This window comes from Streptomyces melanogenes (assembly GCF_014649795.1).
GTDB lineage: Bacteria > Actinomycetota > Actinomycetes > Streptomycetales > Streptomycetaceae > Streptomyces > Streptomyces noboritoensis.
Genome location: NZ_BMTS01000007.1, coordinates 286,821 through 344,491, shown reverse-complemented (window position 1 = coordinate 344,491; position 57,671 = coordinate 286,821). Strand labels below are relative to the sequence as shown.

Below are 57,671 nucleotides of genomic sequence, written 5' to 3'. Positions count from 1 at the left end.
GTCAGATGCCGGGGCCCGCGCGACTGCGGCGACATCCGCCACAGCACCGTGGCCGCGCGCTCGGCCTCCGCGACGACGTCATCGGGCAGGCTCACCTCCGCGTCCATGGCCAGGACGACATGGAGGGGCCGGCGGGTGCCCTGGGGTGCGACGGCGTCCATCGCGCGCACGGCGGCCCGCCACGCCTGGCGTCCCGTCCCCAACGGCGCATCGGCATAAGCTCGCAGGTACGCGGCCTGCTCCGGAGCCAGGACGCGCACGTCGTCGCCGGTGTCGTGCTGGCGCGGGCGGCCGTCGCACAGCAGGAAACCCTCGGCCACCAGGGTGTCGACGGCACGGTCGAGGGCACCCGCCGGGGCCTGTGGGAAACGGCGCGCGGCGCCGTCCACGAGCTCGTCGAGGCGGATCGGCGTACGTGCCGTGCGCAGCAGCTGGTCGGTGAGCTTGCTGCGGGCGATGGTGATCTCGCCCGTGCCCAGCTCCGTGCCGCCTTCCCCGGGGATGCGGGTGCTGGGCAGGACGAGCCGGGCACCGCGCTCAGTGCACAGGCCGTTGGCCATGACCCGTACCGTGCCGCGTGTACGAGGGTCGGTCAGGCGCGCGTCGGCGACCCGGGCGGCCCACTCGGCGTCGGGCCACACGAACTTGCGGTGCGCCTCGCCCAGCCGAAAACGCGCCTCTTTCCCCGGCACGGCCGCAGCCACTCCGGCCTGCAGGCCGAACGGCGTGGGGCGCTGGGCCATCCGCAGCAGATACCGGGTGGCGGACTTGAGGGCCCGCTCCCATGAACGGTCGTCGATGGCCTCGCCGCGCTCCAGCCGTTCCAGGGTGTGCGTCAGCGAGCCGCTGGACACCTCGATCGACTCGCGCAGCACCGGATCGGCGAGGAGCCGTCGCAGCTGGGCGTGGTTGTCCGCGGCGGACGTGGACGAGGGGGAGGCGGCCGGCGGGTCCGCGGCGGAGGTGGGTGCGACGGCGAGGCGAACCAGCAGGTCCGGCAGGCCGCGGAAGACGGGCTCAGGCAACGCGGTTCCCTTCTCTGAGCGATTCCGGGGCTGGTGCGGGTGCGCTGTCCCCGGGTTGTACGGGCGACACGGGTGGTTCGGGTGCGCTGGTACGGGAGCGGGGCGCGGCGGCGTACTGTTCCGCCTGCATCCGGTAGAGACGGGCGAACCGGCCGTCGTGGTCGAGGAGTTCGGCGAACGAGCCGGATTCGGCCAGCCGTCCCCGGTCGAGGAAGAAGATCTGGTCGGCGTGGCGGACGGACGCCAGCCGGTGGGTGACCAGGACCACTGTCTGTCCGCCGCGGGCGAGCTCTTGGATGCGGTCGAAGAACTCGATCTCCGTCTGGGGATCGAGGGCGGCGGTGGGTTCGTCGTAGACGAGGATGTCGGCGCCGCGGAAGGCGGCCCGTGCGAGGGCCGCACGCTGCCATTGGCCGCCGGACAGCTCGACGCCGCCGACGAACTCGGGGGCCAGCAAGGTGTCCCAGCCCTGCGGCAGCCGTTCCACGACGTCCGCGAATCCGCTGTCGGCCGCGGCGCGCCGCAGCCGTGCGCCGTCGGCGCGGGCCTCGGGGCGTCCGATGGCGACGTTGGTGCGAGCGGTGAACGGCCACTGGGTGAAGGTCTGCGAGACCAGGGCGATGCGCTCGTGGACGTCGGCGCGGCGCAGGGTGCGCAGGTCACGGCCGTCCCAGCGGACGCTGCCGCGCTCGGGGGTGTACAGCCCGCACAGCAGCCGGGACAGGGTTGTCTTGCCCGCCCCGTTGGGCCCGACCAAGGCCACGATCTGCCCCTTCGCGATCTCCAGGGACACGCTGTCCAGGGCCGGCTCCCGTACGCCCGCGTAGCGGAAGGACACCTCGCTGAGGCTGATGGCCGCGGGCGCCGCCCGCACCCGCTTCCCGCCCCGGGGTACCTTCCGCTCGCCGGCCATGCGGCAGGCGGCTTCCAGGTCCGCGTGGAAGAGGGCCTGTTCATAGAGGGAATTGACCTGCTGGACCAGCGAGTCCAGCTGCGCGGTGGCCGTGCGGACGGCGATCGCGGCGGTCCCGGCCGCCGCCAGGGGGATCCAGGACCCCATCACCAGCAGGACAAGGAGCCCGTACACCCCGGCCGCGGCGAGCCCGGCGAGGGCGCCGGCGAGCGCCGTGGTGCCCGCGGCGGCCCGGGAGAGGCGGGCCTGCTCCCCGGCGGCCTCCCGTGACATCCGGTCGAAGGACTCCACCAGGTACTCCGCCGCCCCGTGCACCCGCAGTTCGGGGGCGCTGTCCCGGTCGAGCAGCAGCCGCGCGAGCACCTGGTTGCGGCGGGAGTGCTCCAGCCACGTCTGGGTGGAGCGGTAGGAACGGCGGGCGGAGCGGGCCGCGCCCCAGCCCTTGGGCAGGGCGGCGGCCAGCAGCAGAGGAAGCAGTACGGGGTGCAGCGTGACCAGCACCACGGCGGCGGACGCGAAGACGACCAGGCCGTGCAGGACCTGAAGGCTGTTCCTGGTCATCTGCCGCGCGGCCACCGTTCCGCGCTGGGCGGAGTGCAACAGCCGCTGGAAGTCGCCCGACTCCATGGCCGCGAGTTCCACCCGCGCGCTGCGGCGCAGCAGCAGGAGCATCGCACGACGCTCGACCTGCGGCTCCAGACTTCCCGACAGCGTCGTCGAGGCGGCGGCCAGAACGGTGGTGAGCGTGGCCACGGCGAGCAGCCACCCCATCGACGGCAGAGCCTGCGTGAGCCGGTCCCGCACGTCACCGCCCGCGAACAGCCGCATCAGCAGGGCGTTGGTCGCGACGAGCCCGAGCGCCGCGATGGCTCCACGGCTCACCTCGACAGCGGCCAGGGCAGCGGCCCGGCCGCGCCCGGCGTCCCACGCCAGCACGGCCGACTTCCGCAGGAACGAGGGCAGTCCGGCGAGCACGGAGAAGGTGCGCGCGTCCGCCCCGGCCAGATCGTGGGCGGTGTATCCGCCGCCGAGCCGCAGCCGTGAGCCGAACAGCTCCCGCTCGCTCGCGGCCACGTCGTCCTCCGGCCGTTCCTGGTCGCCCCCGGCCCCGGGCCCTCCGCCCCTGCCGCCCCCGCCGATCCGCCGCATGCTCACCCGCCCACGAGAGAAGTCCACCGGGATACGGCCGCGTGCGTCCCCGCGGCCCGGTGCTGCCGGCCCGAGTGCCGGACAGTCCTCTCCCCGCCCGGCACCGGGCCCACTAGTCACCGCTCACAGCAGTGCGCTCAGCAGGTCGGACACATCGAGACGCCGCGCCCGTACGTCTGACCGCAGCTCGTCGGGGACTGCGACACACAGCACGGCACCGTGTTGGCGCAGGCGATCCCCGTACTCCCGCCGAGCTCGGGCGCTTCGACGCGCTCCAGGCCCGAGAAGTCGACCTCGATGTCGAAGCTCTCCTCCACGGCTGCCCTGTCCAGCAGTTCCAGCGTCATGCCCCTCACCTCTCTGCTTTCCGGTCTCGGCTTCCGGCCGATCGGTTGAGGCGCCCCTGTCCGCGGCGCCGCGACCGATCTTGTGCAGAGGGCGAGATTGTCCGCTATGCAGGACGAGTTGTCCGGCGCGGAGAGTGAGGGGAAGTGCGAGGTCAGCGGTGTGAGGCGCGCGGGAAAAGAGGGAGTTGTCCGCGGACAAGGCACGGTGAGTGTGCTGATTTCCGATCGCCTGTCCGTCAGAACGTCTGTTGCTCAGTCCTGAAGAACAGGCTGGGCATCGGCCGGGCTAGGTTTGCCGCATGAGCGAACTTCCTGGCGGCGGCAGCGTCGCCGATACCTATCAGCACGTTCCGAAGCTGATGACTCCCGCCGACGGCCTGCGTCTGCCCGGTGCCTACCTGAAGTGGTACGACCTGCGCCGGGCCGAACTGGAACTCTCCGAGGAGGAACGTCAGCAGGCCCGTGACTTCCTCGCCTCCACAGAGCTGCCGTTCGATGACGAGCTGGGCTTCGTGATACTCCACAAGTGCACCCCGACGTTCTCGTTCCTGCTGGTGCAGACCTGGCGCGGCGAGAACGAGCTCTGGGAGACGGTGTTCGCCAAGAACGATGACGGACCCTTCCGACTGCACACCTTCCCCGGCGACCACCGGGGCACGTTCTGCGTGTGGGAGATGGGCGCCGTCTGGCACGAAGCGCAGGCCTGGTCGCGGTATCTGGCCTCCGCGCGCGACGACGAGGCGAGGAAGACCTATGTCGAGGACAGGTTCACCGGGGTCGTATGAGTAACGCGCCCCGGTGGCCGACGGTTTGTCGGTCCGGACGCGTCATGCCTCTGTCACGAGGGGGCGTCCGCCCCAGCGGATGCCTTCTCACTGCAGACCCGGGCGCGTTCCCGCCGCTGAGCGTCCAGGACGTCGGGGTGCGGCCGCGGTTGAGGCCCCCGGCGACCAGCCGTGGCGAGCAAGTTCACCCCGGGGACACAGCCAGAGGGTCGAATTCCAGCCACACCGCTGGCCGTACGGCGACACCTTGGCGAACCGCGAGGCAGGGCTTACGCCTGTGACGGAACGAAGACGTCGCGGAGGACCGCCTGTGACTCGGTGTGAGATACAAATACTTCCGACTACATGCACCGCGCCACCTCAGGGGGAACACCATGAACTACACCCGCACCACCGCTCTCGCCGCCCTCGGCGTCACCGGCGCCCTCTTACTCACCGCCTGCGGCAGCGACGACTCCGCGAACGACTCGTCCTCCAAGGGCTCCTCGTCCACGTCCTCTTCACCCACGAACGGCGGCTCGCAGTCGAAGGGCCGCTCGAACTCCACTGGCGCACAGGCCGGTAACACGGCGTCGGGCTCAGGTGAGGGCACCGAGTCGGGCTCCGGCGCCGCGAACGGTACGACGAAGACCGGCGGCAAGGCGAAGGCCGGCGGCAAGGTCACGTTCTGCAAGACGCCGGACCTGGCCATCAACGCCACCAACGCCGCGCCCGACAAGAGCTCCGGCAGGATCGACATCACCATGGTCAACCGTGGTTCGACCACCTGCTCGGCGACCGGCTTCGCGGGCGTCGACATCAAGGACGCCGACCACACCTCCAACCCCATCGAGCGCGGCCACGCCCAACCGCGTGTCACCACCCTCAAGCCCGGCGACACCGCTGTCTTCAACCTGGCCTACGACATCGACACCACCGGCCACAGCCTCGCGTCCCCGACCAACATCCTGGTGACGCCCCCGAACGAGACCCACACCGTGAGCCTGAAGTGGCCCGCAGCCGCGGGAAAGATCAAGGGCGCCTACACCGACGTTCAGGTCTACCCGACCCACACGACCAAGTAGGCGTGGTGACTGTGGCCTGTTGACTCCTTTCGGCGCAGGTTCCGGGGCGGCATGCTCGTTGATCTGTGAACGGTATGCAGCGGACTCACCTCAGGATCTCCGCGCGGGCCGTGGCCAAAAGACCACGGGTGGAGCACTGACGAGGACGGAACACCGGGCCGGCGTCCGTTCATGCTTGGGGCAGGAGCGGGCGGTGGGCCATGGCGGCCTGCCGCGTCGAGTCGGCCCGAGGGGGGCCGCCGGGGCAGGGTCGCAGCCCTCCTGAAAGGGGCACGATCCCCATGTCACACAGACCTCTTTGTACGAGCGGGAGCAGATCGTCGACGGCGCGGCCGCGTCGGGGCGGCCTGGCCCGGCGGCTGACCACGCTGGTTCTGCCCGGCACGATGGCGCTCGCGCTCGCCGGCGCCGGGCTGGTCGCCCTCGCGCCGCCGGCGCTGGCCGCGACGACGGTCACCTTCTCCTACACGGGCAGCGCCCAGTCCTTCACCGTGCCCGACAAGGTCTACTCGATCAGCGTGGACGCCTTCGGCGCCCAGGGCCAGGACGGGCCCGAGGGCGGCAGCACGGGCGGACTGGGCGGGGAGGCCCAGGCCCAGCTGGCCGTCACGCCGGGACAGGTCCTGCAGATCAACGTCGGCGGCTCGGGCGGCTACGGCGGCTCGGGCGCCGCGGGTACGGGCAACGAGCCCGCCGCCGACGGCGGCGCCGGAGGAGGCGCCTCGGACGTACGCCAGGGCGCCAACGGCCCGAGCGACCGGCTAGTGGTGGCCGGTGGCGGCGGAGGCGGCGGCAACTGGATCGGCACCGCCGTCAGCGGGAACGGCGGCAACGGAGGCGGCGCCAGCGGTACCGCCGGCGGCAACGGGAGCGACGGGGCGGAAGGCGGCGGGGCGGGTACCGCCAGTGCCGGCGGTGCCGGTGGCCTCGGCGCCAACGGTGCCCCTGCCGCGACAGGCGGCGCCCCGGCCCTCGGAGGTACGGGCGGCGCCGGTGCCAGCGGCGCCGGTGGAGGAGGAGGCGGCGGGGGCTGGTTCGGCGGCGGAGGAGGCGGCGGGATCCTGAGCAGCCCCTCCGGCACCGTCGGATCGGCGGGCGGCGGCGGAGGCAGCGGGCACGGTCCGGCCGGCACCGTCTTCCACACCGGCGTGCGCTCGGGCGACGGCTCGGTGAGCATCACGTACACCCCGGCCGCTGCGGACATCGACGTGCACGTCACCGCCCGGCCGCAGCTGGGCATCCTGGTGCCCTACCTCCGCTACACCCTGACGGCCAACAACACCGGACCGGACACCGCCGTCTCGGCCACCATCACCGCGTCCCTGCCCCGGGGTCTGAGCGCGACCGGCCTGCCCGCCGGATGCACCACCAGCGCGGGGACCGTCACCTGTACCTTCGAGGCCATCGCCAGCGGTGCCGGCGCGGCCAAGTCCTTCGACATCCCCCTGCATCTGCTCTCGCTGGGCCGCGTATCGGTGTCCGCCACCCGCACCGCGTCGACTCCCACCGACCCCAACGCCGCCAACGACAGCGCCACGGCCGACTGCACCGTGATCTCCATCCTCCTGGCCACCTGTTCCTGACACCCCGAAGCCCGCGCAGGGTGGGCCCGAGCGAGCGCCGGGCCCACCCCCAGGCAGACCTCCTTGTGACGCGGGGCGCGGGGAGAGCCGTCCAGCCATGGCCGTCGACTGCCCGGCCTCGGCCCTACGAGGCGATCGGGCGGCCTGCCTTGAATGGCGGGAAGACAGCCCGGCTCCCGCGTCACAGTGCGACCACCCCCACCACGGCCGCCGCTGCCACGACCAGTACACCCACGACGTTGACGGCCATGTCCCGTTTCCAGGACCGGCGTTCGGCCTCGACGTCCAGGACGAAGACGGCCGGGTCGTCGCAGGCGTAGTGGATCGTGACGTCCAGGCCCTGCGATCCGGCGGGGTCCGGCAGTCCCGACTCGCAGTAGGCCGTGACGGCCCTGCCGTCGAGGGTGGTGAAGGTGACGACCGGTACCAGGTGGGTGGAGGTGTAGCCGTCGTCGTCGGTGCTGACGCTCTTGAGTACGGCGACGACACGGCCGGGTACGGCGGCCATGGCGGCCAGTGTGTCGAGACGGCGGTTCCTGTCGCGTACGTTCCCGGGCAGGTGGTACAGGCCGGAGAGAGCCCACGGCCCGCAGAAGCCGAGCAAGGCCCACGGCCAACCCCAGTCGATCGCGGCGACGACGACCGGACCGGCGTACACGAGGAAGACCGCGAAGGTCGGCCAGCCGAGTCCGCGCCCGCCTTCGGAGAGGTCGCTGGTGAACCGGAAGGCGTGGGGCCTGCCGCGCGGGTAGTGGACGCCGATCTCCCGACCCGTCCAGGCCGCGCTGATCCTCTCGCCCCGCTCACCGTCGTTGGTGACGGTGAACTCCTGCCCGCTGGACGGGTCCTGGAAGGAGACGACCACGGCTATCCCCTCCCTCGGAGAGCTTCCGTGCCGGGGCTCCCCCACCCGCTCGATCCGCCCCGTCACCCGGACCGCCCGCTGCGCCGGGGTCATCCCGGCCAGCGACCTCCCGTAGCCGACCAGTGCGAGCGTGCCGAACACACCGCACCACAGCACCAGATACCCGTGCCAGCCCATCCGTCTTTCCTCCTGCTACTTCGGGGACGGCCACCGAGCACACCCTTGCCGTCCCAACAGTGCGGTCCCAGGGCACCTCACCGTGCGGGTGCGCGCCGCACCACCTTGCCCTGCCCGTTGGCCTCCAGTGACGCCGCACCTTCGGGCCCGGTCACGACAACCCTGATGACGAGGGAGCCGGTGAGACGGTCGGCGATGATCTGCCAAGTCCGGGGAGAGCGGACGCCGAGGGTGGCCGTGGCCTCCTCGACCAGGGCGGGGAAACGGTCGTAGGGCAGCGTACGGGGGTCGAGTCCCGGGGGCTGCGTGCCGGTCGGCGAGAACACGACCGACAGCAGGCGCTCCTGCACGACGACGGTGAGCGCCTGGTGCGTGTCCCCACCCCTGGTGAGCGAGCCGACAGCCCGGTCCAGCTCACCCTTGTCGAGAAACGACTGCCCCGGGCCCAAGGAGACCGTTCCGGACGCCGACGACACCACCGTGGTCGACGACGTGGAGGAGACGGACGGCCTCGCTACCGGAGGCGGTTGCGCGGTGTCGTCGCGGTCGAAGAGGTCCACGCGGAACAGCAGGACCACAGCAGCCGCGCCGAGCAGCAGGCCGAGGAGCACGACGAAGCCGAAGGCACAGCCCTCCGGGGGCGCGGCCACCCTGGCCGTCCCGGGCGCCGAGTCGAGGCGGGCCGAGGCCGCCCGTTCCTCCCACTCCGGAGTCGGCCGCTTGACGATGCGCACCCGCCACGGCCGGTCCGGCGGATACTGGACCACCACGACGCCGCGCGGCCGGTAGTCGGACAGGTCCACGAGGTTGATGTCCTGCCTGAACTCCACCCGGTACGCCGACCCGTCGTCCGGTGCGACAGTGAGCTCGAACCGCACCGGTACATCGCTCGACTCGCCCCCGACAGCCTCCAGACTCTCGATCATCGCGAGCGCCGTGCGGGGCACAACCGCCGCCTCCCGGGCACGCCTCGGCATACCGGCGAGGAAAAACAGAAGTCCGTACACCACGGGCAGGACCAACCCCGTGACGAACAGCGGCACGTTCTCGACGATCCCGCCCACGACGAGTGCGGCGAGCGACGTGCCGACCACGCCACCGGTCAGGAACCCCCGTGCGAGCGCGACGGGTGTCCGGTGCGTGGGCAGCACCGCGCCCGTGGTGATCGTCATAGGGGCGATTGTGCGGGGCTCGGGTGACGTCCGGTAGACCCCAGCATGATTTTCCGGCACGGCAAAACAACGGAGTTGCCCCTGTCGCTGCCGGGGCCGCAGCAAAGGGGGCGGGTGTCCGGTCCGCAGGACCGGACACCCGCCCCCCCTTTGCCTCACACCCGCTCAGGCAGGGACGGGCTGCGCGTCAGTCGCGGCGAGGCGCCCGGTGCGGGCGAGTGCGAACACCGCGCCGGCGCAGGCCATACCGGTGGCGCCCAGCGCACTCCATGCCAGCCAGCGCGCATCATGGCGCTGGGCCACGTCCCACAGGGCACCGGTGGCCAGGTTGCCCAGCGTGATGCCCAGGCCGGAGACGGTGTTGTAGAGGCCGTAGTGGGTGGCGACCAGGCGGTTCCCGGCCAGGGAGACCACGGTGTCCATCTCGAAGGGGTAGACCACCGCGCTACCGGCGGCCAGCCCCACCACCGCCACGATCAGCGCGGCCAGCAGCATCGCCTGCGCGGCTCGGCCGCCCGTGCCGGGGACCAGGGCGAGCGGGACGAACGCCACTCCCATCACCGTGAGTCCGCGGACCAGAGCCTGCTGGGGGCTCCAGCGTTTGCGGGCCCAGCCGGTCAGCCGCAGCTGCCCGAGGACCGCGACGGCGGCCGAGACGACGAACAAGGCGCTGGTGGCCCTCGTCCCGGCCGCCCCGAACGCGTCACCCGCGGCGAGCGGCAGCGCCAAGTAGACCTGGAAGGTCAGTACGTAGGAGCCGATCATCGCCAGCGAGAACAGCAGGAAGGGCCGGTTGGCAACCACGGTGCGCCACTGCGCCAGCACCCCGGACGGGCCGTCCTCCCCGGTGTCGGCGGTTCCGCCCCGGGCGGGCAGCGCCCGCCACTGCAGCACCGTAAGCGCGGCGAAGATCGCCGCTGCCACCGTGCACACGAGCCGGAAGTCGGCGGCCAGCAGGGCCAGGCCGACCAGCGGACCCAGCAGCATCCCGCCCTGGTAGTAGACGTTGAACGCGGCGAACGCCTCCACCCTGCGCTCGCCGGCACCGGCGGCCAGGTAGGCGCGGACCGCCGGGTTGAACAGGGCGCCCGCGAAGCCGGTTGCCGCCGAGGCGACGATCAGGGCGGGCACGCTGTCCACCCAGCCCAGCAGGGCGAAGCCGCCCGTGCGCAGCAGGCATCCGGCAATGATCGGGGCCTTGTAGCCGAACCGGTCGGCCAGGGTGCCGCCGATCAGGAACAGGCCCTGCTGAGAGAGGTTGCGCACCCCCAGCACCAGGCCGACTGCCCACGCCGCCAGGCCCAGATCGTCGGACAGGTGGGCGGCGAGGTAGGGCATCAACATGTAGAAGGCGAGGTTGATGGCGAACTGATTGGCCATCAACAGCCGGACGGCGGGCGGGAAGGAGCGAGTGGTGGACCACAGGGATTTCACCGGGTGACTCCCGTGGGGCCGACGGCGCCGGAGCGGAGTGCCGCGCCGACCGGGTCCAGCACGGTCGCGCACCTCGTCCAGCGGGACACCGTACGCTCGCCGGGATGGCCGATCTCGTCGGGTGCCTCGGCGGGCACGCAGCCGAGCACATCATGCTGACGGCACCAGGCATCGTCGAACACGGTCCCGACGTAGCGTTGCGGGCCGTCGGGGAACACCGCCGCGATCTTCTCCTCCGCCGGGCCGGCGGCGGCCAGGTGACGAGCCACCAGGGCAACCGCCCCCACGCTCCATCCCCCGCTCACGTATCGGGAGCGGGCCAGCGCCCGGGCGGCCCAGACCGCCTCGCCGGCGGCGACCCAGTGCACCTCGTCGAACAGGGTGTAGTCGACGTTGCGCGGGTAGATGCTGCTCCCCAGCCCCCGCATCAGCCGGGGCCCCGCGGGCTGACCGAAAATGGTTGAGCCGCAGGTGTCCACGCCGACGATCCGCAGGGAGGGGAAGAAGCCGCGCAGCACGGCACCGATTCCGGCGGAGTGCCCGCCGGTGCCCACGCTGACCACCAGCGTGTCGATCCGCCCGAGCTGGGCGACGAGCTCGTGGGCCAGCGGCGCGTACGCGGCCACGTTGTCGGGGTTGTTGTACTGGTCCGGGCACCAGGCGTCCGGATGGCGCGCGAGCAGTTCCTCGACCCGTGTCCGGCGGGCCTGCTGCCAGCCCCCCACCGGATGCGGCTCCGCCACGACCTGGATGTCCGCGCCGTAGGCGGTGAGCAGGCCGGTCATCAACGGCTCCATGCCCGGGTCGGTGACCACGGTGACCGGATGCCCCAAGGCCACCCCGGCCAGGGCCAGGCCCAAGCCCAGGGTGCCGGAGGTGGATTCCACGATCCGCGCCCCCGGAAGCAGATCGCCGCGCTCACGAGCGCGAGCCACCATGTACAGCGCGGTACGGTCCTTGATTCCGCCCGGGTTGTGGCCTTCGAGCTTGGCCCAGAAACCCCGGCCGACGGCCGTGAACGGCTCGCCGATCCACAGGCTCGGCGTGTCACCCACCAACCCTGCCGGGGTCCAGGCGGGCAGGGACGGAGCAGACAGCAACTGCGCCGCCGCAGCGGGCAGTGACGTCATGGGGAAGTTGTTCATCGCGTGGCTCTCCCGCATCCCCGCGGAACTGCATGTCAGGCAGGGGACGCGTTGCTAGAAAAGCGGGCTGTCGGCACGCAGAAGCACCGCACGCGACCGGGGATGGCAACACCGCCGTCCAACCGGTCCAGGCGCACGGAGCCGGCCCCGTCAGCTCCGCCACACCCCAAGCTCCGCCAGGGCCCGCCCCTGTTCCGGCCCGGCCCGTGGCACTACACCCAACGGCGCCGACTGCCGGACCGTCGGGTACTCGACCGTCTGCACCGCCGCGCCGATGCTCGGGGCCGTCACCGCGGCCCCCGGCATCCAGGCCGGCGCGTCAACCCCAGCGCACTCCTCGGCTTCCGCGTCGCGCGACGGCTTCACGGAGGCGTGCTCCAAGGGAACGGACGTCGCGCTCAGGAGAGAATCCGCCCTGCCAACGCCGTCGTCCTGCGGCCCGTGCGCACATCCCAGGACATGCACCAGTCCGGCCACGACCACAGCGAGAACCACTGCGACCCAGACCGACGACTGCCGCCTCCAGAGCACCATCCGCACCGACACGACACATAGCGTATGCACTTTGTTACGTAAAGCGCCCATAAACGCGACGGATATCAGCCAGACTGCGGCCAGATGACACCGGCTCGTAGCGCATCCTCGCCACACTCCGCTCCCCCAGCGGACCGAGAAAGGGCGCGACCCTTGCCCTGAGCCGCACCGTCCCCGGAACCGAGACGAAACCTGCCCTCAGCCGCCAAGTCCACCAAAGCCGAAGGGCTCAGGGCCCGTTCGCCGCGTGCCCCGTCGTGCCGCGCCCCACCCGTCCTGGAGGAGAGCGAAGGCGGCATCCATGGCGCGTTCGGGGTCGTCAGTGCGGTGGGCGAAGGCCGATGTCTCCAGGGCGAAGTGGGCCAGAGCGGCGCACCGGTAGTCGTCGGGCCGACTCCCGGTGGCCTCGGCGATCTGCTGGCTGTTGTACGAGCGGCAGGACTTCGGCTGGAACATCCAGCGGATCAGCCGGGACGACAACCTGGTCCGCATCCTGAGCCTGAGCGGCGACAACCAGTGCCTGGGCAGCCAGGACGTCCACGCCACCATCCAGACAGCCGCCCTGCTCTACAAGTGTGACGATGCCCGCGGCGTCGCCGGAGCGGGCCAGCGCTGGCTCGCCGAGGCATACCCCGACGGAAGCATCCGCTACCGCAACGAAGCCAACCACCTCTGCCTGCTGTCCCCCGACGCCGACCACGGCGTCGTCAACCTCTACAAGTGCCAGGACATCCCCGCCCAACGCTGGAACACAGTCAGCCCCTGAACCGGCCGGGCCGTCTGGACCCTCGCACCACCGGCCCAGACGGCCTCCGGGACCGGCCCGGTGGTGGGTCAGCTGGTCGGGTCGGGCAGTGGGGCCTGGCCGATGCGTTGCTGGCCGTATCGGGCGGAGGTGCGTACGGCGTCGAAGCCGTAGGCGGTCATGTCGGCTTCGTAGGCGTGCAGAGAGGAGACGAGGTCGGCTCCGCGGGCGGCCTTGCCGAGTTGGGTTGCGAGGGCGAGCGCGTCGCGCAGTGCGGTGTTCGCCCCGACGCCGACGGCCGGGCTCATCGCATGGATGGCGTCGCCGAGCAGAGTGACGGTACTGGTGGGCCAGGGTGTCAGGGGCACGCTGGAGCGGATGGTCAGCGGGAAGACGGACTCGGGCTGCCACAGCGCGATGATCGAGCCGAGGAGGGGATTCCAGCTGCGGGTCATACCCGCGGCCATGTCCCGCAGTTGTTGCCCGGGGGCACGGTGCAGCTCTGCGTCGGTGTGGGGCAGCAGTTCGGTGCGGGCCGAGAACAGGCACATCATGTAGTCCTCGGTGTCGGCCAGGTCCAGCGTGGGTGCAAGGCGCGCGATGGCGTCGCTCGGAGGGGTGCGTACTGCACCGGCGCGAGGCCGACGTGCTGGTGGTCCGGACCGACGATCCCGGTGTAGAGGGCGAAAAGACGGTCGGGAATCAGACCAGTGGTCTCTGGAGTGAGCGGGAAGCGGCCGTAGATGACTCGTACACCGGTGTCCATGACGTGTGCATGCGGCAAATACTGCCGTCGTACCGCGGAGTTGACACCGTCGGCCGCGACCAGGACGTCACCCGTGGCACGGGTTCCGTCGCGGAAGTGCGCGGTCAGGTGGAGTCGGCGTGGATCCGGTAGCCGGTGCACTCCTTGCCGAAGTGGACGATGTCGTCCAGTCCGTGCAGCAGGATCTGCCGCAGGGTGAGCCGGTTGACCGCGACGTTGCGGCCTCCGTCGGCGCTGGCGCCGGGGTCGGTGGCGGACAGCTGGTCGAGCCGGGCGTCGAGGATGACGGTCGGCGGCTGGGGCGAGGCGGTCGTCGACACCAAGCGGCTGAGCGGCGGGGGCAGAAGCTCGTCGAGGGCATGGAGCCCGTCCGGGTTCAGCCGCAGACGGTAGCCCTGACGCCGGGAGGTGGGGGATGCGTCCCGTTCGTAGACGGAGACGTCGATGCCGTCGCGGCGCAGTCCCTGGGCGAGCGCCAAGCCGCCCAGACCGGCACCGATCACGATCACGCGGAGAGCTGAGGTGGTCACGGGTTCCCTCTCTCGTGCACGACAAAGAAAGGGACGCTCTGGACACACCGAATTTCGGGTGCGACGGGCGCATGGCGCCGCCCGGACTACCGACCGGGCCGTGTTTTCGACGTCCACGGCCACGGTAGCCCGCGCCCATGACGGGGTGTCAAGAGAGGGATCGGGACCTCGTACGCAGCAAGCGGATGGTCACCACGGCCCTTGGCAGCCCCCGGCCCTCATGGGCGCTACGAGCGATTGCTCGGCTGCTGAACAGGCTCGGCAGCACCCCATCGGTGGGGACGAGCCCGGCCCGGGCGACCTCTTCGTCAGCTCGCCCGGGCCTCGTTCCGCACGACTGACCTGGGTCGGTTGCCGGCCCCGGGGCGAGTCGTCTCCGGCGGCGGTGCTCAGCCGAAGATCGCGAGCTCGGTGGCGTAGAGGAAACGGGTCTGGGAGCGGTCGAGGAAGTTCTCCTCGTCCGCGGCGACGGTCGTGGTGTAGGTGTCGGAGGTGAACCAGCGGGCGGCATCGGCGACGCTGTCGACCCACACCTCGGCGACACCGTCGTAGGCAGCCGTGCGTATGCCGGGGATCTCGTCGTCGGTGGGCAGGAGTTGGACGTAGCGCCGGACCGGGACCTCTCCGCCGGGCAGGCTCGTGATCAGCGCGGTGTGCTTCTGCCAGTACTCCACGAACTCCTCATGGTTGAGGTCTGCCCGCCGGGTCAGGAAGATGCTGATCTTGATCACAGATGACTCCTTGAAGCCGCTTTTTACTTGCCTGGGCAACTTATAACGTAGACGACGATGACTTGCCCAGGCAATAGATATCCCTTGCCTGGGCAAGTAGAATGGCTCGCATGGATACACCGTCACCGTGGCTCGACGCCGACCAGCAGGAACTCTGGCAGGACCTTCTCACCGTCGTGATCGCGCTGCCCGCGGCCCTGGACCGTCAGCTGCAGCGCGACGCGGGCATCTCGAACTTCGAGTACGGCGTACTCGCCCGGCTGTCGATGGCGGATCACGTCACCATGCGATTCAGCGAGTTGGCCCGGGACTGCAACAGCACACTCCCGCGGCTGTCCAAGCTGATGGACCGCTTCGAGGCGCGGGAGTGGATCGTACGTCGAGTCGACCCGAGCGACGGTCGCTACACCCTGGCCACGCTGACCGACAGCGGTCAGCAGAAGCTGGTCGACAGCGCGCCGGGGCACGTCGCGCAGGTGCGCCGACTCGTCTTCGACTCCCTCACCGCTACACAGCGCCGCCACTTCGGCACGGCACTGTCCAACGTCGCGGAGACCGTGCGGCGCGAGGCCGCCGGTGGTCCCACCGGGTGAGTGCGCTCATCTCCCGCTCGGCGCGCGGCCGCACTACCCGTCACCGTCATGGGCACGCATGTCGCGTACGGCTGTGAGTATTGCATCCTGCCAAGATCAAGCCTCGCCTCTGGCGTGAACAAGCCCTTCCAAGAACACAGCGCATGGACCGGCAGGCAACTGGGCACCGATGCCCGCGTGCCCCTCACAGACGACTTACCTCGCTTCATCGACCTGTCGGCGCGGCTGACCGGATTCGATGAAGCATCCCTGCAGGCCACCGGGTTGACCGAGGTGTACCAGGCGGTCGCTGCGGAAGAGCTCGGCATCGAGCGATACGCGCGGCTGCTGCGCGAGCTTCGGGAGCTCGACGACGCCATGGACGGCGAGCTGCGGGATGCGGCCCGGGCGGTGACGTACCTCTGGTACACGGGCAGTTGGCCGGGGCCGCCGCCGACCGTGGTCTCTTCGCGCGCCTATGCCGAGGGCCTGGTGTGGAAGGCGGCCGGTCTCAAGGCTCCCGCCACCGATCCCGGCGGATACGGCAGTTGGGGCGAGACGGGCGACCGGACCGGCCAGGGCGCCGGGGCCGAGGGGAGCGGACGGTGACACGGTACGACGTGATCGTCGTCGGCGCCGGAGTCGCGGGCTCACTCGTCGCACACCAGCTGGGCAGGCACGGCAGGCGGGTGTTGGTCCTGGAGGCGGGCCCCGGCGCCCACGAGCCGCCCGCCGACCCGCTCACCACCTACCTGACGACCGCCGCCAAGGTACCCGGCTCCCCCTATCGAGCCCACCCGGCGGCCCCCTGGCCCGAGGCGACGGACCTCTCCGGCCTCTCCGGCACGGACGGGACCCCCGGCTTCCGGGCGGACGGCCACCTGCGGCAGGACGGCCCGCTCCCGTACGCCAGCGGATACGTCCGCGTGAACGGCGGCACCGGCAACGTCTGGACCGGCCTCGTGCCGCGCATGCTGCCGGAGGACTTCGACACCGAGTCCTTCGGGTACGGACGGCGCTGGCCCCTCACGTACGACGACCTGGAGCGCCACTACAGGGCGGCCGAGGAGGAGTTGGGGGTGGCCGCCGACGCCGACGAGCAGCGCGAGCACGTCGGGCTGCCCTTCCCCGACGACTACGTGTTTCCCATGCGGGCCCTGCCCGCCTCGCGTGTGGACCGCATCCTCTCGGCCCGCCTCGACGGGCGGCGCGTCAAGGACCCCGTCTCCCTGCGCGAGGTCGAACTGCGCGTGGTCGGCACCCCGCACGCACGCAACGGCGTCCCGGACCCCCGGTACGACGGCGGCCGCGGCTACGTGCCGCGCGGCCGGGACGGACAACCCGCCCCGGACAGCCGGTGCGTGGGCAACGCGAGTTGCGTGCCGCACTGCCCCTCGTATGCCAAGTACACCCCGCTCAAGACCCAGGGGCGCTGGAGTACGACCGTCACGCTCCAGGACCGGTCCGTGGTGAGCCGGGTCCTCGTCGACGGGCGGGGGCACGCCACGGGCGTGGAGTACCACTCATACGACGGGCAGGTGTCCGTCGCGCACGCCGATGTCGTCGTGCTCGCCGCGCACGCCGTGGAGAACGCCCGGCTGCTGCTCCTCTCCGGGCTCGCCGACCGCAGCGGCCAGGTCGGCCGCAATCTGATGGACCATCCGGTCCTGCTGACCTGGGGTTTGTTACCCGAGGACGCCGGGCCGTACCGGGGCCCCGGCTCGGTCTCCGGCCTGGAGGGCTTCCGCGCCGGCGCGGCGCGAAGGCTGCGGGCGCCGTTCCGGGTCGAGCTCGGGGCGTGGGGCTGGGTCTGGGCGAAGGGGTCCGTCGATGCGGACGTGCACCACTTCCTCACCGAACGGGGCCTGTTCGGGGCCGAGTTACGACGGGCGGTCGGGGACCGGATCCGCCGCCAGTTCACCCTCCAGTTCGAGATGGAACAGGGCGCCGACCCCGCGAACCGGGTCACCCTCCACCCCCACGAGCGCGATCCGCTCGGCCTGCCCCGCCCCCTCGTCACGTACAACCTCGACACACACGTCAAGGAAGGCATGGCGGCGGCCCGGGCGGTCTCCGACCAGATCTTCGCGCTGCTCGGCGCCGAGGACCACACGGACTACACACCGGTGGCGGCCTGGCCGGGCCGCTTCGAGCACGACGGCCGCACCTACGGATACCGCGGCGCCGGCCACGCCGCCGGCACCCACATCATGGGCGACTCCCCCGCCACCTCGGTGGTCGACGCCTGGCAGCGCTGCTGGGACCACCCGGGCCTGTACGCGATCGGCTGCGGCAGCATGCCCTCGGTGGCCACCTCCAACCCGACGCTGACGATGGCCGCGCTCACCCTGCGCAGCGCGGAGCGCATCGAGGCGGACCTGGCCGCCCGCGACCGCCCGGGCTCCCTCGTCGCGCCCCCGACGTCCCCCGCGCCCAACGAGCCGTCACCGACCCCAGGAGCCCCGACATGACCGCCACCTTGCCGCCCGTACCCGAACCCTTCCAACTCCCCTTCCATTACGGCGCGTTGCACCAGATCGGCATCGACTGGCTGGTCGACCCGGAACCGGTCCGCAAACTGCTCGCCCAACAGCACCCAGATCTCACCGCAGCCACCTTCGAGGACGGGCGGGCACTGGTATCGCTCAACTACCAGCTGTACTTCGCGCAGTACGCGTTCGGCGGAGGAACCACCCAGGAGATCGAGTTCAACGTCATCGCGTTCCCGACGCGCGAGGGCGACCGGCTCCCGCGCCTGACGTACGCCCAGTACGTTCAGGGCTGGGACCAGACGAAACTGCTCGGCATCGCCCGCCTCCACGTCGTGTGCGACAACCCCTTTGCCATCCGGGCCGGGAAAGAGCTCTACGCGGAGCCGAAGCACCCCGGCTGGTTCGAGGTCGACCTGCCGTCCCTCAACGGGCCCGTCGGCGAAACCTGGACCATCCAGTGCAAGGCCGCCACGATCGGCCCGGACGACACCCTGGAGCAGGGCCCGCGCCCGCTGCTCGACATCACCGCGGAGCTGGACGGCCTCACCTCCGCCGCCGCCAACTCGGCCCCCATCACCGGCTACGGCACCGACCCCGAGGGACGCCTGCTCGCCGGTCCCATGAACGTCTACCAGCCCTATCGCTGGTACGACCTGTCCTCCCCGGAACACTCCGCCCGCACCCGGCTCACGGTCCACGCCCCGGACGACACCCTCGGTCACGGCATCCGCACGCTCCTCGGCGACGGAACACCGGCCATCGGCGCATGGGCGTACCAGTCTCCCCCCGTGGCTGCCCACAACCGCCCCTACTACTTGCCGACGGGGCCGCGCCCCTGACCGCCGGCCACGGCGAGGGGGACAGCGCTTTGGTGGGCCGGTCAGGGAGCGGGCACCGGGCCACCAGGCCGGAACCGCTCCACCCCCACGATGTGCCGCACCTTGACCGGCCGCACGATCACCGCGACCCTTCGCTCCCCCGGCATGAGCCACTCGAAGCGTTCGCTGCCCAGATACTTCCGCGCCAGCCGGTCCATCCGCTCGTGGGCCTCCTCACCCTCGATGAAGCGGACCACCTCGCCGCTGATCTGCACCCGGTCGAAGGGTTCATCGGCGTCCGCGTGTGAGAGATATACGCGCGGGTCACGGCGCAGATTCTCCTCCTTCACCCGGCCCACCGAGGTGTTGAACGTCAGCTCCCGCTCGCCCTCCAGGTCCACCCACATCGGGCTGACCTGCGGCGCTCCATCGGGGAACACGGTTCCGACGTACCAGATGAGGGGCGCACGCAGCCGGGCGCGGACAGCTTCACCGAAGTCAGTCATCCCGGCAGACTACCGACATCCGGCACACAGCTGAACAGGCCAAACGCTGCCCCCTCAAAGGAGTTCAAGCGATAGAACACCTGGGGGACCCGGTGCTCGCCATGGCAGAGCTGGCGTCCGACATCCACCGCGAGCTGCACCGGTTCCACGTCATGGGCAACGTCGTCGCCGTCGAGCTGACGATCCAGGGCAGCTTCACCGGCCCGTTCACCACACCTGCCGGTGTCATCGAGCCGACCGGCGTCAAGCTCGCCATCCCGGCGGGCGACTTCTGGTACGTCGAGGACGGCAGGATCAAGGAGTTCAACTGCTACGCCGGCATCAACGTCATGCTCGCCCAGCTCGGCGTGCAGCCGGACTTCGCCTCCGCCGTCAAGGCGTCGGCCACGACCACGAGCTGACCCGGCCCGGCCGGACGAGGAGTGGGTGTGCGCCGCCCCCGGCCGCACACCCACTCCGTCCACCGGACCAGATGACTTCGGAGGCCGCCCGTTTCAACGACCTCGAAGGCGTCTTCCGCGCCGCGGTCGGCGACTGGGGGCGGGGCCGGACCGGCCTGTAGGGATGGCAGCAGAACCTGGAGAACAACTGGGGCGTCCTGTCCAACTTCTACTGGAACCTCGTAGGCGCCGGTAACACCTCCACCCCCACCGTCCCCTACATCCCCGACATCGGCACGATTGCGAACGCCTCCCAGGTCAGGCGGTACCTACGGGTCCTGCACACGTTCAACGCCGCCTGGAACTACCCCAACCCCTCACGCGACGAACTCTGACCGCCACGCTCGGCCTGCCGCACAGCGCTGTGACCGAGCGGCGGGCGGCGCAGGCCGCGAACCCCGGTCACCAGCACGTGCCCGAAGCCCACGAGCTGTCACGGCCGGGCCCCGGTACGGGCTCCGACAAGCCAGTACCAGGGCATCGAGAGGTACGCCTCAGCTGGGCTGGATGAACGATTTGAACAGGACGAGGTTTCCGAGCTTCTGTCCGACCTTCACCCTCGTCCGTACATCGAAGCACTCCGGCTCCGTGTAGACGAAGATGTCACTCTGGCTGCGATTCTCGGGTGCCCAGGCGGTCTGCAGGGGCTTGCCCTCCACCTCGGGGACCTCAATGCACTGGTCTTCGGGAATTTCCAGGTTGGCGGGGTACACACCGGTCTTCGCCTGGTTCGGCTGGAGCGGGTTGCCGTACTTGTAGTTGATGGTGCCGTGGTCCGCGTGAGCCGGGGCGTGCAGGGTCATGAGGAGCGCCATGGCGCCAAGAGTGGCGCCGAGAGTGGGACGAAGACGCACGGGACGTACTCCTGTCATGCAAGAGGGTGAGAGCGTGGATCCAGTGGCTGGATCCGCTCGGTCAGACCACATTCTGTGATCGCTCCGACGCCGCCAGCAACGGGGGTGGGGGCCATCGGCGCGTCGGCCGCCGGGTCGCCGACCCGTTACGCTGCGACACAAAATCGCAGGTCACTCCGCATGGCACCGCTCCGGGCCATCGGCGTGCAGGGCCCTTCTAGGTAAAGGGATCACCAGGTCGTCCGGGGGCATGCACACGGAACCCCCGGTTTTCGACCTACTGCCGCGCAGGAAGCGGCGGTCTCCTTGGAGCATGCGATGGGCAGCGGAGCAGCCGTCGGCCGAGGACCGCGCGCGGTCACGGGCGCCGGGCGACCCTCGGGACGACTCCGCCTCCGACACCCTGCGCTGTGTGATCTCGGACATCGTGCGGGCCGTCCGCGCGGCGGACGAACGGCAGATCGGCCACCTGCTGACCCGGTTCACGGCCAACGCCGACCTGCTGGCCCTGTTCGCCCTGCGCGACGCGCTGGCCGACGCCGCGATCCACCACGATCGCCAGCACCCCTGACCGCACAGACACCGGCGTGACGCGCCCGTGCGGCGCGAACGTACACCATCGGGCGAATCGTTCCGCTCCCCGGCATATGCACACGCGGGTCTCCCTACCGTCGACCGCATGGCCACGACGCGCAATCAGGCGCTCGCCGACTGGATGACCGCACACGCACTCACCGCAGCCGAGCTCGCCACCCGGCTCAACGCCCAACTCGCCACCCTCACCGGCCGCCCCGGCACCGCCACCGACCGCACCATCCGCCGCTGGCTCTGCGGCGAGGTGGCCTGGCCCCAGACCGGACAGCGCGAAGCCCTCGCGCGGCTGACGGGCCTTGCGGTCCAGGACCTGGGGTTCGCACCCCGGGGCGCCGCCTCACCCACCCCGGCCGCCCCAGCACCGAGCGACGGGCCACACCCCCCGACGGCCGACGCCGCGCCCCCCGCGTTCCGGGGGCCACCGGCCCGGGTGGGCCTGGTCGACGTCGCCCGGCTCGCCGCGAAGCTGACCGAGGTCGTCGACGTCGACCACCGCCACGGCGGAACCCAGGCCCTGGAGAACGGCGCGGCCCACCTCGTCCGCCAGGCCCTCGGCCTCCAGCAGCACGGCTCCGCGAGCACCCGCGTCCGCGGCAAGCTCTACGCCCTGGCCGCCGCCTTCGCCAGCAGCGCCCTGTGGGCCGCCACCGACGGCCACCGCTTCACCGCCGCCGAACAGCACCTGCACCAGGCCGTCACCCTGGCCGGACTGTCCGCCGACCCGGCCGCGCGCTACCACGTATGGGGACTGGCCGGCGGCCTGTACCGCCAACTCGGCCGGCACACCGACGCCCTGGCCGCCGCCGACGTCAACCGCGCCCTGTCCATCAACCGCCGCGACCCGCTCTTCGCCTCCCTCGCCCATGTCTCCACCGCCGTCCACCACGCCGACCTGACGGACCGTACGGCCGCCCTGCGCAGCATCGGCCACGCCCAGGACTCCCTCGACCGCGCCGACCCCAGCCTGCCCCGGCCGCCCTGGATCCGCTTCTACGACCAGGCCGGACTCGACCTCTTCTCCCTCATGTCCCTGCTGACACTCGGACAGTGGACACAGGCCGAGGCACGCGCCCACCACGCCCTCGCGGTCCTGCGCCACCGCCCCGGCCTGGCGCGCAACCGCTACCGCGTCACCATCCACCTGGCACGCGCACAGCTCGAACAGGGCGCCCTGGAAGCGGCCACCACCACCATCGCGACCATCCCGCCCGACACCTGGCACGGCCGCACCGGCCGGCTCGTCGCCGTCTTCACCGCCCGTACGGCCGTCCTGGCCCCCGATGCCGCCGAAACCCGCGCGTGGAACGCGTACGCACGCCACCACGGCATCCTGACGAGGCGCGTGTGAGCGGATGACGTGTCATCACGGTGTTGCTGCCCGCCGCATCGTACGGTTCGGTTCCTCCTGCTCAGCGCAGTTGCTCGGCCAGTCCGACGATGATGCCTTCCGGGCCGCGGAGGTAGCAGAGCAGGTAGACGTCCTCGAACCGGGCGATCTCGCCGACGAGTTCGGCGCCGTGCGGGCGCAGGCGGGCAACGGTGTCCTTGATGTCGTCGACGGCGAACATGACGCGGTGCGTGCCCACGATGTTGTGCGGCCGGTTGCGCGGCCCGGCACTGATCGCCGCGGGGCTGCGGTACTTCGCCAGCTCGAGCCGACTGTGCCCGTCCGGCGTCCGGAGCATCGCGATGTCACAGTGGACGCCGTCGAGTCCGGTGCACTGGTCGGCGAAGCCACCCTCGACCTCTCCCCTGCCCTCCAGCTCCATACCGAGTTCCACGAAGAACGCGACGGCGGCATCCATGTCCTCGACGACGATGCCGACGTTGTCCATCCGCTGAATCGCCATGATGGTTTCTCCTTCTTCCTCGTACGGCCGGTGGTGGCCGCTGATATCCCTGGGACGGAGCCGGTGACCCGTTCTCGACATCCGCCAACCGCCCAGGATGTTCAGGTTGATGAGCGCAGGGGCTCGCGACGGGGCGGCGCTGCCGCCCGGCCGCCCGAGCGGCGGCCATGGTCACGGATACGGGACGGTGGCAAGCGCTGCGGCGCGCAGAGCGGCCGCGAGGCGTACGACGGGTTCGGTCGGTGGCTGGGGCAGCCGGGCCAGGAGCAGTCGGCGCATCTCCTGCGGTCCGCCGCGCACCGGCAGGATCCGCAGGCCGGGCGGCGCGGCGTGGGCCATGGAGGCGGGCACGGTGGTCAGGCCGCAGCCCGCGGCGACGAGGTGCAGTTTCGCGAGCCAGTCCCGGGCGGTGTGGACGATCTCGGGCCGCTCGTCCAGCCCCGGCCAGACACCCATGAGCCCGTCCGCGCCGTGGGAGGAGCCGGCGATCCATCGTTGTCCGCGCAGGTCGGCCACGTCGACGAAGTCCCCGCGGGCCAGGGGGTGGGTCTCCGGCACAGCCAGGCGCAGGGCGCGCTCCGTGAGCGTCTGCAGCGCCAGCGGCGGTGATTCGGTGTCGGGCGCGCGGAAGGGAGGCGCGGATGCCAGCAGGGCGAGGTCGATGCTGCCCGCCCGCAGGGCGCGCGCCAGCACTGGGGTGGTTCCTTCGCGGCTGATCACCTGCAGGCCGGGATCGCTGTGGCGGAGGGCGGCGAGGGCACGCGGCACCAGGGTCGTGCCGGCGCTGGGGAACCAGCCCAGGCGGACGGTGCCGCCGGGTTCGGGCAGGCCGGACAGTTCACGGGCGGCCTGGTCGATCTCGTCGAGCACGGTCGTCGCACGGCGCATAACGATCCGCCCGGCCTCGGTCAGCCGTACGCCGTCACGCCGCCGTTCAAGGAGCTCCGCGCCCGCGGCCCGCTCGATGGAGGCGATCTGCCGGGACACCGCCGACTGGGTGTAGCCCAGCGCTGCCGCCGCGGCGGTGAACGTTCCCTGCTCGGCCACCGCCCGGAACACCCGCAGCGCCGTCAGCGACACATCCGTGAAGTCCATGACGTTTACGCATACCACGTGTGCACAAGTTTCGTTGGACGCATGAGCAAACGGTTCCTAGCGTGGCAGGCATGAACTCTCCCCGTATCGCCCTCGTCACCGGCGCCAACCAGGGCCTGGGCCAGGCCCTCGCCGAAGGCCTCGCTACCCGCATGGCACCGCACGACCTGGTCCTGCTCACCGGCCGCGACGCGCAGCGCGTCACCGAGGCCGCCCGCGCGGTGACGCGGCTGCCCGCCACCCGCGCCCAGGTGCGCGGAAAGCTCCTCGACGTCACCGACACCGAGGCGATCGGCCGTCTCGCCGACGAGCTGGGCAGCGAGTACGGCGGTGTCGACGTCATCATCTCCAACGCGGTCGCCCGCCTGCTGCCCTCCGATTCCCAGTCCGGGCGCGCCGACGAGTTCATCGACGTGTCCAACACCGCCACCCACGCCGTGCTGCGCTCCTTCGGCCCGCTCCTGCGACCCGGCGGGCGGCTGCTGGTGGTGGCCAGCAGCCTGGGCACCCTCGGCCACCTCGACCCCCGGCTGCACCCGCTGTTCGAGGAGGCGAGTCTCGACCAGGTCGAGTACGCCGTCGAGTCCTGGCGCAGCGCCATCCACCACAACACCGCGCAGGAGGCGGGGTGGCCGCGCTGGCTGAACGTGCCCTCGAAGGTGGCCCAGGTAGCCGCCGTACGGGCGGTCGCCGGGCAGCGCCGCGAGCGCGACCTGGCGTCCGGCACCCTGATCGCCGCGGTGTGCCCCGGCATGGTCGACACCGCGACCTCCCGGCCGTGGTTCAGCGACTACAGCCAGGCCCAGTCCCCCGCCGAAGCCGCCCGGGCTGTACTGGACCTCGTGTTCAGCGAGCCCGTCGACCCAACCCTGTACGGCGAGCTGATCCGCTTCGGCAAAGTCCTGGACTGGCACGGCGGCACACCACCGGTGGAACAGGACCGCCTGCTCACCCCTTGAACCGGCCCTCAGCCGATCTCAACTCCCACCCCAACAGGAGGCGTTCACCCATGCCCCTCATCACCACCCCTTTCGGATTCTCCAGCACGGCCGCCGAGGCCGCGCAGGGCATCGACCTCACCGGCCGCCGCGCGCTGGTCACCGGAGCCTCCTCCGGCCTCGGCGCGGAAACCGCCCGGGCCCTGGCCTCGACCGGGGCGGCCGTCACCCTGGCCGTCCGCGACACGGCAGCCGGAGAGCGCATCGCCAAGGACATCACCGAGACGACGGGCAACCACGAGGTGCACGTCGCCCGCCTCGACCTCACCGACCCGGCGTCCATCACCGCTTTCACCACGGCCTGGCAGGGCCCGCTGCACATCCTGGTCAACAACGCCGGTGTCATGGCCCGCCCCGAGCAGTACACCGCGCAGGGCTGGGAATGGCAGTTCGCCACCAACCACCTGGGCCACTTCGCCCTGGCCACCGGCCTGCACGACGCACTCGCCGCCGACGGCGCCCGTATCGTCGTCGTCAGCTCCACCGGCCACCAGCAGTCCCCGATCGTCTGGGACGACGTCCACTTCGCCTTCCGCCGCTACGACCCATGGCTCGCGTACGGCCAGTCCAAGACCGCCAACGCCCTGATGCCCGGCGCCGTCTACACCAACCTCCAACGCCACACCGGCGGCCAGGGCAGCGGACGGGTTCCGGCCGAGTTCATCAAGACAGTCGAACAGGGCGCCGCCACCTCCGTCCTCCTCGCCACCTCCCCCCCTCCTCGAAGGCATCGGCGGCCGGTACTTCGCCGACTGCAACGAGGCCGAGACCGTCGACCATCGCACCAACACGCTGCACGCCGTCGCCCGCTACGCCCTTGCCCCGGCGGGCGCCGAACGCCTGTGGACCCTGTCGGAAGGGCTGCTCGGCGACCGCGCCACTGACCGATCGACCTGAGCTCGCGCCGGGGCGGACCGACGTCGAAGCCTCCTGGCCGGGGGCGGGCCCCCTTCGCCCCATCGGGCTGCCCATCACGAGCACCCCGTCCCTCCGGCCGAAGGAGACCGGCTACAGTGCGCGCGACGGCAGCCTGGTTGATCGAGGAGGGAAAACGTGGCCGATACCAGCGAGACCCGATCCGCCGACAGTGCGGCCCACGGGGCTCAGCGGAGCCGACTGCGCCGCCTGATGCGCTATCTCCCCCTGATCGCCCCGGTCCTGCTGTGGGCCGTGCCCTGCTGGCTGCTGCTGTACGCCGGTCAGCACTGGCCCCTTCCTGTCGCGCTGGCCGGTACCGCCCTGTTCGCCCTCGGCCTGGTCGGTATGCCGCTCGCGATGGTGCGCGGCCACGGGCGACGGCAGCAGGATTGGGCGGCGATCGTCGGGGACACCCTGCTGGGCGCCAGCTGGGTCCTGTTCACCTGGTCCGTTCTGCTCGGCGTCCTGCTGCGGTTCGCGCTGACCGTGACCGGCGTAGGTGACGGCCAGGACCGGGCTCGGATCGTCACCTGGGCGAGCCTCGCCACGGCCGCCGTGCTGCTGGCTTGGGGGTACGTCGAGGCCCGCCGGGTCCCCCGGGTGCGCCGCCTCGATGTGCAACTTCCCCGTCTGGGCGCCGGGTTGGACGGCACGCGCGTCGTTCTGATCACCGACACTCACTACGGCCCGCTCGACCGCGCCCGCTGGTCGGCACGGGTCTGCGAGACGGTCAACACGCTGCAGGCCGACCTGGTCTGCCACACCGGAGACATCGCGGACGGCACGGCCGAACGCCGCCGCGCCCAGGCCACCCCACTCGCCGCCGTACAGGCCACCCGGGCCCGGGTCTACGTGACGGGCAACCACGAGTACTACAGCGAGGCCCAGGGCTGGGTCGACCTGATGGACGAGCTGGGCTGGGAGCCGCTGCGCAACCGCCACCTGCTGCTGGAACGCGGTGGCGACACCCTCGTGGTCGCCGGAGTGGACGACGTCACCGCCCACTCCTCCGGCCTCACCGGCCACCGCGCCCACCTCGCCGGGGCCCTGCACGGCGCCGACCCCGACCACCCCGTCCTGCTCCTGGCCCACCAGCCCAAGTTCATCGACCGGGCGGCGGCCGTCGGCGTCGACCTCCAACTCTCCGGCCATACCCACGGCGGCCAGATCTGGCCCTTCCACCACCTGGTCCGCCTCGACCAGCCCACCGTCGCCGGCCTCAGCCACCACGGCACCCGCACGCTTCTCTACACAAGCCGTGGCACCGGCTTCTGGGGCCCGCCGTTCCGCGTCTTCGCCCCCAGCGAGATCACCCTGCTCGTACTCCGCTCCCCGCAGCGGCCCCCCTCGCCGTAGCGGTAACGCCGGGCGGGTCGGCGGTTGCGCCTGGAGGTGGCGCATGCGGCGACGGGATCACCCCATCGCCTGGCCCGGCGCATCCACCACCGGCACCGGCACCGGCAGATCCCGCATACCCCGCAGCGGTCCCCTCAACAGCAGCAGCGCGCACAGGGCGTTGCCCGCGTACAGGATCCACAGGGCCTCGCGGTTGCCGGCGGCCGCGCCCAGGGTGCCGCCCAGCAGGCTGCCGATCGGCACCGTTCCGTACATCACGAAGCGGATGCCGGAGCTGACGCGGCCCAGCATTTCGGGCGGACAGTACGCCTGGCGGAAGCTGACGATGACGACGTTTCCGGCAACGATTCCGGCCATCAGGAAGAACTCGCCCACCAGGAAGGCCAGCAGCCCCGCGCCGTTGCTGGTCAGGGGGATCAGCAGGCCGAACGGGCCGGCGCCGAAGGCGCACAGCAGGACCGCGCGGGCCGTGCCGACCCGGCGTGCCAGGCGCGGCGAGAGCACCGCGCCCAGCACACCGCCGAGCCCGGCCAGAGCGATCAGCACACCGATGACGGTGCCGTCGGCGCCGACCGTGCGGCTGAGGAAGACGATCGCCAGGGACTGGGCACCGGCGAGGAAGAGGTTCATCGCCGCGTCGCAGAGGAGGATCGTCCGCAGGAACGGGTCACGGGTGAGGAAGGCGACGCCGTCGCGGATCTCCCGCGCCAGCCCCTTCTGCCCGGGCACCCGCTCTCCCCCACCCGGCCGGCTCTCCGGGGTGCGGATCCTGGCCAGCAGGACGGCCGAGACCAGAAAGCTCAGCCCGTCGGCGAGGAAGCCGACGGCCGCGCTCCCGGCCTGGGCCAGGGCACCGCCCACCCCCGGGGCGATGACGTCGGCGGCGGATTCGCTGGTCTGCAGCCGGGCATTGCCGTCCGCGAGTTGCTCGGCGGGCAGCAGAGTCGGCAGATACGCGCTGTAGGCCGCCCGGAAGAACACATCGGCCGTGCCCAGCAGCAGGGAGACCACGAGAAGCTGATTGGTCGTCAGGGCGTCCAGCCAGGCCGCGGCCGCCAGGGAGAACATCAGGGCCGCCGAGACGGTGTTGCACACGATCATCACCGGCCGCCGCCGCATCCGGTCCGTCCAGGCGCCCACCGGCAGGCCGATGAGCAGCCAGGGCAGCCACGCGGCGGCATTCAGCAGACCCATCGTGAACGCCCCAGCGCCGAGGGCATTCACCGCGATCAGCGGCAGCAGGACACGGGTCGCCGCGCTGCCGCACTGGCTCACGGACTCCCCCGCCCACAGCAGCCGGAAGTCCCGGTGGCGCAGGAGGCCCGGCGCCTTCTCCGGCCCCGCCGTCGTCGCCGCGCTCATCGGCCCACCAGCGCTTCGCCGACGCTGACCTGGCGCAGCAGCGCCGCGATCTCCGAAGCCGCCTTCGGCGTCATCATCTCGCCGTGGGTGCAGGGCGCCTGGTGGTGCGTGATCCGGCCCGTCAGGTAGGGCCGCCAGGTCTCCGGGTCCGGTGCGCCCACCTCGTGCGCGGCCGAGACCAGGGTGAGGTCCCCGTCGAACACGCCGGGGTGGTGGCCCGCCGCGAGCGTGTCGTGGTGGACGAACGCCTCGCCCAGCGCGGTGATTGTCCGCTCGTCGAGCGCGGCCAGCGGGCCGTCCTCCGTACGCGCCGCATGGAGGAAGTCCGGTGCGGACAGCGGTCCGGTGGCGGGCAGGGACGTGGTCGGGTACCCGAGTGAGTCCAGAAGTTCTCGGAGCGGGTCCGGCATCGGTGCCGCCTCCGCGCCGGGGTAGCCGTCGAGCAGCACCGGCGGCGCCACCCCCTCCCCCGCCTCGCGCAGCCGCACCGCGATCGCGTGCGCGACCAGGGCGCCGAAGGACCAGCCGAGCAGGTGGTACGGACCGGACGGCTGGACCGTACGGATGAGGGCCGCGTAGTCGTCGGCCATCTCCGCCACGCTCGCGGGCCGTGCCTCCGGCTCGCTCAGCGTGCGGGCCTGGAGGGCGTACAGGGGCCGGTCGGGTCCGAGGTGGTCCAGCAACTCCCGGTAGACCCAGCCGATTCCGGCGCCCGGGTGGACGCAGAACAGCGGGGGCTGCCCGGCGGTGCCGGGCTGAAGGGTGATCAGCGGCGACATCGGTTCGTCGTCGGTGAGGCCGCTCGTCGCGCGGGCGGCGAGGCCCGCGACGGTCGGGGCGGCGAACAGGTCCTGTACCCCCAGCTCCTCGCCCAGCGTCTCGCGGACACGGGACATGAGCCGGGCCGCCAGCAGGGAGTGTCCGCCGAGCGCGAAGAAGCCGTCCTCCACCCCGACGCTGTCCTGCGGCAAGCCCAGGACATCGGCGAACAGGCCCGCGATGACCTTCTCCCGCGGGGTGCGGGCAGCGACACTGCCCGTGCGGGCGGGATCCGGCGCGGGCAGCGCCGCCCGGTCGAGCTTGTCGTTGGGCGTACGCGGGAACGCCTCAAGAACGACGAACGCCGACGGCACCATGTGGTCGGGCAGCACGACGGCCAAGTGGGCCCGCAGTGCCTCCGGTTCCAGAGCCACGGGGTCACCCTGCGCCGCGACGGCGTAGCCGACCAGGCGTTCGCCGCCGGGCCCGTCGCGTCGTACGGCGACCGCCGCCTGCGCGACGCCCGGGGCGGCCGCGAGGGCTGCCTCGACCTCGCCCAACTCGATGCGGAAGCCGCGTATCTTGACCTGGTCGTCGGCACGGCCCAGGTAGTCGATACGGCCGTGGCGGTCCCGGCGGACCAGGTCGCCGGTGCGGTACATCCGCGCGCCCGGCTCGAACGGGCAGGCCACGAACCGCTCCGCGGTCAGCCCCGGCCGGCCCAGGTAGCCGCGTGCGAGCCCGTCCCCGGCGAGGTAGAGCTCGCCCCTGACGCCCGGGGCCACCGGGCGCAGCAGCTCGTCCAGCACATAGGCGCGCGTGTTGGAGACCGGCTCGCCGACCAGCGGGCGTTCACTGCGGGAGACCTCCCACCACAGGGCGTCGACCGTGCACTCCGTCGGCCCGTACAGGTTGAAGGCGACCAGCCCGTCCGTGTGGCGCAGCCGCGTCCACAGCTTCTCGTCCGCGCTCTCGCCGCCGATGAGCAGCACGCTCGGCGGTGTGTCGAGCAGCCCCTCCTCGACCAGCTGCGTGGCGTGGGTGGGGGTGACGTCGAGGACGTCGAGGCCGGTTTCGGCGATGTGGTGCACGAAGGCGGCCGCGTCACGGCGGACGTCATCGTCGATCAGGTGCAGTTCGTGCCCGGCCACCAGCCACATCAGGCCGTCCAGCGACGCGTCGAAGGAGAGCGAGGCGGCGAGTGCCACGCGCAGCCGCCGTCCCCCTGTGGCCTTCTCGGCGCCGGCCATGGTGTGGGCGCGGTGGAAGGCGTGCAGATTGCGCAGGGCCGCGTGGTCGACGACGACGCCCTTGGGGCGGCCGGTGGAGCCGGAGGTGTAGACGACATACGCGGCGTCGCCGGAGTGCGGCGCCGCATCGGGGCCGTCAGCGGGGTGTGTGGCCATGGCCGCCTCGTCGTCGACCAGAATCCGCGGCGGGCAGGCGACGCCGTCCAGGAAGGACCCGGTGGCCGTCGCGGTGTCGGTCACCAGGAGCGCCGGGGCGGCGTCGGCCAGCATATGAGCGATCCGCTCACGCGGGTACGCCGTGTCGAGGTGGACGAAGGCGGCGCCCGCCTTGAGGACGGCCAGCAGCGCGGCCACGGAGTCGGCCGAGCGGGGCAGCGCCAGCGCGACCACCCGCTCGGGCCCGGCGCCCGCGGCGATCAGGCGGTGGGCGAGGCGGTTGGAACGGGCGTCGAGTTCGGCGAAGCTGAGCGCGGTGTCCTGGAAGACCAAGGCGGTCGCGTCCGGGGTACGGGCCGCCTGCGCCGCGAACAGCTCGGGCACGGTGGCGGCCGCCACGGGCAGCGCGGTGTCGTTCCACTGCGTCAGGAGCCGGTGCCGGTCCGCCTCCGTGAGCGGGTCGGCGGCGGCGACGGGCCGGTGCGGCTCGGCCGCGAGCTGGCCCAGTACCCGGGTCAGCGCGGCGGCGACGGTCTCGGCCGTGACCCGGTCGAAGAGCTCGGCCGCGTATTCCACGTGTCCGGCGATGCCCGCCGGGGCGCCGTCGGCGCTGTACCGCTCCTGGACGTCCACGGTGAGGTCGAACTGGGCCACGTCGAAGCGGAACGGCTCGGGACGGACGTCCAGACCGGCCAGCTCCAGTGCGCTGTCGGTGCCGTCCTGGACCTGGAGCATCACCTGGAAGAGGGGGTGGCGGGCCAGGGAGCGCTCCGGGTTGAGCGCCTCCACGACCCGCTCGAACGGCACGTCCTGCCGCTCGAACGCCGCCAGATCCGCCTCCCTCACACGCCCCAACAGCTCGGCGAAACTCGGATCACCCGACACATCCGTACGCAGCACCAGGGTGTTGACGAAGAACCCGACCAAGTCGTCCAGCGCCTCGTCCGAGCGCCCCGCCACCACCGTGCCCAGCGGAATGTCCGACCCCGCACCCAACCGCGACAACAGCACCGCGAGACCGGCCTGCACCACCATGAACAGGGTGCAGCCCTGCTCCCGCGCCAGGCCCAGCAGGCGCGCGTGGAGTGCGGCGTCCAGCTCCACCGGCACCGCCGCACCGGTGAAGCCCGGTGCGGCCGGTCGCGGCCGGTCGAAGGGAAGCGCCAGCTCCTCGGGGGCGTCCGCCAGCTCACCGCGCCAGAAGGCCAGTTGACGGGACATCAGTGCGGTGGGGTCGTCCTGGTCGCCCAACAGGTCCTGCTGCCAGAGCGTGTAGTCGACGTACTGCACCGGCAGCGGCGCGAACTGGGGCGCACGCCCGTCGCGACGTGCCTCATAGGCCTCGGCCAGATCGTGGAAGAGGGGGCCCCAGGACCAGCCGTCGAGGGCGATGTGGTGCACGACCAGCGCGAGTACGTGCTCGTCCTCGGCCGTCCGGTAGAGCGCCGCGCGGACGGGCGGGCGGGCGGCCAGGTCGAAGGGCTCGGCCAGCAGGGCGTCGAGGGCGGTGCCGGGCCCCTCGGGCCCGCAGGCGACGACGTCCAGACGGACCACCGCGTCGGCGGTGGCCAGCACCCGCTGGTACGGCTCGCCGTGTGTCTCGGGGAACACCGTGCGCAGCGCCTCGTGGCGGCCGGTCACGTCCGTGAGGGCCAGGGCCAGGGCGTCGGCGTCCAGCGGGCCGCGCAGCCGCAGGGCGAACGGGCAGTGGTACGCGCCGCCCTGACCGGCGCGGCTGAGGAACCACAGGCGGCGCTGGGCGGGCGAAAGCGGCGGGGCGGCGGGGCGCTGCGGTGCCGGGGCGAGCGCCGGACGTACCGGGCCCGTGCCGTCGGTGTCGCCGAGCCGGGCGGCGAGCCCGGCGACGGTGGGGTGCTGGAAGAGGTCGCGGATGCCGAGCTCGGCGCCGAGCGCCGAACGGATCAGCGACAGCAGCCGGGTGGCGAGCAGGGAGTGTCCGCCGAGGTCGAAGAAGCTGTCCTCGGCGCCCACCGACGCCACCCCGAGCACCTGCGCGAACAGTCCCGCCAGGATCTCCTCGCGCGGGCCGCGCGGGGCCCGGGAGGCGGACTCGGCGGCGAAGTCGGGCGCGGGCAGTGCGGCGCGGTCCAGCTTGCCGTTGCGGTTCATGGGGAAGCTCTCCACGGCCACGAACGCCGAGGGGATCATGTGGTCGGGCAGGTGCTCGGCGAGCTGCTTGCGCAAGGCGGCCGCCTGCGCGCTCTGCCCGTCGGCCGGGACCACGTACGCCACCAGGCGCTTGCCGCCGGTGCCGCCGTCGCGGGCGATCACCGCGGCCTGGGCGACCTGCGGGCAGCGCCGCAGCGCGGCCTCCACCTCGCCGGGCTCGATGCGGAAGCCGCGGATCTTGACCTGGTCGTCGGCACGGCCGAGGTAGTCGATGCGGCCGTGGCGGTCCCAGCGGACCAGGTCGCCGGTGCGGTACATCCGCGCGCCCGGCTCGAACGGGCAGGCCACGAAGCGGCCGGCCGTCAGGGCGGGGCGGTTGAGGTAGCCGCGGGCCAGGCCCGGTCCGGCGAGGTAGAGCTCGCCCGCGACGCCCGGGCCGACCGGGCGCAGCCGTTCGTCGAGGACGTAGGCGCTGGTGTTGGCGAGCGGGAGGCCCACCAGCGGCTCCTCGCTTTCGGCGGCGTCCCACCACAGGGTGTCGACGCTGCACTCGGTGGGGCCGTAGAGGTTGTGGCACAGCAGGCCCTCGGCGGCGCGGACCCGGGTCCACAGGGCCCGGCCCGCCGCCTCGCCCCCGAGCAGCAGGACGCTCAGGCGGTGGCCGGGACCGTCAAGGAGCCCTTCCTCTACCAGCTGTTCGGCGTAGGTGGGAGTCACGTCGACCGCGTCGATGCCGGCCTCGGCGATGTGCCGGACCAGGGCGGTCGCGTCGCGGCGGGTGTCGTCGTCGACGAGGTGCAGCTCATGCCCCGCGACCATCCAGAGCAGCCCCTCCCAGGAGGTGTCGAAGGAGAGCGCGGCGGTCAGCGCCATGCGCATCCGGCGGCCGCCGCCCCGCTCCTCGGCGCGGGCGATGACCCCGGCGCGGTGGAAGGCGAAGAGGTTGCGCAGTCCGGCGTGGTCGATCACCACGCCCTTGGGTTCACCGGTGGATCCGGAGGTGTGGATGACGTACGCGGCGTGGTGCGGGTGGATGGCGCGTGCGAGGTCGCTCGTGGGGAAGCGGCTGGGGGCGTCGACGAGGACGTGGCCGGGGGCCGTGTCCGGCAGGTCGGCCCCGGTGGCGCGGTCGGTGACGACCGCGGTCGCGGTGGCGAGCAGCTTGGCGATGCGCTCGGCCGGGTAGTCGGTGTCGACGGGGACGAAGGCGGCTCCGGCCTTGAGCACCGCCAGCAGCGCGACGACCGACTGCTCCGAGCGGGGCAGCGCCAGCGCGACCAGGTCCTCGGCGCCGACTCCGTGCGCGACCAGGCGGTGGGCGAGGGCGTTGGCACGCGTGTTGAGCTCGGCGAAGCTCAGCGCGGTGTGCTGGAAGACCAGGGCGGTCGCGTCCGGGGTGCGGGCGGCCTGCGCCTCGAACAGCTCCGGCAAGGTCTGCTCGGGCACCGGGGCCGCCGTGTCGTTCCAGCCGCTGAGGACCAGGTGGCGCTGCTCGGCGGAGAGGGGGTCGGCGAGTGCGGCCGGCCGCGCGGGGTCGGCGGCCAGCTGCTCCAGTACGCGGGCGAGCGCGGCGGCGATGCCGGTGGCGGTCTCGCGGTCGAAGAGGTCGGTGGCGAATTCGAGAGCTCCGGTGATGCCGGCCGGGGCGCCGTGCGCGTCCCGCCGCTCGTGGAAGTCCACGGTCAGGTCGAACTTCGCGACGTCCCAGCCGACGGGCTGCTCGGAGCAGACCACGCCGGGCAGCGTGAACGCCGGGCCTTCGCCGCTCTCCAGCGTCATCATGACCTGGAAGAGAGGGTGGCGTGCCAGGGATCGCTCCGGGTTGAGCGCCTCGACGACCCGCTCGAAGGGCACGTCCTGCTGCTCGAACGCCTCCAGGTCCGCCTCCCGCACACGGCCAAGGAGTTCGGCGAAGCTCGGATCGCCCGAGACATCGGTACGCAGCACCAGGGTGTTGACGAAGAACCCGACCAAGTCGTCCAGCGCCTCGTCACCGCGTCCCGCCACCACCGTGCCCAGTGGAATGTCCGTCCCCGCCCCCAACCGCGACAACAGCACCGCGAGACCGGCCTGGAGCGCCATGAACAGGGTGCAGCCGTGCTCGCGGGCCACCTCGGCCAGCCGCGCGTGGAGTGCGGCATCCAGCTCGACGGGGACCGAACCGCCCGCGAAACTCGCCACCGCCGGGCGCGGCCGGTCGTACGGCAGCGCCAGCTCCGCCGGAAGTGCGGCCAGTTCCTCGCGCCAGTAGCCGAGTTGACGGGTGATCAGGCTCTGCGGGTCGTCCTCCTCGCCCAGGGTCTCGCGCTGCCATGCGGCGTAGTCGGCGTACTGCACCGGCAGCGGTGCGAATTCCGGCTCGTGGCCGCCGCGGCGTGCCTCGTAGGCCTGGGCGAGGTCGCCGAGGAGCGGGCCCCAGGACCAGCCGTCGGTGGCGATGTGGTGGATCACCAGGGACAGGACGAACTCGTCGCCTCCCAGGGTGAACAGGCAGGCCCGTACGGGCAGTTCACTGGTCAGGTCGAAGACGTGACCGGCCTCGTCCGCGAGGGCGGACGGCAGGGCGTCCTCGGTCATCTCGACGACCCGCAGGGCGGGCGTACGGTCCAGGACCTTCTGTACGGGCTCGCCGTCGACCTCGGGGTAGACGGTCCGCAGCACCTCGTGCCGGGCGGTCACGTCATCGAGGGCCACCGCCAGGGCCACCCAGTCGAGTCGGCCGCTCAGACGGGTGGTCAGGGGGCAGTTGTAGGCCGGGCCGGTCTCGGGCATCCGGTTGAGGAACCACAGCCGTCGCTGGGCGAAGGAAACGGGGTACACGGGATTCTCCTGGAAAGTGCGCGGGGACGACGGGGGTGGTTCAGCCGCCGAGGCGGCGCAGCGCGGGACGCGCCTTGGGGGCGGTGGCCAGCCGGGCGGCGGTCTTGGCCGGGGTCGGGTGCTGGAACACGTCGCGGATCTTCAGCTCCAGACCGAACTCCGCCCGGATGCGGCTGATCAGCCGGGTCAACAGCAGCGAGTGGCCGCCGAGGGCGAAGAAGTTGTCCTCCGAGCCGACTTCGTCGCGGTCGAGCACCTCGGCGTACAGCTCGCGCACGCGCTGCTCGAAGCCGTCCGCCGCGCCGACCTGCTCGGCCGGGCCGCTCGCGGTCGCGGATCCCTCCTGCGAGGCGCGCAGGGAGAGCCCTTCGAGCGCGCTCACCTTCCGCTCGGGGTGGTACGCGACCTGCCGCAGCGCGGCGACCAGGTCAGCCGCCAGCCGCTCGGCGCCCGCCGGGTCGAACAGTTCGGTGGCATACGTCAGCTCGCCGCTCATGCCGAGCGGGCTGCCGTCCTGCGCGCGACTCTCGACGACATCGACGCCGAGGTCGAACTTCGAGACCCGCGACTCGACCGTAACGGCCTCGGCCGTGACGCCGGACAGCCGGGGCAGGGCAGGAGCCTCGCTCTGCACCTGCAGCAGCACCTGGAACAGGGGGTGGCGTGCAAGGGAACGCTCCGGGTTGAGGGCCTCCACGACCCGTTCGAAGGGCACGTCCTCGTGGGCGAAGGCCGCGAGGTCGGTGTCCCGGATCCGGTGCAGCAGGTCGGCGACGGTGGGATCGCCCGCCAGGTCGGTGCGCAGGACCAGGGTGTTGACGAAGAACCCGACGACGGCGTCGAGCGCCTCGTCGGCGCGCCCGGCCACCACCGTGCCGATGGGGATGTCGCTTCCGGCGCCCAGCCGCGACAACAGTGCGCCCAGTGCCGCCTGCACGACCATGAACACGGTGCAGCCGTGTGCGCGGGCCACGTCCGACAGCCGGGCGTGCAGGTCTGCGCCCACCTCCAGGGGCACCGAGCCGCCCGAGAAGCTCGCCACCGCCGGGCGCGGCCGGTCGTACGGCAGCGCCAGCTCCCTCGGGAGAGCGGACAGCTCCTTGCGCCAGAAGCCGAGCTGACGGGCGATCAGGCTGTCCGGGTCGCTCTCCGCTCCCAGCGTCTCGCGCTGCCACAGCGCGTAGTCCGCGTAGCGCACCGGCAGCGGTGTGAACCGCGGTGCGCCACCGTCGCGGCGCGCCTCGTATGCCGTGGCCAGGTCGTCCAGGAGGGGGCCCCACGACCAGCCGTCGGTGGCGATGTGGTGGAGCACCAGGACCAGGACGTGGTCCTCGGCGCCGAGCTCGAAGAGATGGGCGCGCAGCGGAAGTTCCTCGTCGAGGTCGAACTCGTGGCCCGCGGCCCGGCGTACGGCCTCGGTCAGCGCGGCCTCGGTGATCCGCGCGCGCTCCAGCGGCACCGCCGCGTCGGCGCCGCTCAGCAGCCACAGCCGGGGCTCGCCGTCGGTCTCGGGGAAGAGGGTGCGCAGCACCTCGTGCCGGGCGGTCAGATCACCGAGGGCCGCGGTCAGGGCAGCCGCGTCCAGGGGACCGCGCAGCCGGTAGGCGAAGGGGACGTTGTAGCTGGCCGAGCGCTCCTCGGCCTGGTGGACGAACCACAGCCGCTGCTGGGCGAAGGAGAGCGGCGGCTCGGCGGGCAGCTCGTGGCGGCGCAGCGACGGGCGGGCGTCCTCGGCGCGGGCGGCGAGCTCCGCGAGGCCCGCGACCGTCTGGGCCTTGAAGACGTCGCGCAGCGACAGTTCGACGCCGAGCGCCGTGCGGATGCGGCTGACCAGGCGGGTGGCGAGCAGCGAGTGGCCGCCGAGGTCGAAGAAGCCGGCGTCGACGGGGACGGTGGCCAGGCCGAGGAGTTCCCCGAACAGGCCTGCCAGGATCTCCTCGTGGGCGGTGCGCGGGGCGCGCCCGGCGGTGGCCGTGGGCACGGGCGCCGGCAGGGCCCGGTAGTCGACCTTTCCGTTGGGGGTCAGCGGCAGCGCGTCCAGGACGACGAGGTGGGAGGGGACCATGAAGTCGGGCAGCAGGCCCGCCAACCGGGTACGCAGTTCGGCCTCGGTCGCCTCGCCGACCACGTGGGCCACCAGGCGCTTGTCGCCGTCGTCGGCGGTGTGCGCGGTGACCACGGCCTGGCGCACGCCCGGGCACGCGGCGAGCGCCGCCTCCACCTCGCCGGGCTCGACCCGGAAGCCCCGGATCTTGACCTGTTCGTCCGCGCGGCCGAGGAACTCCAGCAGACCGTCGGCGCTCCAGCGGGCCAGGTCGCCGGTCCGGTACATCCGGGTCCCAGGGGCTCCGTGGAGGTCGGCGACGAAGCGTTCGGCGGTGAGCGCCGGCCGGTCCCGGTAGCCGCGGGCCACTCCCGCGCCGGCCAGGTAGAGCTCGCCGGGGGTGCCGGGCGGCACCAGGCGCAGGTGCTCGTCCAGGACGTAGGCGCGGGTGTTGTCGAGGGGACGGCCGATCGGCACCGGGCCGTGGACGTCGTCGGTGATCAGGTGGGAGGTGGCGCACAGGGTCGCCTCGGTCGGTCCGTACAGGTGGCGCACGGCGATGCCGGGGCAGGCGGCGCGCACCGCGCGGACGGCGGCCGCGCTGACCACGTCGCCGCCGGTGAGCACTTCGCGTACGGTCGCGAGGAGTTGCGGGCGCTCTTCGGCGACCACGCGGAAGAGCCCGGCGGTGAGGTGGACGGCGGTGATGCGCTCGTCGTGGATGAGCGCGCCCAGTGCGGCGACGGTGAGGTCGCGTTCGGGGGCGACGACCACCTCCCAGCCGGACAGGAGGGCCACCCACAGTTCGTAGTCGGCGATGTCGAAGGCGTGCGGCGCGTGGAACAGGACGCGGTGGCCTTCGGCGCTGTGCCAGCCCCGGTCGGCGACGAGGTCGAGCAGGTCCCGGTGGGTGACGGCGACGCCCTTGGGCTCGCCGGTGGAGCCCGAGGTGTGCATGACGTAGGCGAGCTGTCCCGCCACGACCCGGGGCGCGGGAGCGGTGTCCGGGCGGGCGGGTGCGTCGGCGGAGGTCACCAGGACGGTACGGGCGCGGCCCGGCTCGAACGTCCGGAACTCCTCGTCCACCAGCAGCACCGGGCAGCCCGCGTTGTCGAGGATCCGTGCGATGCGGGCGGTGGGGTAGCTGGTGTGCAGCGGCACGTACGCGCCGCCCGCCTTCAGGACGGCCAGCATCGCCACGACGACGTCCGGGGAGCGGCGCATCAGGATGCCGACGGGGGTCTCGGCGCCGACGCCGAGCGCGGTGAGGCGGTGGGCCAGCGCGTCGGCGCGGGCGTCGAGCTCGCGGTAGGTGAGGTGGGCGGCTCCGGACTTCAGGGCGGTGGCGTGCGGGGTGCGGGCTGCCTGGGCCTCGAACGCCCGGTGCACGGTGTCGGGGGCGTCCTCGGGCCGGGGTGCGACCGGCAGCCATGCGCCGAGCAGGCGGGCGCGCTCGGCCGGCAGCACGGTCTCCAGCTGGGAGATGCGGCCCCTCGGCGCGCGGGCCACGGCCTGGAGCAGCGCGCGCAGCCGCTCGCCGAGGGTTTCCACGGTGCGGGCGTCGAACAGCTCGGTGCGGTACTTGACCACGGTGTGCAGTCCGGCGGGCCGCTCGGTGATCTGGAAGGCGAGGTCGAACTCGGCCTCGGTGACGTCGACTTCGGCGGTCTCCGCCTCCACCCCGGCCAGCTCCAGGGCGGCGGCCGTGCCGGCCCGCCGCATCGTCAGCGCCACCTGGAAGAGCGGGTGGCGGGCGAGGGAGCGGCGCGGGTTGACCGCTTCGACGACCTGCTCGAAGGGGACGTCCTGGTGGGCGAAGGCGGCGAGGTCCGCCTCGCGGACACGGCCCAGGAGCTCGGCGAAGCTCGGATCGCCCGACACATCGGTGCGCAGCACCAGGGTGTTGACGAAGAACCCGACAAGGTCGTCCAGCGCCTCGTCCGAGCGTCCCGCCACCACCGTGCCCAGCGGGATGTCCGTCCCGGCCCCGAGCCGCGAGAGCAGCACCGCGAGAGTGGCCTGCACCACCATGAACACGGTGCAGCCGTGGGCGCGGGCCAGGGCATCCAGCTCGCGGGTGAGGGCGGGGTCCAGGTCGAAGGCGTGGGCGGCGCCGGCCGGGCTCGCCACGGCGGGCCGGGGGCGGTCGGTGGGCAGGGCCAGCTCCTCGGGGAGATCGGCCAGTGCCTGGCGCCAGTGGGCGAGTTGTTCCTCGCCCCGCTCGCGCAGCAGTTCCCGGTGCCAGAGGGTGTAGTCGGCGTACTGGACCGCCAGCGGCGTCCAGTCGGGCAGCTCGCCTTGGGTGCGGGCCCGGTAGGCGCGGGCGAGGTCGCCCAGGAGCGGGCCCCAGGACTCGCCGTCGGTGGCGATGTGGTGCAGGGCGAGAACCAGGGTGCTGCGGTCGGGTCCGGCGGTGAGCAGGACGGCGCGCAGCGGGGCTTCGGCAGCGAGGTCGAAGGGGCGGGCGGCGATCTCGCCGACGTCCGCCCGGTCCGCGTCGAGCACCTCCAGCTCGGGTGCCGCGCCCTCAAGGATCAGCTGGCGCGGCTCGCCGTCGGTCTCCGGGTAGACCGTACGCAGGGTCTCGTGCCGCAAGGCCAGGTCAGCCAGTGCGGCGCGCAGCGCGTCGGTGTCGAGCGCGCCGGTCAGGCGGGCGGCGACCACGCTGTGGTAGGCGGGGTTGGGCCCGTCCAGGCGGTTGAGGAACCACAAGCGCCGCTGGGCGGCGGAGAGCGGCAGCGTGGCGGGGCGCTCGGCAGGGCGCAGCGCGGGGCGGGCGCGCCCGGCGCCGTCGAGGCGGGCGGCCAGCGCCGCGACGGTGGGCGCGCCGAAGATCTCGCGGATGCCCAGTTCCACGCCGAGTGCGCCGCGGATCTGCGCGACCAGGCGCATGGCGAGCAGGGAGTGGCCGCCCAGCTCGAAGAAGTCGTCGTCGACGCCGACTTCGGGCAGGCCGAGGACCGTGGCGAACAGGCCCGCCAGGATGTCCTCGTGGGCCGTGCGCCGGGCGCGGCCGCCGACGCGGTGGCCGGGGGCGGGCAGGGCGCGCCGGTCGAGCTTGCCGTTGGGCGTCACCGGCAGGGCGTCGAGCAGGACGACCGCCGGGACCATGTGCGCGGGCAGCATCCGGGCGAGGGCGACGCGCAGGTCGGCCGGGGAGGTCTCGGCGCCGGGCGCGGGCACGGCGTAGGCGACCAGCCGCGGGTCGCCCGGCCGGTCCTCGCGGACCACGGCGGCGGCCTGGGCGATGCCAGGGCAGGCGGCCACGGCGCTCTGCACCTCGCCGAGTTCGATGCGGAAGCCGCGGATCTTGACCTGGTCGTCGGTGCGGCCCAGGTATTCGAGGACGCCGTCGGTGGTCCAGCGGACCAGGTCGCCGGTGCGGTACATCCGCTCGCCCGGCGCGAAGGGGCAGGCCACGAACCGTTCGGCGGTCAGGGCGGCGCGGCCGAGGTAGCCGCGGGCGAGCTGCACACCGGCGAGGTAGAGCTCACCGGCCACGCCGGGCGCGGTGGGCTCCAGCCGGCCGTCCAGGACATAGGTACAGGTGTTGGCGGCCGGGCGGCCGATGGGGACCGTGGCGGCGCCGGGCCGGCAGGCCCACAGGGTGACGTCCACGGCGGCTTCGGTGGGGCCGTACAGGTTGTGCAGCTCGGCCGTGGGCAGGGTGTGGAAGAACGCGTCCTGAGTGGCCGGGGCGAGCGCCTCGCCGCTGCTGATGACGCGGCGCAGGGAGCGGGCCCGTACCGCGTCCGGCTCGCGCAGGAACACGTCCAGCATCGACGGCACGAAGTGGGCGGTGGTGACCGACTCGCGGGCGATGAGGTCGGCGAGGTAGGCCGGGTCCTGGTGGCCCTCCGGCCGGGCGACCACGAGGGTGGCGCCGTTCAGGAGCGGCCAGAAGAACTCCCACACCGACACGTCGAATCCGCACGGGGTCTTCTGCAGGACCCGGTCGTCGGGGGTCAGGCCGTAGGTGCGCTGCATCCAGGCGAGCCGGTTGACGATGGCCCGGTGGGAGACCAGGGCGCCCTTGGGGCGGCCGGTGGAGCCGGAGGTGAAGATGGCGTAGGCCGGGTGGTCGGGGTCGAGCGCGGGCCGGGGCGCGGGCGGTGCCTCGGGCAGCGGGGCGTCCAGGCGCAGCACCGGCACCGCGGGTGCCTGGAAGTCGGTGCCGATCAGCAGCGCGGGCCGGGCGTCGGCGAGGATGCCGTGGTTGCGGGCCTCCGGCTGGCCGAGGTCCACGGGGAGGTAGGCGGCGCCCGCCTTGAGGACGCCGTAGAGGGCGACGACGAGGTCGAGGGAGCGCGGCAGCGCGATCGCGACCAGGCTCTCGGGGCCGATTCCCCGGGCGGCCAGGACATTCGCCAGTCGGCCGGCCCGCTCGTCGAGTTCGCGGTAGCTCAGGCGCTCGTCCTCGAAGACCACGGCGGTGGCGTGCGGGGTGCGGGCCGCCTGGGCCTCGAAGAGCTCGGGCAGGGTGGTGGCGGGCAGCTCGGCGGCGGTGTCGTTCCACTCGGTCAGGACGCGGTGGCGCTCGTCGTCGGTGAGGGTGTCCAGGGCCGCCAGGGGCGTGGTGGGGTCGGCGCTCCAGCGCTCCAGCAGCCGCACGAGCCGGGAGCCGAGGTCGGCGGCGCGGTCGCCGTCGAGGAGTTCGGGGTGGTGGCTGAGGCGCAGGCCGAGCGCGGCGCCCGGCTCCACCACCAGGGTGAGCGGGAAGTGGGTGGTGTCGCGGAAGGAGATCCGCGTGTCCAGGTCGAGGCCGGGCACGTCCAGCCGGTAGTCGCTGAGGGGGAAGTTCTCGAAGACCAGGTTGGTGTCGAAGAGCGCGGCCGGGGAGCCCGCCAGGCGCTGGATCTCGGTGAGTCCGAGGTGGTCGTGGTCGAGCAGGTCGGTGCGCTGGCGCTGGAGGAGGCCGCACAGGTCGGCGAGGGAGGCGGATCCTTCGATGCGAGCCCTCACCGGCACGGTGTTGATGAGCATGCCGATCATGTCGTCGGCGCCGGGCAGTTCGGCGGGGCGGCCGCTGACGGTGCAGCCGAAGACGACGTCGTCCTGGCCGGTGGTGCGGGCCAGCAGAACCGCCCAGGCGCCCTGGACGACGGAGGTGAGCAGCAGGCCGTGCTCGCGGGCCCGCCCGGTCAGCGCCGCCGTCTGCTGCTCGGTCAGCCGAAAGGTGACGTCCTCGGGGGTACTGCCGGGCGAGACCGCACCGCCCGGGGCGAGATGGGTGGGCTGGCCCAGACCGTCCAGCGTCGTGCGCCAGGCCGTCTCCGCGGCCGTCCGGTCGCGTGCGGCGAGGTGGTTCAGATAGGCGCGGTAGGGCCGCACCGGGGGCAGCTCCCCGGTGCCGTACAGCGTGAACAGCTCCTTGAAGAGCAGGGCGAACGACCAGCCGTCCAGCAGGATGTGATGGGCCGTCACCAGCAGTCGGTGGCGCTCGGGACCCAGCCGCAGCAGGGTGAAGCGCACCAGCGGGGGCCGTCGGCTGTCGACGCCCAGCTCCCAGTCCTGCGCGGTCAGCTCCTCTGCGCGGGCCTGCGCCTCCTGCTCGCCGAGGTGGCCGAGGTCGCTCTCCTGCCAGGCCAGCGGCATGTCGCGGCGGACCACCTGGACCGGGTCGCCGTTCTTGCGGTGGGTGAGGGAGACCCGCAGGTTGGCGTGGCGCCGCAGCAGGGTCTGCGCCGCCTCCCGCAGCCGGGCCGGCTCCAGCGCGCCCCGCACGTCGACCGAGAACTGCGCGATGTAGAGGTGCCGGGAGTCCTGGTCGTACCCCGAGTGGAAGAGCATGCCTTCCTGGAGCGGGGACAGGGGCAGGATGTCCTCGACCGCCGACTGGCTGGTGTTCATTACTGGTTCACTCCGGATGGTTCGTCAGAGGGCTTCGAGGGAGGCGGCGAGGTCGTCCAGTTCGTCCTGGTCGATCGCGGCGAGGGTGAGGTCGGCGGCCACGGTGCCGCCGGCGTCGGGCCGTTCGGCGTGGGCGACGAGCGCGGCGAGCCTGCGGAACCAGGTCTCGGCGAGCGCGCGCACCTCCGGCTCCTCCAGCACACCGGGCGCCCAGGCCCAGTCGGCGTGCAGGACCGGCCCGTCCGCCGTCTCCAGGACGATGGCGTTGACCTCGACGGGGTGCGCCATGGGCATACGGGGGCCGGGGGCGTCCAGGCGGGCGCCGTACTCGGGCAGCATCTGCCAGTCCGCGTCGCTGGTTCCCGGGAAACGGCCCAGGTAGTTGAAGCCGAGCCGGGGGCGGCCGGCGGCGGCCAGCGGCCCGCCCGCCGGGTGCAGATGGCGCAGCAGCCCGTGGCCGAGGCCCTTGCCGGGGATTCGGCGCAGCTGCTCCTTGACCCGCCGCAGCGCGAGACCGGCCACGGGGCCGTCGGCCTCGGCGTCGGGGACGGCGAGTCCGGCGAGTGCGAAGCGGGTGGGGAAGAGCGTGGTGAACCAGCCGACGGTACGGGAGAGATCGGCCTCCTCGGCGATCTCTTCGCGGCCGTGGCCCTCCAGGTTCACCAGGACGTCGCCCGGCTGCTCCAGCCAGTGGGCCAGTGCCAGTGCCAGGCCGGTCAGCAGGATCTCGTTGGCGTCGGCGCCCAGCCGCTCGGCCGTCTTGGTGAGCAGCGGCCCGGTGGTGGCGGCCGGCAGGGTGAGGGTCAGGTGGGCGGCGCGGTCCTCGTGGTCGCGGGCCGGGTCGAGCTCCCGGCGGCCGATCGTCGCCCCGCCCGGGCGCACCACCTCGGTCCAGTACGGGAGTTCGCCCAGGCGCCGGTCCGCCTCGGCGACCAGCAGCCGGGACCAGCGGCGGAAGGAGGTGGGAACAGGGTCGAGGGCGGGGGTGCGCCCGTCGGCGACGGCCTGCCACGCCCGGGCCAGGTCGTCCGTGATGATCCGCCAGGAGATGCCGTCGACCACCATGTGGTTGACGACCAGGGCCAGGCGTCCGGGCGCGGTGGGCCCGGCGTCGAACCAGACCGCCCGCACCACGTCGGCGTCGGCCAGGCGGAGCCGGTCGCGGGCGGCGTGCACCTCCCGCTCGACGTTCCCGGCCGTGTCCGCGACCGCCCGGGTCAGGCACTTTTCGGCCCGTACCGCACCGACGGGGAGCGTGTGCGGCCCGTCGTCGGTCAGCCGCAGCCGCAGCATGTCGTGGCGGTCCAGAAGCGCCTGGAGCACGGCGTGGGCGTCGTCGAGCGTGAGTGCGGCCGGGGTGCGCACCACCATGAACTGGTGGTAGCTGTCGGCCGGGCCGCCACGCTCGCGCAGCCAGTGCATGATCGGCGTGGGCACGACGGCGCCGACGCCGTCCTCCTGGCGGGGGCGGGCGGGCCGGGTCACGGGGCGGGCGGCGGCGGCGAGGTGTGCCACGTCCGGCTGGGCGAGCACGTCGCGGACGGTGACGGCCCAGCCCGCGCGGCGGACGGCGCCGACCACCTGGACGGCGATGATGCTGTCGCCGCCCAGCCGGACGAAGCTGTCCTCGGGGCCGATGCCGGGCCTGGCGAACAGGTCGGCCAGCACGCCGCACAGGATCTGCTCCTGCGGTGTCACTCGATTGTCCCTTCCTCGGGTGGTGGTGTCTTCGGGTCTCAGACGGTGCGGCCGACGGCGAACAGCGTGCGCAGCCGGGCCCGGTCGACCTTTCCGTTGGCGGTCACCGGCAGCTCGTTCAGCGCCTGGAAGTGCTTGGGCACCATGTAGGCGGGCAGCTGGGCCGCGCAGGCCGCGGCGAGCGCCTCGGCGTCGGCTTCGCCGGTCCCGGTGCGCGTGTAGGCAGCGGCCAGCCGGGTGGAGCCCGCGAGGGTCACCGCCACCACCACGGCCCGGCGCACGCCCGGCACGGCGTCGAGGACCGCTTCGACCTCGCCGGGCTCGACCCGGTAGCCACTCACCTTCAGCTGGTCGTCGGCCCGGGCCACGAAGTGGAGATCGGTGCCGTCGAAGCGGACCAGGTCGCCGGTGGCGTAGGCGCGGCGCGCGGTGCCGTCGCGGTGCGCCAGGGTGCGGAACTTGGCGTCGGTGAGCTCCGGGTCACCCAGGTATCCCAGCCCCACCGACTCCCCCGCGACGAACAGTTCGCCCTCCTCGCCGGCGGCGAAGGGCCGCAGCACTCCGTCGGCGTGGTGGAGCAGTTCCGCTCCGGCGACCGCCCGGCCGATCGGCGGGTGGTCGGGCCAGTGGTCCGCGTCCTGCGGCGCCATGCGGTACTCGGTGACGACATGCGTCTCGCTGGGCCCGTACTCGTTGACCAGCGTGACGCCGCCGGCCGCGCAGAACTCCCGTACCTCGGCGTTGACGACCAGCCGCTCGCCGGCCACCGCGATCTCCCGCAGGTCCGGCATCGGGTCGTCCTCGAAGACCGCGGCGGTCGCCAGTGCGTGCAGCCCCACCACCGGCAGGAACAGCCGGGCCACCCGGTGTTCGCGGATGATCTCCATCAGCGTGAAGGGGTCCTGGCGCTGGACGTCGTCCACGACCACCAGGCGTGCTCCGGCGAGCCAGGTCGCGACGAGTTCCTCGTAGCCGACGTCGAAGCCGATGGAGGACGCCTGCAGGGTGTGCGGCGGGCGGCCGTGGGACCAGTGGGTGCGGTGCCACTCGCCGAGCGCGGCCAGGATGCCGGGCGGCACGGCCACCGACTTGGGTTCGCCCGTCGAGCCGGAGGTGGGGATGACATAGCCGACCGGACCCTCCAGCGGCTCTTCCAGCGGGGTGGCGCGCACCTCGTCGACGGTGCACTCGATGGGGCCGAGACCGGTCGGCGCGGTGCCGTCGGCGCGCACCACCAGCTCGCTGAACCGGGCGATCTTCGCGGCGCGGGGGGCCGGCATGGCGGGGTCGATGCTGACCACCCCGGCCCCGGCCCGCCAGGCGCCGAGCACCGCGGCGCAGCGCGCCCACGAGCGGTGGGCGTGGACGGCGACCACCTGGCCCGGTCCCAGGCCACGGGCGGCGAGCCCGCCCGCGATCTCGGCCGAGAGCCGGTCGAGTTCGGCATAGGTGTGGTGGACACCCTGGTCGACGACGGCGATGGAGGCGTGGTGGCGCCGCAGGGCGGCGGCCAGGAGGTGACTGAGCGACCGGGACGGGCCGTTCGCGTCGACGGGCATGGGGATTCCTTCTTCTCGGTCCCGGTACGGGCGGTCAGGCATCCGGCGCCGCCCGCAGGTGCTCGGCGATCAGGTCGCTCAGCCGGTCGAGCCCCGACTCGATCTGATCCGTGGTCAGATAGCTGCACGACAAGCGCAGTTGGCGGGCCGAGCGGGCGTCGTCGCCGAAGTGGCGCATCGGGGTGAACAGCACGCCGTGCCGTACGGCCGCGTCCTCCAGGAGCGCGTCGGTGACCGGGAACGGCACCGTCACCACCACGAAGAACCCACCCGACGGGGTGTTCCAGGAGACGCCGGGCAGTGCCGAGAACCGGCGCTCAAGGCCCTTCAGGAGGCAGTCGAGGTTGCGGCGGTAGACGGCGATCGCACGCTCGTTGGCGCGCAGCAGGCTGCCGCCGTGCTCCAGGAGCATGCCGCCGACCAGGGCCTGGCTGATCGGTGAGGTGTTGACGGTGACCATGCTCTTGGCGCGGGAGAGCTCGTCGGCGAGCAGGCCTCCGCCCGCGATCTGCTGGTCCGCCACGGCGAAACCCACCCGGGCGCCGGGGAAGCAGGTCTTGGCCAGCGACCCGACGTGTACCACCCGCTGCCCGGTGTCGAGCGCCTTGAGCGTCGGCAACCGCTCGCCGTCGGCGGCCCGGAAGTAGCCGTAGGGGTTGTCCTCCAGGAGCAGGATGTCCTCCTCGGCGGCGATCTCCAGCAGGCGCCGGCGGGTCGCCAGGTCCAGGGAGTGGCCGCTGGGGTTGGAGAAGTCGGGCACCAGGTACAGGGCCCGGGGCCGCTCCCCCGCAGCCCGCACGGCCCGGATCCGGTCGAGCAGGTCCTCGGGCCGCAGGCCGTGGGGGCCTTCGGGGACGGACCGCACCGGCAGGTCGAGGAGCCGGGCAGCGCCGGTCAGTCCGACGTAGGCGGGTGTCACCGCGAGCACCACGTCGTTCTCGGCGGCCTTCAGGGCGCGCAGCACCAGCCACAGCGCCTCCTGGGCCCCGACGGTGACGACGATGGCCTCCGGGTCGACGGTGATGCCCTCGTCCAACTGGAGCTGGCGGGCGATCAGCTCGTGCACGACGCCCTTGGTCCGCCCGTACTGGAACAGCTCCCGCCGCACCCGTACCTCGTCATAGCCCTTGTCCTCGGCGAGGTGGCGGGCGTAGGCGTCGAGATAGCGGTGCAGGTCGGCGACGTCGAAGGTCTCCTCGGTGGGCCGGCCCGGCGCGAAGGAGATCGCCCGGGGGTAGCGGCCCGCCACCTCGTTGAGGAAGTTCATCGACAGCAGGGCGGGGTCGGCGAGCGAGGCGTGCAGATCCGCCCGGTCGAGCAGTACGGGTGAGGTCATCGGGCCGCTCCCCGTACGCCCAGGCGCCGGGCCTCGGCCGGTCCGGCGCAGCCCGACAGCGTCAGCGCGGACCGCAGTTCGCTCTCCACGAGCCGCAGCACCTCGCGTACGCCCTGCTCGCCGTCGACGGCCAGGCCCCACAGGACCGGACGCCCCAGCAGCACCCCGTCCGCGCCGAGCGCCAGCGCCTTGAGGACGTCGGTGCCGCTGCGGATGCCGCTGTCGAGCAGCACCCGGCAGCCGTCGGGGACGGCTTCACGGACGGCGGGCAGCAGGTCGATACCGGTTGCCGCGCCGTCCAGTTGACGGCCGCCGTGGTTGGAGACCACCACGGCGTCGGCGCCCACGGCGGCGGCGCGGGCGGCGTCGCGCGGGTCCAGCACGCCCTTGACGATCAGCGGCAGCCGGGTGTCCGCGCGCAGTCGGGCCAGGTCGTCCCAGTCCAGGTCGGACGCGAACGCCTCGGCGGTGTGCTCGGCCACGGCGGAGCTTCCGGCACGTTTGTCGTGGGTGCGGCCGGTCCCGGCCGGGTCGAGATGGGCGGGCGCCACCTCGGGCGGCAGCGCGAAGCCATGGCGCAGATCCCGCAGCCGGCGCCCCATCACGGGGACGTCCACGGTCACCATCAGCGCCGAACAGCCCGCCCGTTCGGCCCGCCGGACCAGCTCGGTGGTGGCCGCGCGGTCGCGCAGGCAGTAGAGCTGGAACCAGGTGTCCGCGCCGAGAGCGGTGATCTCCTCGACGGGCACGCTGCTGAGTGTGCTGAGCACGAACGGCACCCCGGCCGCCTTGGCCGCGCGGGCCGTGGCCGCCTCGCCGTCGGGGTGGAGCAGCCGCTGGTACGCCATGGGGGCGACGGCCAGCGGCAGGGCCGCCGCGGTGCCGAGCAGGTCGGCTCCCGTGGTGCGGCCCGCGCCGCCGGTCAGCACCCGGGGAACCAGGGTGACGGCGTCCAGCGCGGCGCGGTTGGCGGCCAGCGTCAGCTCCTCGCCGCTGCCGCCCGCGAGGAAGTCCCAGACGGGCGCGGGCAGGCTCCGCTCGGCGAGGGTGGCGAAGTCCTGCGTGCGCACCGGTGCGTGGGTGCTCACCGCAGCACGTCCTCGGTGCTCAGGCGCTCGGCCTCCACCGCCTCGTACAGGGCCTTGATGTTGCCGCTGCCGAAGGTGCGCGCGCCGAACCGCTCGATCACCTCGTGGAAGAGGGTGCGCCTGGGGTGGGTGGAGCGGGTGAAGATCTGGAAGAGCTGGCCGTCGTGGTCCTCGTCGACCAGGATGTCCAGGCCGTGGAGTTCCTCGGTGCTGTGCCGGGTCAGCTCCATGCGGTCGGCGAGCATCGTGTAGTAGGCGTCGGGCACGGAGAGGAAGTCCACGCCGCGCTCACGCAGGGTGCCCACCGCGCGGACCACGTCACCGGCGGCGAACGCCAGGTGCTGCACGCCGGAGCCGCCGTGCTCCTCCAGGAAGCGGTCGATCTGCCCGGGCTCGGCGCTGGTGTCGGGCTGGATCAGGGTGAGGGTGACCTCGCCGGTGGCGCTCTGCACCACCTTGGAGTCCATCGCCTGCGCGCCCACCTTGATGAGCTCACTGAAGATCATCTTGAAGCCCAGCACCTGGGTGTAGAAGTCGACCGTGCGCTCCAGTTCCCCGGCGCGCAGACAGACCGCGAAGTGGTCGAGCTCGTCGAGGAGTTCCCCGGCCGGGGCCTCGGAGGCGTCCGCCAGGGCGGTGAAGCCCGGCGGCAGCCCGTCGGGGCCGGGCTCGACGAGGGTGTGCACCACGTCGCCGAAGCCCGCGACGACCGCGGTGGTCCGGCCGTCCTCATGGCGGCGCGGCACGGCCAGCGGCACCGCTCCGCGCGAGACGGCCTCGTCGAAGGCGGCCGGGACGTCGGCGACGGTGAACGCGATGTCGGCGACTCCGTCGCCGTGGGCCAGGACGTAGTCGGCGCCCCGGTGGCGCGGCGAGCGGGCCTGGGTCAGGACGAGGGTGATCCGGCCCTGGCGCAGGACCAGGGACTCGGCCTCCCCGGAAGCCGCGCGGGCCACCGGGCGGAAGCCGTAGGCGCCGGTGAATTCGGCGGCGGCGGTGGTCAGGTCGGCGACGTAGTGCTCGACATGGCTGATGCCGAACGCGGGTGCGTAGGTCATGGTGGTGCCGTTCGTTCAGTGAGTGACGGAAGCGCCGAGCGCGGCGATCCGGGTGGGCAGGGCGTTCCAGACGGCGGGGGTGTAGAAGTGCCCGCCGGGCAGGACGTCGTGGCGGGATCCGCCGGTGGTCAGACCGGCCCAGCGCGGGCCGAGGTCGTCCCCGATCACCGGGTCGTCCGCGCCCGAGAGGATGTGCAGGGGCACGTCGATACGGGTGCCGGGGGCGAAGGTGAAGGTGTCGCGGGCCCGGATGTCGGCGCGCATCAACTCCACGGCCATCTCGGTCAGTTCGGGTTCGTCCAGGACGTGCGCGGGCAGCAGGCCGTGGGTGCGCATCCACTCCAGGAGTTCACCGTCGTGCTGGCCCTGGGCGGGGAACCGGTCCCGCTCGGTGAGGCCCTGGTCGGGCGCGTTGCAGGCGGAGACCACCAGCGACCGCGGCACCGGGGCGCCGGCCGCCGCCAGCCGGGCGGCGACCTCGAAGGCCATCCAGCCGCCCATGCTGTGCCCGAACAGGATGTACGGGCCTTCGGCCGCGACGGAGGCGACGGCGTGCGCGGCGTCCGCCGCGAGCTCGTCCCAGGTGGACGCGCACTCCTCCAGGAAGCGGCCCTCGCGCCCCGGGTAGCAGATGGCCACCAGGTCGGTGTCGTCGGGCAGCGCCGGGATCCAGGGGTGGAAGGAGGCCGTGCCGCCGCCGCAGAAGCCGAGGCAGACCAGGGTGCGGGCGGGGTCGGGCCGCTGGGTGAGGCGGACCACGGTGGTGTCCGGGGCGCTCATGCGGCACCGCCCGACCGGAGCGACTCCGCGTGCCGGGCCAGATCGCTCAGCCGGGGGAAGCGGTAGACGGCCTTGGTCGGCAGGATGATCCCGGTGGCCCGCTTGAGCCGGGACACCACCCTCAGCGCCACCAGCGAGTGGCCGCCGAGCGCGAAGAAGTTCTCGTCCGCGTGGACGCTGTCGCGGCCCAGCACCTCGGCCCACACCCCGGCGATGAGCTGCTCCAGCTCGCCCTCGGGGGCCCGCCCCGCAGAGGTGGTGACCGCCGTGATCTCGGGCAGCGCCGAGGTGTCGACCTTGCCGCCGGGTGTCAGCGGCAGCGCCTCCAGCCGGACAAAGGCCGATGGCACGACGTGGGCGGGCAGCGTGGCCGCGCAGTGCGCGCGCAGTTCGTCGTCGCTCACGGCCGCGTCCGGCTCGGTGACGCAGTACGCCGCCAGCAGGGTGTCCCCGTCCGGGCCGGTGCGCAGCGCGACGACGGCCGCGCCGATCGCCGGGTGCTCGCGCAGCCGGTCCTCCGCCTCACCCGGCTCCACCCGGAAGCCGCGGACCTTGATCTGGCGGTCGGTGCGGCCGAGGAACTCCAGCGTGCCGTCCGGGCGGCGGCGCACCTTGTCGCCGGTGCGGTACATCCGGCCGCCGTCGGCCGCGAAGGGGTCCGCGACGAACCGCTCGGCGGTCAGCCCCGGCCGTCCCGCATAGCCGAGGGCCACGGCCGGGCCGGCCAGATACAGCTCGCCGGTGCCGGCCGGTGTCAGCGTCGCGTCGAGCACATGGGCGCGCACATGGGCCAGGGGGTGGCCCAGGTGCGGGTCGGGGCCGGCGACCGGGGTCGCGGTGGCGTCGACGGTGCACTCGGTGGGCCCGTACAGGTTCCAGGCGTCCTCGCCTTCGGCGAGCGAGCGCCACATCCGCTCCGGTATGGGTTCGCCGCCCAGGAGCAGCCGCAGGCCGCGTCCGCGCAGCCCGGAGCCGACGAGCTGGAAGTGCGAGGAGGTGAAGTCCACTTCGGTGACGTGGTGGTCGTCGAGCAGCTTCGCCAGCCGGGCCGGGTCGGTGCGGTCGTCGTCGGACAGGAGCACCAGGGTGTCGCCGCGGCAGACCCGGGCCCACTGCTGCACCGAGGCGTCGAAGGACAGGCTGGCGTTCCAGCCGACCACGCGGTGCCCGGTCCTGTACACGCCGCGCTCCTCCAGGCCTTCCACCAGCGCGTTCACGGAGCCCCTGGTGACCTCGGCGCCCTTGGGGCGGCCGGTGGAGCCCGAGGTGTGGATGACGTACGCCGGGTCGAGCGCGCTCGGGGCCAGGTCGTCGAACCGGTCCTCGCCGCTCTCGTCGGGCCCCAGCACCGGCAGGCCGTCGGCCCACGGCAGGGCACCGGTGTCCGAGACCACGGCGCGCAGGTGCGCGTCGGCGGCGACGAAGGCGAGCCGGTCGTCGGGGTAGGCCGGGTCGAGCGGCACATACGCGGCGCCCGCCCGCCACACGGCCAGCGGTGCCACCGCCCAGTGCACGCTCCGGCGCGCGCTGACGCCCACCCGGTCGCCTCGGCCGACGCCCAGCGCGCGCAGCCGCCCGGCGAGACGGGCCGTGCGCCGGTCCAACTCGGCGAAGGTCAAGGAGCCGCCGGGGGCGTGGATCGCGATCCGGTCCGGGACCGCCGCCGCGGTGGCGAGGAAGCGTGTCAGCAGGTCCTGCGGCTCAGCCATGGAGCACCGCCGGGGCGGGGGCGACGGTCGGGGCGCAGTCGGTCACCGCGACCGGGTCGCCCATGGCGACCAGGATGCGGCGATCGCCCCGGAAGGGGTCGCGGGCGTGCGCGGTCAGGACGTTGTCGACGAGCATCAGGTCACCCGGCTGCCAGGCACGGCGCACGGTGGCCCGGTCGTAGGCGTCGTTGACGGCCGCCAGGTCCTCGGCGGTCAGGGCGATGCCGTCGCCGAGGGCGGTGGAGAACGGCAGACCGTCCGGGCCGAGCTCCTCCAGCAGGACCTCGCGGATGTCCTCGTCCAGCGAGAACTCGCTCCAGAACGCGAGGTGGTTGAACCACACCTCGTCGCCGGTGTGCGGATGGCGGATGATGCCGGGCCGCACCTGCCCGGTGTGCAGATGGCCGTCCTCGCGCCACTGACAGGAGATCAGGTTCTCGGCGCAGTACCGCTCGACGTCCTGCGCCGATTCGGCGGCGAACGCGGCCTGCCAGTCGACCGACAGGGTGGGCGAGTAGTTGCGCGTCAGCACCCAGCCGTGTGCGCGCATCCGCTCGACCAGCTCGGTGGGGAGCAGGCGCAGCACCTCGCGGCAGTCGGCGACCGGGGTGGCGCCGCCCTCCTCGGGTGCGGTCAGGCAGCCGAACAGCAGCAGCCCGGGGAAGGTCAGGGTGTAGCTGTTCTCGTTGTGCGGCCGGATCGCCTGGGCGGCCGGCAGGTCGGTGGAGGAGAAGACACCGCTGCCGTACGCGCTGCGCGGGGTGGCCTTCTCCCGGTACGGGGTGGCGGTCGAGATCAGCTCGTCGCGCACCAGCGCGAAGTCCTCCACGCTGTGGACCGGCAGGCCACGCAGGTAGACCGCGCCGAACTTGTGGAGCCCGGCGCGCAGTTCGTCCTGGTGGGCGGCGAGCCAGTCGCGGGCGGCCGCCGCGTCGGCGAGCTCGGGCGCACGGACGGTGGCGGGGGCGCCCGGCTCGGTGAGCCAGTGGAGCGCGGCGGTCATCGCGCACCGCCCGCGGCCGCCGGGGCGTGGCGCAGCTCCAGGGTGCAGCACTTGACGCTGCCGCCGCCCTTGAGCAGCTCCGACAGATCCACGCCGATCGGGGTGAAGCCGCGGTCGGCGAGCCGGTCCGCGAGGTTGCCCGCGGTCTCCGGGAGCAGCACGTTGCGCCCGTCCGAGACGGCGTTGAGCCCGAACACCTCGGCGTCGGCCTCCTCGGCGAGCAGCGCGTCCGGGTACAGCTCGCGCAGCACCTCGCGGCTCTCCGGGGAGAACGCGCCCGGGTAGTACATGACTTCGCCGTCGTCCAGTACGGCCAGCGCGGTGTCCAGGTGGTAGAAGCGCGGGTCGACCAGGGTGAGGCTGACCACCGGCGCCCCGAGCACCCGCTCGGCCTCGGCGTGCGCGGCCAGGTCGGTGCGGAAGCCCGTACCGGCGAGGATGCGGTCGCCGGCGACGAGGTAGTCGCCTTCGCCCTCGTTGGTGTGGCGGGCGGCGTGCACCACCTGGTAGCCGCGCTGCTCGAACCACGCCTGGTAGGCGGCGGCCTCGTCCTTGCGCTCAGCGTGGCGGAAGTTGGCGACGAGGACGCGGTCGTCCAGGACCGTGGCCCCGTTGGCCGAGTACACCATGTCGGGCAGGCCCGGCACCGGGTCGATCAGCTCGACGGTGTGGCCGAGCTCCTGGTAGAGCGCGTACAGCCGCTCCCACTGGAGGACGGCGAGCGCGGTGTCGGTCGGCTTGGCCGGGTCCATCCACGGGTTGATCTGGTAGGTGACGGTGAAGTGGCTCGGGCGGCACATCAGGTAGTGCCGGGGCCGGGCGGTGCGCTGGGTCGTCATGGCTCAGACCTCCTTCGTGGCGGCGATCAGGCTCGCCGGGCGCAGATCGGTCCAGGTCTCCTCGATGGCGTCCAGGCACACCTGGCGGGCGGCCGGGCCGTGCGTGGTGCGCCAGCCGGCGGGCACCGCGAGGGAGGCGGGCCACAGCGAGTGCTGGTTCTCGTCGTTCACCAGGACGAGGTAGACGGCCTCTTCGTCCTCGAAGGGGTTGGTCACGGGTGCTCCTCGTGTTTCATCTGTTTCGTCGGAAAGGGTCAGGACAGGGGGGTGCGTCGAGCGGGCGGGGCGACGGCGATCCGCCAGCCGCCGAGCAGGGGCGACATCGCGAGCGCACGGCGGCAGAGCGCCAGCGCCGTGGACCGGGTGGTGCGTTCCCCGGTCGCCGCGATGAACATCCCGAGGTGGAGGCGGCCCGGACGGTCGACCTGGACGCTGATGTGTTCCAGGCGTTCGCCGTCGGCCGCCGCCGTCCAGAGCAGGTCGACGATGCGGGCGCCGTCCGTCGGGCGGACCGCCGCGGGGTCGACCGCGTCGAGGGTGACGACGGTCAGCTCCACTGGGGAGTACGTCAGTTCCGGGCCGGGTGGCGAGCGGCCACCGCGAAGGTCGTACGGACGGCGCACGGCAACGAAGAAGTCATGGAGGTGCCCTCAGCAGAAATGGGAGGAAGAAGATTTGGGAACCGCCCGGCGCTGCGCCGCGGCGATGACCCCATCCTCAACGCCATCCACCCCAGGGGGAACGGGTTTTGGCTGGTCAGAAGCGGACAGGCCGCTTTGTGACACCGCTTCGCGTCCCTCGCGGATGCGTATAGACGCGAGATGTATGGGCTGTAGATGGCCGCGTCCCACACTGGGCGCGGATCCGCGGGAACAGCGGATCCGCTGGGAGATCGGCACACGATGGGGGTAGGGAATGTCCGCGACGCTCGGCCTGGAGGCGCTGGACCGTACGGTGTACCAGACGATGCTCGACCGGCCGGCCCTGGGCGTGACCGAGATCGCCGCCGAGCTGGCCGTCGCACCGGACGCGATCCGCGCCTGCCTCGACCGGCTGTTCGCGCTGCAACTGGTGCAGATGTCGTTCGAGGCGCCCAGTCGGTTCACCGTGGTCGACCCGGTCCTCGGAGTCAAGCGACTGCTCGACCAGCAGCACGACGAACTGCTCCGGCGCCAGCACCAGGTGGCCAGCAGCCACCAGGCACTGGTCCGCATCCTCGCCGGTTCGGGCGGCCCCGCCCAGCAGCGGGCGGACGGCGTCGAGCACCTGGCCGGGACGGACGCGGTGCGACGGCGCCTGGAGCGGCTGACCCTGGAAGCCCAGCACGAGATCCTCACCTTCATGGCGGACACCCAGCCGGCGGCCGCGCTGGAAGCCGCGCGCCAGGGCGACACGTTGGCCCTCCAGCGCGGGGTGGCGATCCGCACCGTTGCCCTGGACGGCATCCGCGACGACCCGGCGACCCTCGGCTACACCCGCGCGCTGGTCGCACACGGAGGCCAGTTCCGCACCGTCGCCGCACTGCCGACCCCGTTGGTCGTGGTCGACCGCTCACACGTCCTGGTGCCGATGGACCCGGCCGACAGCGGCAAGGGCGCACTCCAGCTCTCCGCCCCCGGCATGGTCGCTCCCCTGCTCGCCCTCTTCGAGCGGGTCTGGGGCGGCGCCGCCCCGCTGTGCGGCGACGCGGCCGAGGACCGCCATGTGCCCAACGAGCAGGAGCGGGCCCTGCTCACCCTGCTCGCCCAGGGGCACACCGACGAATCCGCCGCGGTCCAGCTGCACATCTCGGCGCGCACCGCCCGGCGGATCATGGCCTCGCTCAACGAACGGCTGGGCGCCCGCAGCCGGTTCGAGGCGGGGCTGCGCGCGGCACGCCTGGGCTGGGTGTGACCGGCGGCCCCGCCACACAGGCGGCGCACCCACGGACCGGCCCGGGACCCGACACGAAATACGCCCGTCCCAGGGATACCCCCTCCAGGACACCTTCGGCCCGTAGGATGACGCTCCATTGACCGGCCACCGCCCTGACCAGGCGGAACACGCCGGTGAGTCATGCGGAACACCCGGGGGGACCGTGGAATTCTTCGTGCTCGGAGCGGTGGGCATCCAAACCGGCGACGCCGTCGTGTCAGGAGGCTCCCCCCAGCAGCAGGCGACACTGGCCGCGCTGGCGCTGCGCGCCGGACATGTGGTCCCCCTGCACGAGCTGATGAACGACGTGTGGGGCGAGGCGGCACCGGGATCCGCGGTGATGATCCTGCGGACCAACGTCTGGAAGCTGCGCAAGCTCCTGGAGAACAACGGCGGCGACCCCCAGGTACTGGCTTCCGCGAACGACGGCTACCGGTTCACCGCCGAGCCGCTCCGCATCGACGCGCTCCGCGCCGAACACCTGGCCACCGAGGCGGCGCACGCCCGCAAGGCCGAGCGCTACGACGAGTGCGCCGAACTGCTCTCCGAGGCGGTGGCGCTGTGGCGTGGCGAACCGCTCGCCGGAGTGCCGGGGCCGTTCGCCGACCGCCAGCGCTCCCGGCTGGCCGAACTGCGCCTGAACCTCCTGGAGGAGCGGTTCGACCTCGACATCCTGCTGGGCCGCCCCGCCCAGGTGATCCCGGCGCTCACCGGGTTCATCAAGGAGCGGCCGCTGCGTGAGCGGCCGTACGGGTTCCTGATGCGCGCCCTGTTCGCCGCCGGACGCCAGGCCGACGCCCTCGCCGTGTTCGCCGATGCCCGCGATGTGCTCGCCGCGGAGCTCGGCCTCGACCCGGG

General features: G+C 72.7%; 43 protein-coding genes and 1 pseudogene (2 of these 44 cut by a window edge). 16 read left to right on the top strand and 28 right to left on the bottom strand.

Annotation, left to right across the window (positions count from 1 at the left end; translation table 11 throughout):
* The 3 genes from IE252_RS18135 to IE252_RS18125 all read right to left on the bottom strand — a co-directional run.
* A protein-coding gene (locus tag IE252_RS18135) for a lantibiotic dehydratase (protein WP_190090467.1) crosses the window boundary here: on the bottom strand, window positions 1-1,025 show its beginning. The gene continues 2,080 nt to the left of window position 1, outside the view; only the first 1,025 of its 3,105 coding nucleotides appear in the window; it begins with the start codon at window positions 1,023-1,025; its stop codon lies beyond the left edge, outside the window.
* Window positions 1,018-3,114, bottom strand: coding sequence for an ATP-binding cassette domain-containing protein (locus tag IE252_RS18130; RefSeq protein WP_229848514.1), 2,097 nt, complete (start codon window positions 3,112-3,114; stop codon window positions 1,018-1,020). Before IE252_RS18130 ends, IE252_RS18135 begins: the two co-directional genes overlap by 8 nt.
* Before the next feature lie 110 nt (window positions 3,115-3,224).
* The gene (locus tag IE252_RS18125; RefSeq protein WP_190090466.1) at window positions 3,225-3,434 is read right to left on the bottom strand and encodes a hypothetical protein; all 210 of its coding nucleotides are present in this window, start codon (window positions 3,432-3,434) and stop codon (window positions 3,225-3,227) included.
* Window positions 3,435-3,733: 299 nt separating this feature from the next.
* Between IE252_RS18125 and IE252_RS18120 the strand changes: the two genes are divergently transcribed.
* The 3 genes from IE252_RS18120 to IE252_RS43990 all read left to right on the top strand — a co-directional run bounded on the left by IE252_RS18120 (window position 3,734) and on the right by IE252_RS43990 (window position 6,866).
* Window positions 3,734-4,219 carry a hypothetical protein gene (locus IE252_RS18120; protein WP_190090465.1) on the top strand — a complete coding sequence of 162 codons (486 nt, stop codon included), beginning with the start codon at window positions 3,734-3,736 and terminating at the stop codon, window positions 4,217-4,219.
* Between the two features lie 374 nt (window positions 4,220-4,593).
* Window positions 4,594-5,283 (top strand): DUF4232 domain-containing protein, encoded by a 690-nt coding sequence (locus IE252_RS18115; protein WP_190090464.1) that lies wholly within the window; start codon window positions 4,594-4,596, stop codon window positions 5,281-5,283.
* Between the two features lie 281 nt (window positions 5,284-5,564).
* Window positions 5,565-6,866, top strand: coding sequence for a glycine-rich protein (locus IE252_RS43990; RefSeq protein ID WP_268248413.1), 1,302 nt, complete (start codon window positions 5,565-5,567; stop codon window positions 6,864-6,866).
* Between the two features lie 181 nt (window positions 6,867-7,047).
* Here the strand turns inward: IE252_RS43990 and IE252_RS18105 are convergent, their stop codons facing one another.
* From IE252_RS18105 to IE252_RS18090, 4 genes are all read right to left on the bottom strand, one after another.
* Window positions 7,048-7,908, bottom strand: coding sequence for a DUF3592 domain-containing protein (locus tag IE252_RS18105; protein ID WP_190090463.1), 861 nt, complete (start codon window positions 7,906-7,908; stop codon window positions 7,048-7,050).
* A 77-nt stretch (window positions 7,909-7,985) separates the two neighbouring features.
* Complete coding sequence (locus IE252_RS18100) at window positions 7,986-9,080, bottom strand: hypothetical protein (RefSeq protein ID WP_190090462.1); 1,095 nt, start codon at window positions 9,078-9,080, stop codon at window positions 7,986-7,988.
* A 165-nt stretch (window positions 9,081-9,245) separates the two neighbouring features.
* Window positions 9,246-10,514 carry an MFS transporter gene (locus tag IE252_RS18095; protein WP_190090461.1) on the bottom strand — a complete coding sequence of 423 codons (1,269 nt, stop codon included), beginning with the start codon at window positions 10,512-10,514 and terminating at the stop codon, window positions 9,246-9,248.
* A complete protein-coding gene (locus tag IE252_RS18090) occupies window positions 10,511-11,659 on the bottom strand; it encodes a PLP-dependent cysteine synthase family protein (RefSeq protein WP_190090460.1) in 1,149 nt (382 codons plus the stop codon). The genes IE252_RS18095 and IE252_RS18090 overlap by 4 nt, the downstream gene beginning before the upstream one ends.
* Window positions 11,660-12,593: 934 nt before the next feature.
* On the opposite strand from IE252_RS18090, the gene IE252_RS18085 reads away from it, so the two are divergent.
* Window positions 12,594-12,959, top strand: a complete 366-nt coding sequence (locus tag IE252_RS18085) for a ricin-type beta-trefoil lectin domain protein (protein ID WP_229848511.1) — start codon at window positions 12,594-12,596, stop codon at window positions 12,957-12,959.
* Between the two features lie 68 nt (window positions 12,960-13,027).
* Here IE252_RS18085 and IE252_RS43265 read toward each other — a convergent pair whose 3' ends face one another.
* From IE252_RS43265 to IE252_RS18075, 3 genes are all read right to left on the bottom strand, one after another.
* Window positions 13,028-13,492 (bottom strand): FAD-dependent oxidoreductase, encoded by a 465-nt coding sequence (locus tag IE252_RS43265; RefSeq protein ID WP_229848509.1) that lies wholly within the window; start codon window positions 13,490-13,492, stop codon window positions 13,028-13,030.
* 316 nt (window positions 13,493-13,808) lie between these two features.
* Window positions 13,809-14,234 carry an NAD(P)-binding protein gene (locus IE252_RS43260; RefSeq protein WP_229848507.1) on the bottom strand — a complete coding sequence of 142 codons (426 nt, stop codon included), beginning with the start codon at window positions 14,232-14,234 and terminating at the stop codon, window positions 13,809-13,811.
* A 389-nt stretch (window positions 14,235-14,623) separates the two neighbouring features.
* Window positions 14,624-14,965 (bottom strand): EthD domain-containing protein, encoded by a 342-nt coding sequence (locus IE252_RS18075; protein ID WP_190090459.1) that lies wholly within the window; start codon window positions 14,963-14,965, stop codon window positions 14,624-14,626.
* A gap of 110 nt (window positions 14,966-15,075) precedes the next feature.
* Here IE252_RS18075 and IE252_RS18070 point away from each other — a divergent pair, with 110 nt between their 5' ends.
* The 4 genes from IE252_RS18070 to IE252_RS18055 are packed head-to-tail and all read left to right on the top strand — an operon-like array spanning window position 15,076 to window position 18,868.
* On the top strand, window positions 15,076-15,558 hold the full coding sequence (locus tag IE252_RS18070; RefSeq protein ID WP_190090458.1) for a MarR family winged helix-turn-helix transcriptional regulator: 483 nt from the start codon (window positions 15,076-15,078) through the stop codon (window positions 15,556-15,558).
* A gap of 48 nt (window positions 15,559-15,606) precedes the next feature.
* Window positions 15,607-16,146: a hypothetical protein gene (locus IE252_RS18065; RefSeq protein ID WP_229848505.1), complete on the top strand. Its 540-nt coding sequence runs from the start codon at window positions 15,607-15,609 to the stop codon at window positions 16,144-16,146.
* Window positions 16,143-18,008 (top strand): GMC family oxidoreductase, encoded by a 1,866-nt coding sequence (locus IE252_RS18060; RefSeq protein ID WP_190090457.1) that lies wholly within the window; start codon window positions 16,143-16,145, stop codon window positions 18,006-18,008. The genes IE252_RS18065 and IE252_RS18060 overlap by 4 nt, the downstream gene beginning before the upstream one ends.
* On the top strand, window positions 18,005-18,868 hold the full coding sequence (locus IE252_RS18055) for a hypothetical protein (RefSeq protein WP_190090456.1): 864 nt from the start codon (window positions 18,005-18,007) through the stop codon (window positions 18,866-18,868). Before IE252_RS18060 ends, IE252_RS18055 begins: the two co-directional genes overlap by 4 nt.
* 41 nt (window positions 18,869-18,909) lie before the next feature.
* Here the strand turns inward: IE252_RS18055 and IE252_RS18050 are convergent, their stop codons facing one another.
* Window positions 18,910-19,353 carry a TIGR03618 family F420-dependent PPOX class oxidoreductase gene (locus IE252_RS18050; RefSeq protein WP_190090455.1) on the bottom strand — a complete coding sequence of 148 codons (444 nt, stop codon included), beginning with the start codon at window positions 19,351-19,353 and terminating at the stop codon, window positions 18,910-18,912.
* A gap of 17 nt (window positions 19,354-19,370) precedes the next feature.
* Between IE252_RS18050 and IE252_RS18045 the strand changes: the two genes are divergently transcribed.
* On the top strand, window positions 19,371-19,754 hold the full coding sequence (locus IE252_RS18045; protein ID WP_373298564.1) for a nuclear transport factor 2 family protein: 384 nt from the start codon (window positions 19,371-19,373) through the stop codon (window positions 19,752-19,754).
* 533 nt (window positions 19,755-20,287) lie between these two features.
* Here IE252_RS18045 and IE252_RS18040 read toward each other — a convergent pair.
* Window positions 20,288-20,608: a hypothetical protein gene (locus IE252_RS18040; RefSeq protein ID WP_190090453.1), complete on the bottom strand. Its 321-nt coding sequence runs from the start codon at window positions 20,606-20,608 to the stop codon at window positions 20,288-20,290.
* Window positions 20,609-20,960: 352 nt separating this feature from the next.
* Here IE252_RS18040 and IE252_RS18035 point away from each other — a divergent pair, with 352 nt between their 5' ends.
* Window positions 20,961-21,218, top strand: a complete 258-nt coding sequence (locus tag IE252_RS18035) for a hypothetical protein (RefSeq protein ID WP_190090452.1) — start codon at window positions 20,961-20,963, stop codon at window positions 21,216-21,218.
* 108 nt (window positions 21,219-21,326) lie between these two features.
* Entirely contained in the window at window positions 21,327-22,589 is a 1,263-nt protein-coding gene (locus tag IE252_RS18030) for an NsdA family TPR-like regulatory protein (RefSeq protein WP_190090451.1), read from the top strand.
* 61 nt (window positions 22,590-22,650) lie between these two features.
* On the opposite strand, the gene IE252_RS18025 is transcribed toward IE252_RS18030, so the two are convergent.
* The gene (locus tag IE252_RS18025) at window positions 22,651-23,091 is read right to left on the bottom strand and encodes a VOC family protein (RefSeq protein WP_190090450.1); all 441 of its coding nucleotides are present in this window, start codon (window positions 23,089-23,091) and stop codon (window positions 22,651-22,653) included.
* A 171-nt stretch (window positions 23,092-23,262) separates the two neighbouring features.
* Window positions 23,263-24,186 (bottom strand): LysR family transcriptional regulator, encoded by a 924-nt coding sequence (locus tag IE252_RS18020; RefSeq protein ID WP_190090449.1) that lies wholly within the window; start codon window positions 24,184-24,186, stop codon window positions 23,263-23,265.
* 71 nt (window positions 24,187-24,257) lie between these two features.
* On the opposite strand from IE252_RS18020, the gene IE252_RS18015 reads away from it, so the two are divergent.
* From IE252_RS18015 to IE252_RS18005, 3 genes and pseudogenes are all read left to right on the top strand, one after another.
* On the top strand, window positions 24,258-25,145 hold the full coding sequence (locus IE252_RS18015) for an SDR family NAD(P)-dependent oxidoreductase (RefSeq protein ID WP_190090448.1): 888 nt from the start codon (window positions 24,258-24,260) through the stop codon (window positions 25,143-25,145).
* 50 nt (window positions 25,146-25,195) lie between these two features.
* Window positions 25,196-26,081 (top strand): annotated as a pseudogene (locus IE252_RS18010) (SDR family NAD(P)-dependent oxidoreductase).
* 156 nt (window positions 26,082-26,237) lie between these two features.
* A complete protein-coding gene (locus tag IE252_RS18005) occupies window positions 26,238-27,458 on the top strand; it encodes a metallophosphoesterase (RefSeq protein ID WP_190090447.1) in 1,221 nt (406 codons plus the stop codon).
* A 57-nt stretch (window positions 27,459-27,515) separates the two neighbouring features.
* On the opposite strand, the gene IE252_RS18000 is transcribed toward IE252_RS18005, so the two are convergent.
* Genes IE252_RS18000 through IE252_RS17935 form a run of 14 tightly spaced genes read right to left on the bottom strand, consistent with a single transcriptional unit; the run spans window position 27,516 to window position 55,456 of the window.
* Window positions 27,516-28,820 carry an MFS transporter gene (locus IE252_RS18000; protein ID WP_190090446.1) on the bottom strand — a complete coding sequence of 435 codons (1,305 nt, stop codon included), beginning with the start codon at window positions 28,818-28,820 and terminating at the stop codon, window positions 27,516-27,518.
* Complete coding sequence (locus tag IE252_RS17995) at window positions 28,817-35,935, bottom strand: non-ribosomal peptide synthetase (RefSeq protein WP_190090445.1); 7,119 nt, start codon at window positions 35,933-35,935, stop codon at window positions 28,817-28,819. The genes IE252_RS18000 and IE252_RS17995 overlap by 4 nt, the downstream gene beginning before the upstream one ends.
* A gap of 40 nt (window positions 35,936-35,975) precedes the next feature.
* Entirely contained in the window at window positions 35,976-43,829 is a 7,854-nt protein-coding gene (locus tag IE252_RS17990) for a non-ribosomal peptide synthetase (RefSeq protein ID WP_190090444.1), read from the bottom strand.
* A gap of 24 nt (window positions 43,830-43,853) precedes the next feature.
* Window positions 43,854-45,527, bottom strand: a complete 1,674-nt coding sequence (locus IE252_RS17985) for a condensation domain-containing protein (protein WP_229848503.1) — start codon at window positions 45,525-45,527, stop codon at window positions 43,854-43,856.
* Between the two features lie 38 nt (window positions 45,528-45,565).
* Complete coding sequence (locus IE252_RS17980; RefSeq protein ID WP_190090443.1) at window positions 45,566-47,086, bottom strand: AMP-binding protein; 1,521 nt, start codon at window positions 47,084-47,086, stop codon at window positions 45,566-45,568.
* Between the two features lie 34 nt (window positions 47,087-47,120).
* Entirely contained in the window at window positions 47,121-48,422 is a 1,302-nt protein-coding gene (locus IE252_RS17975) for an aminotransferase-like domain-containing protein (RefSeq protein ID WP_190090442.1), read from the bottom strand.
* Window positions 48,419-49,510 (bottom strand): alpha-hydroxy acid oxidase, encoded by a 1,092-nt coding sequence (locus IE252_RS17970; protein ID WP_190090441.1) that lies wholly within the window; start codon window positions 49,508-49,510, stop codon window positions 48,419-48,421. Before IE252_RS17970 ends, IE252_RS17975 begins: the two co-directional genes overlap by 4 nt.
* Complete coding sequence (gene hppD / locus IE252_RS17965) at window positions 49,507-50,568, bottom strand: 4-hydroxyphenylpyruvate dioxygenase (protein ID WP_190090440.1); 1,062 nt, start codon at window positions 50,566-50,568, stop codon at window positions 49,507-49,509. Before hppD ends, IE252_RS17970 begins: the two co-directional genes overlap by 4 nt.
* Before the next feature lie 15 nt (window positions 50,569-50,583).
* Window positions 50,584-51,348 (bottom strand): thioesterase II family protein, encoded by a 765-nt coding sequence (locus IE252_RS17960; RefSeq protein WP_190090439.1) that lies wholly within the window; start codon window positions 51,346-51,348, stop codon window positions 50,584-50,586.
* Window positions 51,345-53,057, bottom strand: a complete 1,713-nt coding sequence (locus IE252_RS17955; protein ID WP_190090438.1) for a non-ribosomal peptide synthetase — start codon at window positions 53,055-53,057, stop codon at window positions 51,345-51,347. The genes IE252_RS17960 and IE252_RS17955 overlap by 4 nt, the downstream gene beginning before the upstream one ends.
* Window positions 53,050-54,060, bottom strand: coding sequence for a TauD/TfdA family dioxygenase (locus tag IE252_RS17950; RefSeq protein WP_190090437.1), 1,011 nt, complete (start codon window positions 54,058-54,060; stop codon window positions 53,050-53,052). The genes IE252_RS17955 and IE252_RS17950 overlap by 8 nt, the downstream gene beginning before the upstream one ends.
* Complete coding sequence (gene ddaH / locus IE252_RS17945; RefSeq protein WP_190090436.1) at window positions 54,057-54,899, bottom strand: dimethylargininase; 843 nt, start codon at window positions 54,897-54,899, stop codon at window positions 54,057-54,059. The genes IE252_RS17950 and ddaH overlap by 4 nt, the downstream gene beginning before the upstream one ends.
* A gap of 3 nt (window positions 54,900-54,902) precedes the next feature.
* Entirely contained in the window at window positions 54,903-55,115 is a 213-nt protein-coding gene (locus tag IE252_RS17940) for an MbtH family protein (protein WP_190090435.1), read from the bottom strand.
* Between the two features lie 38 nt (window positions 55,116-55,153).
* Window positions 55,154-55,456 (bottom strand): hypothetical protein, encoded by a 303-nt coding sequence (locus IE252_RS17935; RefSeq protein WP_190090434.1) that lies wholly within the window; start codon window positions 55,454-55,456, stop codon window positions 55,154-55,156.
* A 358-nt stretch (window positions 55,457-55,814) separates the two neighbouring features.
* Between IE252_RS17935 and IE252_RS17930 the strand changes: the two genes are divergently transcribed.
* On the top strand, window positions 55,815-56,792 hold the full coding sequence (locus tag IE252_RS17930; RefSeq protein WP_190090433.1) for a LuxR C-terminal-related transcriptional regulator: 978 nt from the start codon (window positions 55,815-55,817) through the stop codon (window positions 56,790-56,792).
* A 184-nt stretch (window positions 56,793-56,976) separates the two neighbouring features.
* Window positions 56,977-57,671 carry the 5' portion of an AfsR/SARP family transcriptional regulator gene (locus IE252_RS17925; RefSeq protein ID WP_229848501.1) on the top strand. The gene runs 2,263 nt beyond the window's last position, so only the first 695 of its 2,958 coding nucleotides appear in the window; the start codon lies at window positions 56,977-56,979; the stop codon falls past the right edge of the window.

Coding starts and splice junctions, on each gene's coding strand:
- IE252_RS17975 (WP_190090442.1), bottom strand. CDS start 48,422: ATGACCTCACCCGTACTGCTCGACCGGGCGGATCTGCACGCCTCGCTC.
- IE252_RS18050 (WP_190090455.1), bottom strand. CDS start 19,353: ATGACTGACTTCGGTGAAGCTGTCCGCGCCCGGCTGCGTGCGCCCCTC.
- IE252_RS18125 (WP_190090466.1), bottom strand. CDS start 3,434: ATGACGCTGGAACTGCTGGACAGGGCAGCCGTGGAGGAGAGCTTCGAC.
- IE252_RS18055 (WP_190090456.1), top strand. CDS start 18,005: ATGACCGCCACCTTGCCGCCCGTACCCGAACCCTTCCAACTCCCCTTC.
- IE252_RS17990 (WP_190090444.1), bottom strand. CDS start 43,829: ATGAACACCAGCCAGTCGGCGGTCGAGGACATCCTGCCCCTGTCCCCG.
- IE252_RS43990 (WP_268248413.1), top strand. CDS start 5,565: ATGTCACACAGACCTCTTTGTACGAGCGGGAGCAGATCGTCGACGGCG.
- IE252_RS17950 (WP_190090437.1), bottom strand. CDS start 54,060: ATGACCGCCGCGCTCCACTGGCTCACCGAGCCGGGCGCCCCCGCCACC.
- ddaH (WP_190090436.1), bottom strand. CDS start 54,899: ATGACGACCCAGCGCACCGCCCGGCCCCGGCACTACCTGATGTGCCGC.
- IE252_RS18090 (WP_190090460.1), bottom strand. CDS start 11,659: ATGAACAACTTCCCCATGACGTCACTGCCCGCTGCGGCGGCGCAGTTG.
- IE252_RS43265 (WP_229848509.1), bottom strand. CDS start 13,492: ATGATGTGCCTGTTCTCGGCCCGCACCGAACTGCTGCCCCACACCGAC.
- IE252_RS18100 (WP_190090462.1), bottom strand. CDS start 9,080: ATGACGATCACCACGGGCGCGGTGCTGCCCACGCACCGGACACCCGTC.
- IE252_RS18070 (WP_190090458.1), top strand. CDS start 15,076: ATGGATACACCGTCACCGTGGCTCGACGCCGACCAGCAGGAACTCTGG.
- IE252_RS18020 (WP_190090449.1), bottom strand. CDS start 24,186: ATGGACTTCACGGATGTGTCGCTGACGGCGCTGCGGGTGTTCCGGGCG.
- IE252_RS17980 (WP_190090443.1), bottom strand. CDS start 47,086: ATGCCCGTCGACGCGAACGGCCCGTCCCGGTCGCTCAGTCACCTCCTG.
- IE252_RS18120 (WP_190090465.1), top strand. CDS start 3,734: ATGAGCGAACTTCCTGGCGGCGGCAGCGTCGCCGATACCTATCAGCAC.
- IE252_RS18025 (WP_190090450.1), bottom strand. CDS start 23,091: ATGGCGATTCAGCGGATGGACAACGTCGGCATCGTCGTCGAGGACATG.
- IE252_RS17960 (WP_190090439.1), bottom strand. CDS start 51,348: ATGAGCGCCCCGGACACCACCGTGGTCCGCCTCACCCAGCGGCCCGAC.
- IE252_RS18035 (WP_190090452.1), top strand. CDS start 20,961: ATGCGATGGGCAGCGGAGCAGCCGTCGGCCGAGGACCGCGCGCGGTCA.
- hppD (WP_190090440.1), bottom strand. CDS start 50,568: ATGACCTACGCACCCGCGTTCGGCATCAGCCATGTCGAGCACTACGTC.
- IE252_RS18030 (WP_190090451.1), top strand. CDS start 21,327: ATGGCCACGACGCGCAATCAGGCGCTCGCCGACTGGATGACCGCACAC.
- IE252_RS17930 (WP_190090433.1), top strand. CDS start 55,815: ATGTCCGCGACGCTCGGCCTGGAGGCGCTGGACCGTACGGTGTACCAG.
- IE252_RS18105 (WP_190090463.1), bottom strand. CDS start 7,908: ATGGGCTGGCACGGGTATCTGGTGCTGTGGTGCGGTGTGTTCGGCACG.
- IE252_RS18015 (WP_190090448.1), top strand. CDS start 24,258: ATGAACTCTCCCCGTATCGCCCTCGTCACCGGCGCCAACCAGGGCCTG.
- IE252_RS18065 (WP_229848505.1), top strand. CDS start 15,607: ATGGGCACGCATGTCGCGTACGGCTGTGAGTATTGCATCCTGCCAAGA.
- IE252_RS18115 (WP_190090464.1), top strand. CDS start 4,594: ATGAACTACACCCGCACCACCGCTCTCGCCGCCCTCGGCGTCACCGGC.
- IE252_RS18000 (WP_190090446.1), bottom strand. CDS start 28,820: ATGAGCGCGGCGACGACGGCGGGGCCGGAGAAGGCGCCGGGCCTCCTG.
- IE252_RS17955 (WP_190090438.1), bottom strand. CDS start 53,057: ATGGCTGAGCCGCAGGACCTGCTGACACGCTTCCTCGCCACCGCGGCG.
- IE252_RS18040 (WP_190090453.1), bottom strand. CDS start 20,608: ATGGCGCTCCTCATGACCCTGCACGCCCCGGCTCACGCGGACCACGGC.